We start from the raw sequence: 57366 nt of genomic DNA on the forward strand, positions 1-57366 counted from the left end.
CACCCTGTCCCTGGACCAGGTCGCCGACCGCGCGGAACAGGCCTGGCAGGTCGGCGCGACCGAGGTGTGCATGCAGGGCGGCATCCACCCCGACCTGCCCGGCACCGCGTACTTCGACATCGTCCGGGCGGTCAAGGCCCGCGTCCCGCAGATGCACGTCCACGCGTTCTCGCCGATGGAGGTCGTCAACGGCGCCACGCGCACCGGACTGTCGATCCGCGACTGGCTGACCGCGGCGAAGGAGGCGGGCCTGGACTCCATCCCCGGCACCGCCGCCGAGATCCTCGACGACGAGGTCCGCTGGGTGCTGACCAAGGGCAAACTCCCCACCGCCACCTGGATCGAGGTCGTCACCACCGCCCACGACCTGGGCATCCGCTCGTCGTCGACGATGATGTACGGCCACGTCGATCAGCCCCACCACTGGCTCGGCCACCTGCGGCTGCTCGCGGAGATCCAGCAACGCACCGGCGGCTTCACGGAGTTCGTCACCCTGCCGTTCATCCACACCAACGCGCCGGTCTACCTCGCCGGGATCGCCCGGCCCGGACCCACCGCCCGCGACAACCGGGCGGTGACCGCGATGGCCCGCCTGCTGCTCCACCCGCACATCCCCAACATCCAGACCAGCTGGGTCAAGCTCGGCGCGGACGGCGCCGCGCGGATGCTGCGCGACGGCGCCAACGACCTCGGCGGGACGCTGATGGAGGAGACGATCTCCCGGATGGCGGGCTCGGCGTACGGCTCCTACCGCTCCATCCGCGACCTGACCGCCATCGCCGAGGCCGCCGGGCGGCCCGCCCGCCAGCGCACCACCCTCTACGGGCAGGTCCCGCAGGAGCGGATGGACGCCGGGCTCGCCTCCGACGGCCATCTGCCCGAACTCCTCCCCGTCCTGGACGACTGAGCCGACGGCCCGCGGGCCGCCGGACGACGGCGTCCCCGAGGGCCGGCTCCGCCGACGGGCGGCCGTCCCGTCCACCCGGCCCACAACGCCACCACCGGCCGCCCCGAGCCACGACCCCCGACGTCGGGTGCACCCGCGCCGACCTGCCCTTCCCCGCCGGCGCGAGCCCTGACGGCACCTTCCGCCACGAGCCCGCCACCCGGAGGAATTTCCCGCCACGTCACGCCCGAGTCCTCCCGCGTACTTGCCCGCGCACGCCTGGAGTGGTGAAGTCCCCGGTGAATCCAGTGAGTTGCGGCACCCTTTGGGGGAGATGTGACGCGGAGCGGCATGCGGGAGCGGGCAGGGATCCGGTGGGGAGCGGCCGTGCTGGCGGCTCTGGGCGTGGCGGCGGGCTCCCTCGCCGGCGCGTCCGCGGCCGGCGCCGACGGCGGCCTGCCGCTGGACAACGTCGAGCACCTGGCGCGGGGCGTGGACTACGGGCAGTTCACCGTGACCGGCGGCCACGGCCCGGTCCACGGGCATGTGATCTCCGTGGACCTGGCCGACCCGGGGGTGCGGGCCGACCTGCTGACGCCCGGGGCGGTCGGCGCCCGCGGCACGGTCTCCGCCATGGCCGACGCCCGGCACGCGGTCGGCGGCGTGAACGGCGACTTCTTCGACATCACCGAGACCCAGCACCCCGGCGTCGACCCGACCGGATCCTCCGACGGCCCGGAGATCGGTGCGGGCCGGGACCTGAAGGCCGCCGTGCCGGACGCCCAGCGCTTCGGCCCGGCCATGCCGCCGGGGGAGACCACCCGCGACGTGCTCGGCGTCGGTGTGGACCGCCGGGCCCGGCTGGACCGTCTCGACCTGGCGGGCGACATCCGCACCGCGCAGGGCGACTGGGCCCTCGGCGGCTACAACCAGTACGCCCTCCCGGTCGGCGGCATCGGCGCCTACACCGCCGGCTGGGGCGCCGCCTCGCGTGAGCGCGCGGTGTGCGGCTCGGACACCTCCCGCGCCGCGGGCTGCAGCACCGACACCTACGAGGTCGCGGTCCGCCACGGCCGTGTCGCCGCCGAGGCGGACACCGCCGGCTCGGGTGCCATCGCCGCCGACACGACGGTGCTGCTCGGCCGCGACGCCGGGGCCGATACCCTGCGCGCGCTGCACGTCGGCGACCGGGTGCAGGTGGGGGCGCACCTGGAGCCGTCCGCGACCCACGTCCCGTACGCGTTCGCGGTCGGCGGCTTCCCGATCCTGCGGGACGGGCAGCCGCCGGCCGGGCTGGACGCCGTGACCGCCGCCACCCGCACCGCCGCCGGTTTCGGCGACGGCGGGCGCGTCCTCTACCTGCTGGCCCTGGACGGCAGCGCGGAGTCCAACGCCGGCCTGACCATCGCCGAACTGTCCACCGTCATGCACGAGTTGGGCGCAGACGACGCGGTCAACCTGGACGGTGGCGGCTCCACGACCCTGGTCACCCGGGGCCCGGACGACGCCGCGTCGGTGGTCCGCAACCATCCCACGGGCGGCGCGGAGCGCCCGGTCGCCAACGGGATCGGAATCTTCGCCGGTCCCCGGTGACGCCGGGCGGAATGCCGCCGCAAAGATCGGAAGGCCCGCTGAATCGGGTTCGCGGCGGCGCAATCGAGTTCCGGGAAAGCGCTCGGGCAAAGCCCCGAAAACCGCCCGTACAAAGTGTCCTGAATCCTTCCTCAGCGGGCCGGGCATTCCCCGCCATCTCCGCCATCGGCCCCGTTCAGGGACAACACCCGGCCATTTTCCCCGTCCCGGCCACCGGCCCGGCGGCGCCCCTTCCGCGCCGGGCCGCGTCGGATATCGTGCTGGCGCAGAACGCGTTCAGATCGGGGGATGATCGAAGGGGACCGCTTTGACGGCTGTCTGGGGACGGGCGCAGCAGCAGGACTTCCGCAGCCGCGTCCGAGGGTGCCTGCTCGGCGGCGCGATCGGCGACGCCCTCGGCGCGGGCGTGGAGTTCGAGTCGCTGGAGGCCATCCAGGCCGGCCACGGTCCGGACGGGGTCACCGACTACGTCCCGGCGTACGGCCGGCGTGGTGCGATCACCGACGACACACAGATGACCCTGTTCACCGTGGAGGGGCTGATCCGGGCGCAGGTCCGCCGGGACACCGGCGCCTGGCACCCGCCGACCGACATCCACCGGGCGTACCGCCGCTGGTCGGCCACGCAGACCGAGTGGGGGCCGGACGAGCGCCGCAAGGACAGCGGCTGGCTGGCCCGCGAGGAGTGGCTCTACGCGCGGCGAGCCCCCGGCGGCGCGTGCCTGAGCGGACTGGCCGACGACACCATGGGCACCCTGGAGGCGCCGAAGAACCCCGGTTCCAAGGGCTGCGGCACGGTGATGCGCTCGGCGCCGTTCGGGCTGCTCGTCGGCTGGGAGCCGCAACTGGTCTTCCAGCTCGCCGTGGAGTGCGCCGCGCAGACCCACGGCCACCCGACCGGGCAGCTCGCGGCCGGCGCGTTCGCCGTCATCGTGCACGGGCTGGCCCGCGGCGAGGCCCTCGACGGCTCGGTGCAGCACGCGCTCGCGCTGCTCGGCGCCCGCCCGGGTCACCAGGAGACCACCGACGCGCTGCAGAGCGCCCTGGGCGCGGTGCGGCAGGGCCTGCCGTCGCCGCAGCGGGTGGAGGCGCTCGGCGAGGGCTGGACGGCGGAGGAGGCGCTGGCGATCGGGGTGTACTGCGCGCTGGTGGCCGAGGACGTCCGGCACGGCCTGCTGCTGGCGGTGAACCACTCGGGCGACAGCGACTCCACCGGGTCCATCTGCGGCAACCTGCTCGGTGTGCAGCACGGGGAGACGGCGCTGCCGCCGGCCTGGATAGCCGAGCTGGAGGGCCGGGCGACGATCCTCCAGCTCGCGGACGACTTCGCCATGGAGATGACGCAGGCACCCGCGCTGCACGGGCCCGCGGGCGCGAGCCCGGCCTGGCTCGACCGCTACCCCGCGGCCTGACCGCCCCTCCCCCCGTGGAGGGGCGGTCGCCTTGCGTGGCGCCCCCACATCGGCCGCCGGCCGGGTGCGCGCGGGTGCGTCGCCCGCTCAGTCGCCGACCGCGCTCGACCCGAGCACCGTGTCCCCGGCCGCGGCCGGCTCCGGCAGCGCGACCGAACCCGCGCCCGGGTCGTCGTTGTTGACCTTCGCCAGCAGCGCGTCGCGCTCCGGGGTGTCCTCCGGCTTGATCCAGCCGATCACGATGAAGAGGAACAGCGAGATCGCGACCGGGACGGAGATCTGGTATTCGAGGTTGACGCCCCCCGAGATCGCGTCGTTGACCGGGTAGTTGAGCAGGTAGAACGCCAGCAGACCCATCGCCCAGCTCACCAGTGCGGCGGTCGGGCCGGACTTGCGGAACCGCGGGATCAGGCCGAGCAGGAACGGGATGGCGATCGGGCCGACGAGCCCGGCCACCCACTTGATCACGATGGTGATGATGTCCTTGAACGTCGGCGAGTTGACCTGCGTGGCGACCGTCATCGACAGCCCCAGGAACAGCAGCGTGGTGACGCGCGCCGCGATCAGCCCGACGCTGGTGCTCCAGGCTCGTGCGGTGCGCGACACCGCCGGCGCGATGTCGCGGGTGACGACGGCGGCGATCGCGTTGGCGTCGGAGGAGCACATGGCCATGGTGTGCGAGAAGAAGCCGACGACCACCAGACCCAGCAGGCCGTGCGGCAGCAGCCGTTCGGTGAGCAGCGCGTAGGAGTCGGACGCATCCGGCTTCTTGGCGTGCACCAGCAGCGGCGAGATCCACATCGGGAAGAACAGCACCGCGGGCCAGACGAACCACAGCGCCGCCGAGAGCGTGGCGCTGCGCTGCGCCTGGCGGGCCGAGCCCGTCGCCATGTAGCGCTGGGCCTGGTTCCACATGCCGCCGTTGTACTCGAAGGTCTTGATGAACAGGTACGCCACCAGGAAGATCGCCGTGTAGGGGCCGGCCGTGGGGTGGTTGTGGTGGTGCAGCGCCGGCTCGTCCCAGACGTTCCACAGGCTGCTGACGCCGCCGAGCTTGGCCAGCGCGGCGATCAGCATGGCCAGCCCCGCCACGAGCTGGATGACGAACTGCCCCAGCTCGGTGAGCGCGTCGGCCCACAGCCCGCCGACGGTGCAGTACACCGCGGTGATCGCACCGGTGATGACGATGCCCTGGGTGATGGTCACCCCGGTGAACACCGACAACAGGGTGGCGATGGCCGCCCACTTGGCGCCCACGTCCACGATCTTGAGCAGCACGCCCGACCACGCGAGCGCCTGCTGGGTGGGCAGGTTGTAGCGCTCCTTCAGATACTCCAGCGGCGACGCCACCTGCAGCCGTGAGCGCATCCGGTTCAGCCGGGGCGCGAAGAGCTTGGCGCCCAGGGCCACGCCGATGGCGATCGGGAACGCCCAGGTGAAGTAGGAGGTGACGCCGTAGGTGTAGGAGATGCCCGCGTACCCGGTGAAGAGCACCGCACTGTATCCGGACATGTGGTGGGAGATGCCGGACAGCCACCACGGCATCCGTCCGCCGGCGGTGAAGTAGTCGCCGACGGTGTCCACGCGCTTGTGTGACCAGACGCCGATCGCCACCATCACGCCGAAGTACGCGATGAGCACGGCCCAGTCGAGACCATTCATGTCCCCTCCAGGGGGTCCGCCTTGTGAACGAGAGCGCACTTCGCTGCGACGCTCCGTCGGGCGGTGGCCCCCGTGCGGGAGCGGGGACTTCCGGGGATTGAACCCTTGCTCCAGGGTGCCGGTCAAGGGTTCAGCGTTCAAGAGTCTGAACGCAAATCAGACCGCCGAACGATTTTGCCGTCTCTTTACTCGACTTGGCATTGTGATGACCGTGATCGCGAACCCACGATGAGCGGGCACTTCGCTGGACGTCCGGGCATGCCCACGCGTGCCTCCGTGCATCACGAGCAACAGCCGTACGGGATGCGGGATCCCGTACGGCCGGGGAAGGAGGCGGAGCGGGCGCGAACGGCCCGGCTCACGGCATGCGGATATGTCCTGTCAGGACAACAGTGCTTTCCCAGCAATCCAGTTGACGGGCGATCAGCCGAACGCCTTGGACAGACGGGCCAGTCCCTCGGTGATCTCCTGCGGCGTATGGGTGGTGAAGGACATGCGCAGGGTTGCCACGTCGGGCGTCGAGGCGAAGAACGGCGCGCCCGGCACGAACGCCACGTCGTGCGCGATCGCCCGGTGCAGCACGTCGGTCGCGTCGTGGCCGTCGGGCAGGCGTACCCACAGGAACATGCCGCCCTCCGGCCGGTTCCAGGCGCTGCCGGGCGGCAGTGCGCCGGGCAGGCCCGCGAGCAGCGCGTTCCGGCGGTCCCGGTAGGCGCCGCGGACCCGTTCCAGATGCGCGTCGAGATCGCAGTCGGCCAGGTATCGGGCCGCGGCGGCCTGGTCGACCGTGGAGGTGTGCAGGTCGGCCGCCTGCTTGGCGATGACACAGGCCCGCAGCAGCCCGGCCGGCGCCCGCAGCCATCCCAGCCGCATGCCCGGCGCCATCACCTTGGAGAAACTGCCGAGCAGCACCGTGCGGTCCGCCGCCTCGTCGAGCTCCGCGATCCACGGCTGGTACGCGCCCTCGAACCGCAGGTCCCCGTACGGGTCGTCCTCGGCGATCCACAGTCCGTGCCGTCCGGCCACCTCGGCGACCGCGCGGCGGCGCTCCAGCGGCAGCGTACGGCCGGTCGGATTCTGGAAGTTGGGCACCAGGTAGAGCAGCTTCGGCCGCTCCCGCAGCACCAGCTCCTCCAGGGCATGCGGCAGTACCCCGTCCGCGTCGGTCGGCACCGGGACGACCCGGGCGCCGGCGAAACCGAAGCACTGCAACGCCGCCAGATAGGTGGGGTCCTCCACCAGCACCACGTCGCCGGGCTCCAGCAGCGCGGTGACCAGCAGAGCCAGTCCCTGCTGCGAACCGCCGGTCACCAGCAGGCCGTCGGCGTCCGTGGCCAGACCGCGGGCGGTCAGCCGGGCCGCGACCGCCCCGCGCAGTTCCGGGTCGCCCTCGGTGGTGGAGTACTGCAGAACCCGTCGCGGCTGCTCGGCCAGCACCCGGTCGTAGGCCGCGCGCAGGCCCTCGGCGTCGAAGAGCTCGGGAGCCGGCAGCCCGCCGGCGAACGAGATGACCTCGGGCCGTGCGGTCAGCGCGAGGATCTCCCGTACCGGCGACGCGCCGACGTGGGGTGCGCGGGCGGCCAGACCGGGGACAGCGGCTCGGGTGCTCGTCATGAACGCAGCCTACGAAGAATCGTTGGTGTGTCCAGGTACTTTCCAGGATGCGGTCACCGCGGTCACTCGGGCCAGCGCGGCTGTGCACAGAGCCCCCTCGGCAAGGACGGCGGCCGGTCGAGAGGGCTCTGCTGCTGCGGTGTCGGGCACGGACCCGTCAGGCCCGTGGACGGTGCGTCGGATGCGCCGCTCAGCGCAGGTCGAACGCGCCGCGGTCCACATCAGTGACGAAGGACGCCCAGGCGTCCGGGGAAAAAGTCAGAACCGGGCCCTGCGGGTCCTTGGAGTCGCGGACGACCACGGCCTGCACGGCCGGGGACTTCACTTCCACACAGGCGCCGTTCCCGGTGGAACGCGAGGACTTCTTCCACGCGTGGGTGCTGCCCAGCTTGATTGCCATCTCTGCTCCGGTCTGTGCTGGTGACGGCGGCGCGGGCGGTCGCCTTTGCGCCATTGACTGAACGCCCACGACGCTACTCGCCAACATCACGCAGCGGTGGGCAGCTTCACCCAACCGGATGGCATATTCTATACAACCCTTCACAGTTGGACGCGCCGAGGTGTACCGTGCCGCCCCCTCCGGCCCCGCAGGGCCGGATCCGGCGCCTCCCCGGGCGTCCCCCTAGGCGTAGCGCTGAGCCCGCTCGCCGATGAAGGTCCGGCTCTGCTCGGCGCTCAGCGCCTGGGCCCGCAGGTGCTCGTACATCACGCTGTACGCCTGCACGTCGGTGTCCTTCTCCAGGTAAAGGTCGCTGTTGACGCCCTCCAGGTACACCACCGTGGCATCGGTGGCGTCGGTGAACTCCAGCACCGCGAACTGCCCGCTCAGGCCCGGGTGCGCGCCGGCCTCGAAGGGAAGCACCTGCACCGTCACATGCGGCAGGTGGCTCAACTCCACCAGATGCGCGAGCTGTTCCTTCATGATCTCGTTGGAGCCGACCTTGCGGCACAGCGCCGCCTCGTCGACCACCGCCCACATCCGCAGCGGAGCCTCGTCGTCGGTGATCCGCTCCTGGCGGCGCAGGCGCACGTTGACCCGCTTGTCGACCTGCTCCGGCGTGGCCTCCGGCAGGTTGCCGGCGATCACCGCGCTCGCGTACGCCTGGGTCTGCAGCAGACCGGGCACCACTTGGGGCTCGAACACCCGCAGGCTCGCCGCCTCCGTCTCCAGCCCGATGTACACGCTGTACGGGATGTCGCCGAAGGCGTGCCACCAGCCCTGCTGCCGCGACTCCTTGGCCATCTGCATCAGGGAGTCGACGATCCGGACGTCCTCGACGCCGTACACCCCGCACAGGTCGCGGACGTCCCGCTGGCTGATACTGCGCCGCCCGTTCTCCAGGCGGCTGATCTTCGACTGGGAGACGAGCAGCCGGGCCGCCACCTCCTCGGCCGTCATGCCCTTCTGCTCGCGGAGCTTGCGCAGCTCCGAACCGAGCCGGCGGCGCCTGACGGTGGGGTTGACGTTGGCGACCACGGGGACTGCACCTCCACGCTGAACGTACTGATGGTCAGCAGACTGCCACTACCGGTCATCACCGCGCTGGCGATTGAGCGGAACAAGCTTGTCCGCGCCCGGTCGTTTTCTTCCCGCTTCCCCGCCGGAGTCCGTTTCCGTCCCGGGGAACGGGCAAAGCGAACCCGCAGCGGGCCGGACCCCGGAAAGCGCGACGCGCGGGGCGCCGGCGCCCGGAACACGTCCGGGACGCCGCCGACCCGCGCGTCGCAGCGGCTCCCAGAGGGGGGACTCGCTGCGGACGGCCGCCCCGGCCTCAGGCCGGTGGCCTCGGTGTCCGGTCCCTGCCGGCGGACACCGTGACCGTCCTTATCGGGTGTGCGAGCGTTGCAAGGCGGTGCGAGATGGAGCCAGGGGTGGTGCCGGAGGTGCGGTGTGCCGGTGCGTCAGCGCGCGCCCGCCCGGGCCATCGTGCCGTGGCCCGCGGAGCGCTGCGCCTGGGCGGGCGGCCGTTTCGGCTGCGCCGCCACCCCGTTCTGCACGTCCATCACGGCGTGCGCGACGAGGCCGCCCATCGGGTCGTACCGGATCAGGTCACGCAGGCGCGATCGCGAGGACCGGCCCTCGTTCCCGGGATACAGGTGCTTGCCGAGCCCCACCGAGTGGGCGAGCGCGGCGAGCGCCGCGGTCCGCGGGTCCGGCGGGACGCCGGTGCGGATCGCCGAGTCGAGCCGGGACCTGATCTCCCGGCTGACCGCGCTGTCGGTCGCCTGATAGCGAGTCGTCGGCAGCACCCCGCACATCTGGCCCGGTACGGCGTGCACCATGCCGCACCGTTCCAAGTGCACGAGATACGTCTGGCGCAGCCCCAGCCGGGGCCCGCCGATCCAGTGGACGGCGCGCACCGGGCTGCCGCGTCGCCGCAGCAGTTCGAGCGCGGAGTCCAGAGTCGGATCTCCAGTCGGCCGTGGGTGCACCACGGCGATACGATCCCCGTCAGGGGCTATCCGTCCGGCCAGGGCCAGCTCGACGAGCTGTGCCCCGGCGAGGCCGAGGTCGAGCGACTGAGGCTGCGCTGTTGTCCCGGTGGCCGGGTCCAGTGCGAGCAGCAGCAGCTCTTCCGGAATTGTTCTGCGGCTCTTGCCCATCCATGCCTCCCCGCGTGGATGAATGACAGGGTGACGCCTCTCACACCGGCCTGTCGAGAGTGCCTCTGCCTTATCGGCGGGAACCGGGTGGTATGTCGTTCTCGTCTACGGGGTGGTGGGGTGTCGCAGACGGCCTGCGCGCCGGTCGCGGGACACTTGCCAGTGTGGTTCAGCAGGGCTAGGGGCGCCAGATCCGTGGCGCCCCTCACGATGTGTGCACGAGTAATGACGATCTGTGGAGGAGGTCTGCGTGGCGGGCGAGTCCCCCGGCAAGGAGCAGCAAAAGGAGACGTCGGGGGAGGTGGCCGACCGGATCGGCGCGGATCCGAGGCTGGCGGTGTTCGGGGCGTCCACTGGGACGCGTGAGGTGCGTGAGGCGTTGCGGTCCTCCGACATCCGCGAGGAACGCGGCACCGGCGGTGCCGTCGGAACCCCTTCCGCTTCCGCCCCGTCCGCCCCGGGCGCCGTGGACGGGCCGGCCGCCGGCGTGCGTCCGCATCCGGCCTCCGCGTCCACCTCCGCCTCGACGGCGAATACGGCGAACGACGTAGCCGACGTCGACTCCCCATCCGCCCCGGCTACGCCACGCGACACTTCCGCCCCACGCGCCTCGGCCTCCGGGGGCGTGAAAACGGAATCGAATCGTGATGCGGGCTCCGGGACGAATGAGGCTGACGTGACCTCTGTGGCTGCTGGTGCGGACGAGGACACTCCGCCGCACGCGCCCGCCGCCACCTCGGTGGCCGAGTCCCCCGCACGGACGGGCGGCGACCACGCGGATGACGTTGCCGCGGGCGAGGACGAGGACGGCTCCACGGACGAGGGCTCGGCCGACGAGGACGGGTCCGGCGGTCCGGACGCGGAGGACGCGACCGAGGACGCCGAGGACGCCGGTGACGTCCAGGACGCGGAGGAGGGGCCCACGGATCAGCCCACCACCCGGCTCCGGGCCGACACGCTCACCGCGCCCAAGGATGCGGGGTCGAAGTCCGCGCCTAAGGATGCGCAGTCCAAGGCCGCACCTAAGGGTGCGGGGTCGAACGCCGTGCCTAAGGATGCGGAGCCCAAGGCGAAGGATGAGAAGGCCGCACCTAGGGACGTCGAGCCCGAGGCCGCGTCTAAGGCGGCGGATGCGAAGGCCGCACCTAGGGACGTCGAGCCCGAGCCCGCACCCAAGGTGACGGACGCGAAGGCTGCGCCTGAGGATGCGGAGCCCAAGGCCGCCCCTCAGGACGCCGAGTCCAGGCCCGCGCCCAAGGCGGCAGATGCCAAAGCCACGCCCAAGGACGCCGACCCGAAGCCGGCCCCCAAGGATGCGGAGCCCAAGCCCGCTCCCCAGGGCGAGCCCGTGGTGCGGCCGCTGGTGTCGGACCTGTACGGACGGTCGGCCGACGAGCCGGGCGGTGCCGTCGCGTTCGGCAAGCCCGGAACGCCCACGCGCGCCCGGACCGTCCCCACCGAGGCGCCCGCCTCGCCCGCCAAGGGCAAGGCCCCGCTGCCGCCCGCCGCGGTTCCGGAGACCGGCGAGAGCGAGGCCGTGGGCCCGCAGGGCACCCGGACCATGCCCGTGCCGCCGACGCCGGACAAGGACCCGCTGAAGCTGCTCGCGGAGCTGACGAACACCCCGCCTCCGCCGGAGACACTGCTGCGCACCTCTGTGCGCCGCGTCAAGATCTGGACGCCGCTGGTCGTCCTGCTCGCGCTGGCCTTCGTCCTGGTTCAGGCGCTGCGTCCGCTGCCGGCGCCCTCGCTGGCGTCGACCACGGCGCCCTCGTACACCTTCAGCGGCACTGCCCTCCCGCAGTCGATGCCGTGGCCCTCCCAGGGGCAGTCGGCCGTCGAGGTGGAGGGCCTGGGCTCGCTCGGGGTGCACGGCGCCCAGACGCCCGTGCCGATCGCCAGCGTCACCAAGGTGATGACCGCGTACGTCGTCCTGCACGACCACCCGCTCAGCGGCAAGGAGAACGGCCCGCTGATCACCGTGGACGCGCAGGCCGCCGCCGAGTCGCAGTCCACCGAGGAGTCGACGGCGAAGGTCAAGAAGGGCCAGAAGTTCACCGAACGGCAGATGCTGCAGCTGCTCCTCATCCCGTCGGGCAACAACATCGCCCGGCTGCTGGCTCGTTGGGACGCCGGCACACAGGAGGCCTTCGTCGCCAAGATGATGAAGACGGCGAAGGGCCTGGGCATGACCCACACCACCTACACCGGCGCGAGCGGCTTCGAGTCGACCACGCAGAGCACGGCGGTGGACCTGCTCAAGCTGGCCCGCGAGGTCATGAAGAACGACGTCTTCCGTTCCGTCGTGGCGATGCCGAACGCGGACATCCCGGGTGTCGGCACGATCTACAACAACAACAACGACCTGGTGAACCTGGGCGTGGTCGGCGTCAAGACCGGCTCCAGCACCCCGGCCGGCGGCGCCCTGATGTGGGCGGCGCACCGGACGATCGACGGCAAGCAGCAGCTGATCCTCGGCGTGGTGCTGCAGCAGCGCGGCGGCGTCACCGTCAACGACAGCCTGAACGTCGCGCTCACCCGCAGCCAGGCGCTGATCAACTCGGTCCAGGGCGGCCTGACCTCGGCGACCATACTGAAGAAGGGCGAGGTCGTCGGCGAGGTCGACGACGGGCTCGGCGGCAGCACCCCGGTGGTGGCGAGCGCCGACCTGAAGGCGATCGGCTGGCCCGGCATGACCGCCAAGGTCACGCTCGACCCGCTGACCGGCGGCATCCCGCACGACGCGAAGGCCGGCACCGAGGTGGGCACGATCGGCTTCGGCACGGGCTCGGCCCGCACCACCGTGCCGGTGGTGCTCCAGACCGACCTGCACGCACCGTCGTTCGGGAAGAAGCTGACCCGCCTAGGCTGAGCCGAGTTCGCGCTCCAGGGGCGTACGGAAGCGCGGGGTGACCCGTACGCCCCCGAGCCGGGCGGTCAGCCCGGCCGCGGCATCGTCGACGGCCGCCGCGGCCTTCGCGCCGCGGTCGGTCAACTGCCGCCACACCACGGTCCCGTCGGCTCGCTGCCCCCAGCCGCCGATCACCTCGCCGCCCCACCAGACGGTCGGGCCGACGTTGCCGGTGCGGTCGAAGAGCGCGGCCCGGTGCTCCTGCGGCAGGAACCAGTCCCGGTCCTGCCATCCCATCGCAGCCGGGTCCAGAGCGGGCAGCAGCGCAGCCTCGGGCGCGGGCGCCTCGGTGGCCGCCGCGTCACCCGGCAGGACGTACCCCGTCGCGTCACCGGCGCCCGGCGCCAGCCGCACCTCTTCGGCGCCGACGGTCGCGAGCGCCTTTCTGACGGCCGTGAGCGTCCAGCCCGTCCACCACTTCAGGTCGGCCTCGCTGCCGGGCCCGTACGCGGCCAGCCAGGCCCGGACGACGGCGGCGCGGGCCGCGTCGGCGGGGCGGTCCTCCAGTGGCCGGGCCGGGGCCCACCGGAACTGGCTGCTGGTCCACGTCCCCGCGGGCCGGCGCCGTTCGATCCGGTTCTCCGCGGCCATCGTCCGGATGATGCGGCTGGCGACGTTCTGGGTCGTCTCGTAGGGCTTGCCGCGGGCGACCACCACCTGCTCGCGCAACTGGGGAACCAGGCGGGAGAGTTGCGCGCCGCTCAGCTCGCCTTTCGCGGTCAGGGTGTCGGACACCGCGTCCTCGGCGGCGGCGAGCCACTTCTCGTCCCAGCCGCCGCCCTCGGCGAGGAACGCCAGCAGCTTCTTGCGTTCGCTGACCGCGATGGGCCGGCCGGCGGCCGCGTACACGTCGGGGGCGCTGTCCCGGCTGACGACGAACATGGTCCGCCGCATCGCCAGCATGCGCACCAGCCCCGCGTCCGGCCCGTACAGCGCCGCCTCGACCGCCTCGAAGGTCCGCTCGGGCTTCGCGAGGCGCGCGTCGACGGAGAGGAACACCGTCGCCGGATCGGTGGCGTGCAGCGCCACCAGCGCGCCGGTCACCTCCTCGGCGCCCGCCGCACCCCGCCCCATCAGCCGACGCGCCACCCGCGCGGTCCGCTCCTGCGCCGTGACCTGCCACCGCTCAGCCATCCCCCCATCCTCACATCGCGGTGCGGCCCTTGCGGGGTCATCGAGCGGACGGCGTCACATCGTCCGCCGGGGCCGGGGCGGTCCCTGGCCCCGGCACACGCATGGCGTACCGCCCCGGCGGCCGGCTCACTCCGCGAGCGGGCGGAAGCGGCGCAGGCGCAGGCTGTTGCCGACGACGAAGACCGAGGAGAAGGCCATCGCCGCACCCGCGATCATCGGGTTGAGCAGGCCGAGGGCGGCCAGCGGGAGCGCCGCGGTGTTGTAGGCGAAGGCCCAGAACAGGTTCGCCTTGATCGTGCCGAGCGTCCGGCGTGACAGCCGGATGGCGTCCGCGGCCGTCCGCAGGTCCCCGCGCACCAGCGTCAGGTCGCCCGCCTCGATGGCCGCGTCGGTGCCGGTGCCCATCGCGAGTCCGAGGTCGGCCTGGGCGAGCGCCGCCGCGTCGTTGACGCCGTCACCGACCATCGCGACCGTCCGCCCCTGCTCCTGCAGGCGCCGCACCACGTCCACCTTGTCCTCGGGCAGCACCTCGGAGTGGACGTCGTCCGCGGCGATGCCGACCTGCGCCGCGACGGCCGCGGCGACGGCCGCGTTGTCCCCGGTCAGGAGTACCGGCCGCAGCCCCAGCGCGCGCAGCCGCCGCACCGCCTCGGCGCTCGTGGGCTTCACCCGGTCGGCCACGGTCAGCACCGCGCGGGCGGCGCCGTCCCAGCCGACGGTGACCGCGGTGGCGCCGCGGGCCTCGGCCGCCGCCTGCGCCTCCGCGAGCTCGGGTGGCAGCGCCATACCGGCGTCCCGCAGCAGGCGTCCGCGGCCCGCCAGCACCTGGTGGCCCTCGACCGTGCCGCGCACCCCGAGCCCGGGCACGTTCGCGAAGTCGGCCTCCACGGGCGGCAGGTCGCCGACGACGTCGGCCGCTCCCGTCGCGATGGCGCGGGCGACGGGGTGCTCCGAGGCGTGCTCGAGCGCGCCCGCGAACCGCAGCACGTCCTTCTCCTCGACCCCTTCGGCCGGGTGGACGCCGGTCAGCGCCATGGCGCCGGTGGTGACCGTGCCGGTCTTGTCGAGCACCACGGTGTCGACGGCCCGGGTGGACTCCAGCACCTCGGGGCCCTTGATGAGGATGCCGAGCTGGGCGCCGCGGCCGGTGCCGACCATCAGGGCGGTCGGCGTGGCCAGTCCCAGCGCGCACGGGCAGGCGATGATGAGCACGGCGACGGCGGCGGTGAAGGCCGCGGTCGGCCCCTCGCCGATCGCGAGCCACACGCCGAGCGTGGCCAGCGCGAGGGCGATGACCACCGGCACGAACACCGCCGAGATCCGGTCGGCGAGCCGCTGGGCCGCCGCCTTGCCGTTCTGCGCGTCGGCCACCAGGCGGGCCATCCGGGCGAGTTGGGTGTCGGCGCCGACCTTCACGGCCTCGACGACGATGCGCCCGCCGGCGTTCACCGTCGCGCCGGTGACGGCGGAGCCGGGTCCGACCTCGACCGGGACCGACTCGCCGGTGAGCATCGAAGCATCGACGGCCGAGCCGCCCTCGCGCACCACCCCGTCGGTGGCGATCTTCTCGCCGGGGCGCACCACGAAGCGGTCACCGACCGCCAGCTCGGCGACGGGTACGCGCACTTCCCGAGTCCCCGCGGGGCCCTCACGCAGCACGGCCACGTCCTTGGCGCCCAGTTCCATCAGGGCGCGCAGGGCCGCGCCGGCCCGTCGCTTGGCGCGGGCCTCGAAGTAGCGCCCGGCGAGGATGAACGCGGTCACGCCTGCCGCGGCCTCCAGATAGATCTCCCCGCTGCCGCCCCCGCGGGACACGGCGAAGGAGAACGGGTGCTTCATCCCGGCCATGCCCGCGGTGCCGAAGAACAGCGCCCACAGGGACCAGCCGTAGGCGGCGAGCGTGCCGACCGAGACCAGGGTGTCCATGGTCGCGGCGCCGTGGCGGGCGTTGACCCAGGCCGCGCGGTGGAACGGCCAGGCGGCGTAGACGGCGACGGGGGAGGCCAGCGTCAGCGCCAGCCACTGCCAGTTGGTGAACTGCAGCGCCGGGACCATCGACAGCACGATCACCGGCACGGCCAGCACCACCGCCGTCATCAGCCGCTGCCGCAGGGTGACCAGTTCGAGGTCGGCCGCGGACCGGCCACCGGTGCCGCCGGTGGCTTCCGCGTCCGTTCGGCCGTCCGCATCGGGGTCACCGGACGCGCCGGGCGGGGGAGTCGGGGGCGCGGGCAGGGCGGCGGTGTAGCCGGTGGCCTCGACCGTCGCGATCAGGTCGGCGACGGCGACGCCGGCCGCGTCGTCGTACGCCACCTTCGCCTTCTCGGTGGCGTAGTTGACGGTGGCGGTGACGCCGTCCATCCGGTTGAGCTTCTTCTCGATCCGGGCGGCGCAGGACGCGCAGGTCATGCCGCCGATCTCCAGCTCGACCCGCTGCTGCTGCGCCGTCCCGCCGTCGTTCCCCACTGTCGTCGCCACGTGCGTTCGCCTGCTTCCCCTGATCCCCTGGCGTCCTCTGTGCTGCTGCGTGTGCTGCGTGTGCCGCTGACGTCCGGGCGCGGTGCCTGTCCGCGCTCGGCGTGCCCGGCGGCTGACTGGTGCGTGGGCCGCACGCCGTGCGGCGTGTGCGGGCGTGCCGTCTGTCGCGCGCCCGCGCGTCGCGTGGCCGAGGGCCCTTCGCCGTGCGGTCAGGCGCGGCCGACGAGCGCGTAGCCCGCCTCGTCCACGGCCGCGCGGACGGCGTCGTCGTCCAGCGGCTGCTCGGAGGCGATGGTCAGCAGCCCGGTCTTGGCCACGGCGGTGACCGACGTGACGCCGGGGATCGCGGTGATCTCCTTGCTGACCGCGGACTCGCAGTGACCGCAGCTCATCCCGGTGACGGTGTAGACGGCCTCGCTCATGGTGCGCTCCTCGTTCCTGTGGCCTGCGGGGCATCGCGCGGGCGCCGCGCGGTGCCGTTCCGAAGGGCGGTTTCCCTCCGTTCACCACAACCATATACCCCCTAGGGGTATCGAGGCGCAGGGCGCCCCGGCCGTGTGGTGACCGTCACCTGCCTGCCGTCACCCGTCCGCGGTCACCTGCCGAACATCACCTGTCCGCCCGCGCGGTCACCTGTCCGGGGTCACCCCCGTGACGGCCGTTCGTCCGCAGGCCACTCGTCCGCCGCGAGACGGTCGAGCAGGCCGGCGGCCAGCCGGAGCAGCTCGCGCTCGGTCTCGTTGAGCTCCGCCTCCATGCGGGCGCGCAGCCATGCGTCGCGGTGCTCGACGTCGCGCGCCATCGCCGCGAAGCCGCTCTGCGTCAGCTCGATGCGGTACTGCCTGCCGTCCGCGGCGTCCCGCACCCGGGTCACCAGGCCGTCCTCCTGGAGTGCGGCCAGCGTGCGGGTGAGCGACTGCGGTTGGACGTGCAGGGCGGTGGCCAGCGCACCGGGTGTGGTCGGGCCCTCGCGGTAGAGCTGGGCGAGGAGGCCGAGCCGCCCGCTGGGCAGTGCGTCGGGCAGCCGCTCGGCGCGCATGCGACGGCCGAGGCGGTTGACCGCGCGGCGCAGCGTGGATGCCGGATCGGTGGAGGGCGGGGGAAACATGGCGGCGATTTCCTCAGCTTTGCGTATCATCTAGAGGTCGGGTATTCGAGGCGATGAGGGTGACTTTCCGCGACTTACGGGAATCTTGTGCGATGAGCTGGGCATGTGGTGACGCGATTCGGGCGGATAGTCGTACGTAAGGCGTAGGAATCGTGAGATGAGGACACCTATGATGATCCGACTGTGCCTCCTCGACCCCGGAAGGGTGAGATGGCGCGCCGCTGTACGAACCGTCCTCGCCGCTGTGACGGCCTTGGTGGTCACCGACGTGGTCGTCCGATCGGCTCATCTGCCCGGCGGCATGGTGGTGATCGCGACCGTGGTCGCCGTCCTCGTCTCGCGCTCGCTGCACGGGACCAGCCTCCCGCACCGGCTGTCCGCCCTCGCCTACGTGCCCGCCATCGGCATCCTCGCCGCCTTCACCGGGCGCTTCATGCTGGGGCACGCCGCCCTCGGCGCCGCGGCCTACGTCGGCGCGGTCTCGGCGTCCCGGTACCTCATGCGGTTCGGCGGCAAAGTGCGTCGCTTCGGCCGGCTGGCCCTCACCCCGCTGCTGTCCGTCCTCGTGGTGCCGGTGCCGCCGAGCGCCGCCCGCGCGACCGGTCCGCTGTGGGGCGGCCTCGCCGGACTCGTCGCGGTCGCCGCGGTGATCGCCGTGCTCGCGGTCATGCCGGCCCGGCCCACGCGTGAGGCGGCAGCCGCCGCGGGCGACGTGCTCCAGGCCGCGGTCCGGCTGCGCGCCCTGCCCCCGGAGGCCACCATCCGTACCCGCGGCCGCGCGGAACGCGCCCTGCACCGGGCGGCCCTCACCGTCGAGGACCGGCTCGCCGCAGCGCGGCTGCACAAGGGCGCCGACCACAGCCCGCTGGACGAGCTGTCCGCCGCCGTGCTCCAGGCCGAGGTCCTCGCGGCGCGGCCCGCCGCCGACATCGAACCCGAACGCTGGGCCGCCGCACTCGACGAGCTGCGCGACCGCGCGGCGACCGTGCGCGCGATCCGGGCCGGCGAGTACCCCGTACCGGACGCGCCCGCGCCCCGGCGCCGGACCGGCGGTCGGTTCGACCTGCAGCCGCAGACCCGTCTGTCGGCCCAGCTCGCGGTCGCCATGGCCGCCGCCTTCGCGGCCGGGCACCTGGCGTTCGCGCACCACTGGACGTGGACGGTCATCACGTCCTTCGTGGTGTGCAGCGCGGCCCGCGGCCGCGGCGACGTGGTGCACCGCAGCGGGCTGCGCATCGCCGGCGCGTTCGCCGGCGGCGTCACCGGCACCCTGATCGCCCACCTGGTGGCGGGCGAGCCGCCCCTCGCGGTGGTCGTGATCTTCGCCTACCTGGTGACCGGGCTGTGGCTGCGCGACGTCACCTACGCCGCCTGGGCGTTCTGCGTCACCAGCATGCTGGCCGTCCTCTACTCCATGAACGGCGAGCAGGGCGCGGCGCTGCTCATCCAGCGGCCCGAGGGCATTCTGCTCGGCTCGGTCTGCGGCATCGCGGCCGCCTTCTTCGTGCTGCCGCTGCGGACCGAGACGGTGCTGCGCGGCCGCGCGGCCCGAGCGCTGCAGGTGCTGCAGGAGGTGCTCGCCGCCGCCCGCGCGGAGCAGCCGCAGCCCGCGGAGATACGGCGACTGGCCCGCGCCTTCGACAAGGCCGCGCAGGACCTGGCCGCCGCGGCCGCCCCCGCCCGCGCGCACCGTTCACTCGTCCACCACCCCCGGCAGCACCTCCCGCGGCAGGTCGCCCGCTCCCTGCCCACCCCCCTCCTCCGCGCCCTCCGCGCCGCCCTCGACCGCATCCCACGCCGCCGGACCGCCGCCCTCGGAAGCGCCGCCACCGGAAGCGCCGCCACCCACGCCGCGGACTGGGCCGACGCCCTCGCCGCCTGCGCCCCCGCCGTCCGCGCCCTCGCGGCCGCCGAAGTGGGCGAACTGGCCGCCGCCCGGGCCCAGCTCGGCCTCGCGGCGCTGAACACCGGCCAGGTCCGCCGCAGGCTCGGCCACCGCCCCGACGCCGAGCCTCCGCGCCGGGCCCGCAGCGGCCCCTCGCACCTGATCAGCCTGAACGCCGCACTCGCCGACCTCTACGACCGGCTCCCCTCGGGCCCTCAGCCCGTTCCCGCCCCCGCACCCACCTCGGTTCCGGCGGTGGGCTGAGGCCGCAGACCCGGCCCCACGGCGCCCGGCGACACGGCCGCCCGACCCCGGGCGGCCCCGGCCCGCCCCGCCGCTGAGATCTTCCGCACTCCCGCCCAGGGCCCCGGTTCCGTACCCCGGCCCGGGCCCTACTCTTGGTGCGTCGGCGCGTACCGCGGCTGCGGACGCGACCAGCTCGTTCACCAGGAGGCGGCACCGTGCTGCGCACCATGTTCAAGTCCAAGATCCACCGGGCCACCGTGACCCAGGCGGATCTGCACTATGTGGGCTCCGTGACCGTCGACGCCGACCTCCTGGACGCGGCCGACCTGCTGCCCGGCGAACTCGTGCACATCGTCGACATCACCAACGGCGCCCGCCTGGAGACGTACATCATCGAGGGCGAACGCGGCTCCGGCGTCATCGGCATCAACGGCGCCGCGGCGCACCTGGTCCACCCCGGTGACCTGGTCATCCTGATCAGCTACGCCCAGGTCGACGATGCCGAGGCCCGCACCCTGCGCCCGGCGGTCGTGCACGTCGACGCCGACAACCGCATCGTCGCCCTCGGCGACGACACCGCGGAGCCCGTCCCCGGCTCGGACGACGTCCGCCCGCCCCACGCGGCCGTCCGGGTCTGAGCCCCCGCGGGCCCGCCCCTCAGCGGGGTGGGCCGCCCCGACAGCAGACGACCCGCCTCGCGAGGACTGCGGTCGGCCCTTACAGGGCCGCGGCAGGCCGCCGTGCGAGGCGGGTCGGACGGGCTCACTCTTCTCTTCAAGCAGCGGTCACCACGGCCGACCCCCTGACGGGGCCCGGGACCGGGCGTATCTCCACACGGACGCCGCGCACGGCGGCCGTCCACTCGGCGCGCAGTCGCGCCAGTTCCTTCAGTTCCTCCGGCGTCCACGCTCGGTCGCCGTGCTCCTGCACGTATGCGCGCAGGGCCGCGTTCGCCGAGTGCGCGGCGTTCATGGCCGGCACGGTGCTCCGCGCGGCGGTCGTGCCGGCCGGCGCGGTCGAGCCGTCCGGCTCCCCGGCGTTCGCCTGATCGAGACTTCCCCCAAACATGTGAACCAGCCTAGGCGGCGCCACTGACAATCCCGAATCGGTTTCGCCACGGCGTGTGGCGGCCCCGCCACGCCTCGGCACCGCCCCGGACCTGCGACGACCCGCCGACGAACGGCGGCTGTCCGTACCGGCTGCCATGCTGGACTGTGAGGGAGGACACAGCGTCCGAATACGTCACATCCCCACCCTCCGCACTCCAGCGTCCACAGCGAAGACAGCCCACGTACAGCTCACGTACAGCTCTTGGAGGACGGCACCATGCTCACCACCGACTACGTGCCCGGCGCGCCCAACTGGGTCGACCTGGGCAGTCGTGACACGGAGGCCGCTGCGGCGTTCTACGGGGCCCTGTTCGGCTGGGAGTTCCAGTCCGCGGGCCCGGAGGCCGGCGGGTACGGCATGTTCCGGCTGGGCGGCAAGACCGTCGCCGCCCTCGGCCCGCTGCAGGCCGAGAACGCCAACGCGGCCTGGACGGTGTACTTCGCGACCGTCGACGCCGACGCGACCACCAAGGCCGTCGAGCAGGCCGGCGGCAGGGTCCGCTTCCCGCCGATGGACGTGTTCGACCAGGGCCGTCTCGCCGGGTACGCCGACCCGACCGGCGCCGATTTCGCCGTGTGGCAGCCCGGCACGAACAAGGGACTGGACCGCGTGGGTGACGGCGCCCTGTGCTGGACCGAGCTCTACACGCCGGACGCCGAGGCGGCCAAGGCCTTCTATCAGACGGTGTTCAACTGGGACACCGAAGGCATGCCGCTGCCGGACGGCGGTGGCACCTACCACGTCGTCTCCCGCTCCGGGGGCGGCCAGACCGGCTCGCACGGCGGCATCATGCAGCTCAGCGGGAACCTGCTTCCGCACGGGACGGCCTACTGGCAGCCGTACTTCGCCGTCGCGGACTGCGACGCGGTGGTGGCCCGGGCAACCGAGCGCGCCGCCACCGTCCTGATGCCGCCCACCGACATGCAGGGCGTCGGGCGCATCGCCCTGCTCCAGGACCCCGAGCGTGCCCGCTTCGCGGTGCTCAGCCCGGAGCCCCCGGCGGCGACAGCCTGACACCGGTCCACGCCGACAACTCGCGCGTGCTCTCGAAGCGCACCGCCTCGCCGCTCAGCGGGTCGGTGAACTCCAGGGCGCGCGCGAGCAGTTGCAGGGGCCGGCTGAAGTCCTCGTCCCCGTCGGCGGCCTCCGGCAGCACCTCGGGGTAGACGGGATCGTTCAGCAGCGGCAGCCCCAACGCGTTCATGTGCACGCGCAGTTGATGGGTACGGCCGGTCGCGGGCAGCAGCCGGTAGCGGCCGAGGCCGTCCCGGCGCGCCAGCAGCTCGACGCGGCTCTCGGCGTTCGGCGGCCCAGGTTCTTCGAACGCCGCGATCACCCCGCGCTCCTTGACGATCCGGCTGCGGACCGTCCGGGGCAGCGCCACCCGCGGGTCGAACCGGGCCACGGCTTCGTACTCCTTGCGGACCCGCCGGTCCCGGAACATCGTCTGGTACGCGCCCCGGTCCCGCGGCCGGACCACGAACAGCGCCAGCCCGGCGGTCAGCCGGTCGAGCCGGTGCGCGGGGGAGAGGTCCGGCAGCTCCAGGTCGCGGCGGAGCCGGGCCAGCGCGGTCTCGGTGACATGCCGCCCGCGCGGGGTGGTGGCCAGGAAGTGCGGCTTGTCCGCGACGACGATCCGCTCGTCGCGGTGCACGATCCGCACGGGGAACGGCAACGGACGCTCCGGCTCCAGATCGCGGTGGAACCAGACCCAGCCGCCCGCGCGGTACGGGGTGCGAGCGTCGACCGGACCGTCCTCCGTCACGAACCGCCCGTCCGCGAGCATGGCGTCGAGCCGCTCCCGCCCTACCGCCGGGCCGTAGTAGGCGTACAGGAACGCGCTGATCGTCGGCCAGACGCCGTCACCGGGCAGTCGCAGGCGCACGGGGTCCACGCCCGCACGCTGCTCCAGCGGTGCGGGCGGCGCCTTGCGCCCGGCCCTGCGCGCCACGGTCCGGCCCGCCTTTCCTTCTCCGGCCCGGAGCGCTGCCCCGGCCCGATCACGTCCGTACGACTCCGGCGGCTTCGTACAGGCGCCGAAGAGGAATCGGGGGTCCGCCCGCTGCCCGGGCGTCACGACGTGTAGGCCGCGCCCGCCGCCACGGGTCTTCCGCCGCCTGTTGTGTGCCGCCGTGCGCGCTCCAGGCTACGCGCCCGACCTGCGCCGACGGTGATCGTCCGCGGTGAATGAGAGCGCTCTCTTGACGGCTTGGCGTGTACACGACTTCAATCGTTGTCGGTCAGTCCCACCACCCCCACCTGGCGCAGCCCCTCGCTGTCGTCGCCCCCCACCCCTCGGAGCCGGCCATGTCAGCTCTTCCGCGTCACTCGCGAAAGTCCCCACGTCCTCCCGTGTCACCCCGGACCGCTCTGTTCCGGCGCTGGCGGGCCCTCGGCCTGGCGGCCGCCCTCGGTGCGATCGCCCTGTTCGGGGCCGAGGCCCCGGCCGCTCAGGCCGTCAGCGTGCCCCCGCCGCCATCGGGCTGGTCCACCGTCTTCAGCGACGACTTCTCCGGGGCCTCGGGCAGCGCGCCCAACGGCTCGAAGTGGACGTACGACACCGGTCCGGGCTCGAACTTCGGCACCGGCGAGATCGAGACGATGACCAACTCGACCAGCAACGTCCACCTGGACGGCAACGGTCACCTGAACATCACCGCCCTGGGCAGCGGCAGCAACTGGACCTCCGGCCGGATCCACACGCCGACCGCCAACGTCGGCGCGCCGGCCGGCGGCAAGCTCCAGGTCACCGCGTCCATCCAGCAGCCGTCGCCGGCCAACGGCCTCGGCTACTGGCCCGCGTTCTGGATGCTCGGGTCCGGTCAGTGGCCCGAGAACGGCGAGATCGACATCATGGAGGACGTCAACGCCCTGTCCGAGGTGGCGGGCACGGTCCACTGCGGCACCTACCCGGGCGGCGTCTGCAACGAGGGCAACGGCATCGGCAGTGGTCTGCGCGGCTGTTCGGGCTGTCAGAGCGGCTTCCACACGTACTCGATGATCCTCGACCGCACGAACACGTCGGCCGAGTCGATCACCTTCTACCTGGACGGCTCGGCGTACTTCACCGTCACCGAGGGCCAGGTCGGCACGTCGACGTGGCAGCAGGCGTTCGACCACAACATGATGATCATCTTTGACCTCGCCATGGGCGGCGGCTTCCCGAACGGCGTGTGCGGCTGCACCTCGCCCAGCGGGGCGACGACCTCGGGCGGGACGATGAGCGTCGGCTACGTTGCCGCGTACTCGACGAGCGGCGGCGGTGGCGGCAACCCGCCGCCGTCCAACGGCAGCGCCGTCACCGGCTACGGCGGCCTGTGCCTCGACGACCGTTCGGCGAGCACCGCCAACTACAACCCGGTCCAGGTCTACACCTGCAACGGCACCGCGGCGCAGCAGTGGACCTTCGTCCAGGCCGGCACCACGCTGCACGTCCTCGGCAAGTGCCTGGACGTGTACGCGGCCGGTACGGCCAACGGCACGAAGGTCGATCTCTACGACTGCAACAACACCGGATCACAGGTGTGGATACCGCAGTCCAACGGCTCCCTGTACAACCCGCAGTCCAACAAGTGCCTGGACGACACCGGTTGGTCCACCACCCCGGGCACCCAGGTCGAGATCTGGGACTGCACGGGCGGCGCCAACCAGGTGTGGCACCTGCCCTCCTGACCCCTGTCCGCCCGGCACACGAAAGCCCGCACCCCTGAGGGGTGCGGGCTTTTCGGTTCATGAGGTTCCGCGCTGTGCGACGTGCCCCAGGCAGGATTCGAACCTGCGACACCAGCTTTAGGAGAGCTGTGCTCTATCCCCTGAGCTACTGGGGCGGGGACGGTCCGGCCGGGGCCGGGACGCGCGTGGACAGTGTACCGGCTGCGCCGATCCCTCGTGGGGCGTGATCGCCGCGTCGGCCGGAACCCGCATGGCGGTCGTCTGCGCGGCCGGTGACCCACTCGTGCGGGTGACGAGACGAGACCGTTGATCATATGTGCGTTGAATGATCATGCGAACGCACGGGGTGACGACGTCGGGGTCCGGAATAGTGCGGCAAAGCTCTCCGTTAGGGTGGTTGAATCGTCAACCAAATGGGACGGGTGAGAGCGATGCAGTTCGGGATCTTCACGGTCGGCGACGTCACGACGGACCCGACCACGGGGCGTACACCCAGCGAGCACGAGCGGATCAAGGCGATGGTCACCATCGCGCAGAAGGCGGAAGAGGTCGGCCTCGACGTCTTCGCGACCGGCGAGCACCACAATCCGCCCTTCGTACCGTCGTCTCCTACGACGATGCTCGGATACGTCGCCGCGCGCACCGATCGTCTGATTCTCTCGACGTCCACCACGCTGATCACCACCAACGACCCGGTGAAGATCGCGGAGGACTTCGCGATGCTGCAGCACCTGGCGGACGGCCGCGTCGACCTGATGATGGGCCGCGGCAACACCGGCCCGGTCTACCCGTGGTTCGGCAAGGACGTACGCCAGGGCATCGAGCTCGCGGTCGAGAACTACGCCCTGCTGCACAAGCTGTGGCGTGAGGACGTCGTCGACTGGGCCGGCCGGTTCCGCACCCCGCTGCAGTCGTTCACCGCGACGCCGCGCCCGTTGGACGGCGTGCCGCCGTTCGTCTGGCACGGTTCGATCCGCAGCCCGGAGATCGCCGAGCAGGCCGCGTACTACGGCGACGGCTTCTTCGCGAACAACATCTTCTGGCCCAAGGACCACTTCAAGCGCCTGATCAGCCTGTACCGCGACCGGTACGCGCACTACGGGCACGGCACGCCGGAGCAGGCCTACGTCGGCCTCGGCGGGCAGGTGTTCATGCGGAAGAACTCGCAGGACGCGGTCCGCGAGTTCCGGCCCTACTTCGACAACGCGCCCGTCTACGGGCACGGCCCGTCGCTGGAGGACTTCACCGAGCAGACCCCGCTGACTGTCGGCTCCCCGCAGGAGGTCATCGAGAAGACCCTCGCCTTCCGCGAGCACTTCGGCGACTACCAGCGCCAGCTGTTCCTGATGGATCACGCGGGACTCCCGCAAAAGACGGTCCTGGAGCAGCTCGACATCCTCGGCGAGGAGGTCGTCCCGGTGCTGCGCGAGGAGTTCGCCAAGGGCCGCCCGGCCCAGGTGCCCGACGGTCCCACCCACACGGCGCTGGTCGCCCGGCGCGACGCGGAACTGCAGGAGGTTCAGGCATGACGAAGGCGCTGGTCGTGGTCACCGCAGGGCTCAGCCGCCCGTCCTCGACGCGGCTGCTCGCCGACCGGCTGGCCGCCGCCACCCGGCAGCACGCCGGGGAACTCACCACCGACGTCCGGGTGATCGAGCTGCGCGAACTGGCGAACGAGATCGCCCAGAACATGGTGACCGGATTCCCCGGGCCGCGGCTGCGCGAAGCCGTCGACGCGGTCACCGCCGCCGACGGGCTGATCGCGGTCACGCCGGTGTTCACCGGCTCCTACAGCGGGCTGTTCAAGTCGTTCTTCGACGTCATCGACAAGGACGCGCTGGCGGGAACGCCGGTGCTGGTCGCCGCCACCGGCGGCACCGCCCGGCACTCGCTGGTCCTGGAGCACGCGATGCGCCCGCTCTTCGCGTACCTGCGGACCGTGGTCGTGCCGACCGCCGTCTACGCCGCTTCGGAGGACTGGGGCGCCGGCGGAGACGAGGCGCTGGCCGGCCGCATCGACCGGGCCGCCCGGGAACTGGCCGCCCTGGTCGAGGCGCGGCCGGGTCATTCGGCGGCGGAGGAAACCGTGGTGCCGTTCGAGCAGCAGCTCGCCGCACTGGCCGCCGCGAAGGAGTGATCCGCCGGCCGCGACGGCGGTCTGCGCACTCGCGAGGGTGACCTGCCGGGCTCGGGCTACGGCGATGTCACCCTCGCGGCCGGCGGTTGACGCCGGTCGTCGAGGAACTCGATGACCGCCAGTGCGATGACCGCCACGATCGCGATGCACAGGATCACCACCGGGGTCGGATACGACCATACGAACATCACGATGACCGCCACCGCCACGACGGCCCACTGCAGGACATGCCGGTAGCGCCGCACCCAGCGGCCCACCGCACCGGTCGAGGTGATCCCCAGTCCGAGGCGGAAAGCCGCGATGCCGGACTCCCACACCCCGCGCACCCATTGGGCCCACCGCCCCTGCCCGCTCAGCCAGGCGCCGAGCGCGACGACCACACCCAGGACGAAGACCACACGAATGGTCAGCCGCAGAAATCGGACGAGCTGGTCATAGACCGCGCCGGCCGCCCGCTCGTTCGCCGCCCCGGGCAGGTGGTTCAGATAGACGACGCGGAAGACCGTCAGCCCGATGCCGAGAACGGCCACCGCCACGGCCACCGCCAGAGCCGTCGTCACCACGGCCCGGCGCCTGTGCACCGCCAGCAGAACACCGCCGACCGCCAGCACGACCGTGACCAACGGCAGCCAGTTCCCGGCCAGCTCCAGGATCCGGAACCCGGTCCTGACGTTCTTGATGTCCTCCGACTTCGCCAGGGTGAAGTCGGTGTGCACCGTCGGGATGACGCTCGCTACGCCCAGCCCGCCGCCGGCCAGCTGGTTCTTGACCTGGTCCACCACCGGCGCGAGATCCAGTGTCACCGTGTCGCCGCGCACCTGCACGGCGGTGTTGCTGTCGCCGGTCAGCGCGCCGACGAAGGCGGCGTGCGCCTGCCGGTTCAGCTGCGTCCAGATCCGGGCGAACGCGTCACTGGCCACGAAGGACGCCACCGTCTGGTGCACGAAGCCCTCGAGGCCGCTGTTCAGCGGGTCGCTCAGCGCCCCCAGGGCGCTCTCCAGATCCGGCCGGTCGGAGGGCGCCACGTTGGACAGCAGCGAATTGAGGTCGATCTTCTTCATGACGGCGTCGGTCACCTGGGCGGTGATCGCCGCCTGGACGTCGGGGTCCGAGGCGAGCGGCGCGACCGTCGCCACGTACCGGTCGGTGTCGGCGATCTCGTCGGCCACCCACACGGACACCGCGCTCAGTGGGGCGAGCACCGCGGCGAGCGTGATCAGCAGGGCGGAGAAGAAGGAGCGCACGCGGTGCCGGCGCATCCGCACGCGCAGCTCGGCGAGCTCGGACCGCTCGTCGTCGTCCAGCGAGTGATGGTCGTCCGGGTCGTCGCCGGAGGGCACGGGGTCGGCGCGGGTCGCCATGCGCGTGCTCCCCTCGTGCGACGGTCCGGTCCTGTGGTCATCAGAAAACGACCCCAGGACGCGGCTCGCGCGCCGGAGTACTGCGTATGGGCTCTTCCGCGGTCGGCGGTGAGATCACCCGTCTACACCGCCCGGTGATGATCTGCTCATCGGGTCACGCCAACCGGGTGACGGCGAGTTAGCCGTATGGGGTGCGTGGTTAATGATCGTTTTGTCCGAGCCGCACCTCAGCGGTGCGGCCGAACACTCCGTGACCGTCATCGCCACCTGGGACGGTCGTCCGATGACGGTCGCGGGTGATCTCCCGTTCATCGGACTGCGGCCGGTGCGGGAGGCCGCGGAACGGAGGAGCTGCCGCCGCGTCCGGTTCGGGGACTGGCCGCCGGCAGCTCCCCGGCCCGCCTCCCCGGGCGCCGCGGGCGGTCTTCCCCCACATGGCGGCTGTGGTGACCTGCGCCTAGCGTGGGACTGCGGGGGCGCGCAGTCGCGCAGAGGGAGACGCATGCCATGGTCCGCAGCTCGCAGGACAGCTCCACGCCCGGCCACCTGAGGAGCGGTGGCCGGAAGGGCGCCGACAACGCCGACAACACGGCCGGCGAACCGTCCAACCGCCGATGGTGGGTACTCGTCGTCATCGGCCTCGCGCAGCTCATGGTCGTGCTCGACGCGACCATCGTGAACATCGCCCTGCCGTCCGCGCAGAAGTCTCTGGGGTTCAGCGACGGCAACCGTCAATGGATCATCACGGCGTACGCACTCGCGTTCGGTTCGCTGCTGCTGTTCGGCGGACGGCTCGCCGACCTCATCGGACGCAAGACCACCTTCCTCGTCGGCCTGGTCGGCTTCGCCTTCGCCTCGGCGGTCGGCGGCGCGGCGCCCAGCTTCGAAGTGCTGGTCACCGCCCGTGCCGCGCAGGGCGCCTTCGGCGCGATCCTGGCGCCCGCCGCCCTGTCCCTGCTGACCACGACCTTCACCGACGCCAGAGAACGGGCGAAGGCGTTCGGCATCTACGGCGCGATCGCCGGCGCCGGCGCCGCGGTGGGTCTGCTGCTCGGCGGCATCCTCACCGAGTACCTCGACTGGCGCTGGTGCCTGTACGTCAACCTGATCTTCGCCGCCATCGCGTTCGTCGGCGGCTGGCGCCTGCTCCGCCCGGGAGCCCCACCCGACCGGACGAGTCTGGACGTGCCCGGGACGGTGATCGTCTCCGCGGGCCTGTTCTGCATCGTCTACGGCTTCTCCAACGCCCAGCGGCACTCCTGGACGACCCCCAGCACCTGGGGATTCCTGCTGGCCGGCGTCGTCCTGCTGATCACGTTCGTGCTGTGGCAGCAGCGCGCCAGGCATCCGCTGCTGCCGATGCGGGTGGTGAGCGACCGAGACAGGGGAGCGTCGTTCCTGGCGATGTTCCTGTCGGGCGCCGGCATGTTCGGCGTGTTCCTGTTCCTGACGTACTACATGCAGCGAACCCTGCTGTACTCGCCGATCAAGACCGGACTGGCGTTCCTGCCGCTGGTCGCCGTGCTGGTCGTGGCGTCCGTGGTCGCCCAGAACTCGCTCGTCCCGCGCATCGGCGCCAAACCCATCGTGCCGACGGGCATGCTTTTCGCGGGCGGCGCCATGGCGTGGCTGACCGGCCTCAACGCGCACAGCACCTACGTGGCACACATCATGCCGCCGCTGATGCTGCTGGGCCTGGGCCTCGGCCTGGTCTTCGCCACCTCCATGAACCTCGCCACGGCAGGGGTGCGGCCGAACGACGCGGGTGTGGCGTCGGCGATGGTCAACACCAGCCAGCAGGTCGGCGGCTCCGTCGGCACCTCCCTGCTCAACAGCCTCGCCACCACCGCCGCCACCAGCTACCTGGTCGGCAAGCGCCCGACCCCCGCCGTGGTGTCGCAGGCGCAGCTCCACAGCTACACCGTCGCCTACTGGTGGTCGGCCGCCTTCTTCGCCGTCGGCTGTGTGATCACGTTCCTGCTGTTCCGGGCAGGCCCGCCACGGGCCATCCAGGCCGCGGCGAAGAGCGAGGAACCGGCGCCCGCTCCCGTATGAGGACAGCTCCAGGCGACCGCGGGTACCGCATCGCGGAACGCCCGTCCGGAAGATGGCGCATACAGCTATCGTTCCCGGCATGACAGCCCACGGGAGGGACACCGCGTCCGGCGGCGGCGAGCCGGCCGTTGTCGCCGCGCTCGACGCGGCGAGCGTGCGGAGGTACACCACCGGCCAGGTCATCCTCGACGACGTCAGCTGGACCGTCAGATCCGGCGAGCACTGGGCGCTGCTCGGCGCCAACGGCGCGGGCAAGACCACGCTGCTCCGGCTGATCGGCGCCCTCATGCACCCCACCACCGGCACGGTCGAGGTGCTCGGCCACCGTCTGGGACGGGTCGACATGCGTGAGTTGCGCGCCCACATCGGCCTGGTGTCCTCGGCCCAGAAGGTCCCGCTGGACGCGACCGCTCACACCGTCGTACTGACCGGTCATACCGGCACCGTGCAGCCGCTGTGGCGCAAGTACGACGACGAGGTGCGCGAGCGGGCCCGGGCGCTGCTCGCCGAGCTGGAGATCAAGGAGCTCGCCGACCGCGCCTACGGGGTCTGCTCCGGCGGTCAGCGCACCCGCATCCTCGTGGCCCGGGCGCTGATGGCCGACCCGTCACTGCTGCTGCTCGACGAGCCGTTCAACGCGCTCGACCTGCCGTCACGTGAAGATCTGATCGACGCCATGCACCGCCTTGCGGTCACCCGTACGGGTCTGGCGACGATCACCGTCACCCACCACCTCGAGGAGCTGTCACCCGCCATCGGCCACGTGCTGCTGCTCAAAGACGGCCGCGTGCTGACGTCGGGGCCCGCCGAACAGGTGCTGACCGGTGGCCTGATGACCGCGTGTTTCGGCCGTCCGATCGAGGTCAGCAGACACGAAGGACGCTGGCTGGCCCGCTCGGGACGCCGCTGAGCACCACGTCGGGGCATCGGCGTGTCGCCCGCGGGCGGTCGGCCCGCGGGTCCGGGTTGTCAGCGCCGCCAGGGGACGTCGGCGCCCTCGGGTCCGTGCAGCCCGTCGGCGATGATCCGTGAGATCTCGGCGAGCTGCCGGGTCTGCTCGTCGCTGAGCCGGTCGAAGATCGCCGCCCGCACCGCGGTGACGTGGCCCGGCGCGGTGCGCACCACCTCGTCGTAACCGGCCTCGGTCAGTACGACGATCTGGCCGCGGCGGTCGGAGGGGCAGCTCTCGCGTCGCAGCCAGCCGTTGCCCTCCAGGCGGGTGACCGCGTGCGACAGTCGCGAACGGGTGATCTTCGACCGCTCAGCCAGTTCGGTCATGCGCATCCGGCGGCCCGGCGTCTCGGAGAGGGTGCTGAGCAGGGCGTAGTACATGTGCGGCATGCCGGCGTCACGCTGCAACTGGCGGTCGAGATGGTCCTCCAGCAGCGTGGTGGCCTGCAGATACGCCCGCCATGCCGCCTGCTCGTCTTCGGTCAGCCATCTCATGGTGTTCATGATAGAGCAACTTCTTGAAGCTTCAATGAAATGCCACTCGATGGTGTGACGCAGGTCACCTTATGAGCGGGAAATATCCGGGGACCCTCTCCCCGTTTAGTCCTATGAGCGAAGCGGGGACTTGTTTTCCGTTTCAACTTATGCGGCTCTCACCTGGGAGCAGCAAGGAGCCGACCGGGGGATCGGAGGGGAGCCCGTCGTGATGACCGACCTGGATGCCATGGACGCCACGGTCAAGCCACGCACGGCGCGGCTGCGCGCCGACGCCTCACGCAACCGCGAGCGCATCGTCGCCGCGGCGACGGAGGCGCTGGTCGAGTTCGGCCCCGACGTCCCTCTCGACGAGGTCGCACGCCGGGCCGGCGTCGGCAACGCCACCCTCTACCGCCACTTCAGCGACCGCGGCGAACTCATCCGCCAGGTCACCCTCTCGGTGATGGCGCGCACCGCCCAGCGGGCGGAGGACGCCCTCGCCGAGGAACCGGACGCCTTCTCCGCGCTCTACCGCTTCGTCTTCGAGGCGGCCGAGGAGCGCATCGGCGCCCTGTGCCCCATGCTCTCGGAGGCCTTCGACCGCGAGGACCCCGAGGTGGCCGGACAGGTACAGCGCATGGAGCGCGCGATCATCGCCATCGTCGATCGCGCCCAGCGCACCGGTCAGCTGCGTCCCGACATCGCCGTCGGCGACCTGATGGTCGCTCTCACCCAGCTGACCCGGCCGCTGCCGGGCACCGGCTGCGTGGGCTTCGACCGCTTCGTCCACAGGCACCTGCAACTCTTCCTCGACGGGCTTCGCGCGCCGGCGCGGTCGGTGCTCGTGGGGACAGCCGCGACTCTGGAGGATCTGAAGGCCGGTCGAAAATAGTTCGCATCTCACGCCAGTCGGGTTATAGCGTTGGCGGCTTCGTCAACGCCGTACCGTCGGTGCCACCGGATCAGGTCACCGCACATGGCCGGTCCACGGGCCGATCGCGACCCGAGAAGCCACCGAGGTCAGAGAAGACCGCTCGTCCTCACGGACACCGGCGCAGGATCCACGACTGCGATCCACGGCCGGACGAACTCGCTGACAAACGTCCCCACGTCCTTGTCACTCCGCATCCTTAGTGAGACCAGTTATGCCTGAAATGCTCAAGCCCGAGCTCAAGCCGGAGCTCCAGCCCGATCCAAAGCGGTGGACGGCGCTGATATTCATCGCGCTCGCCCAGCTGATGGTCGTGCTCGACGCGACCGTCGTGAACATCGCGCTGCCGTCCGCCCAGGCCGACCTGGGCATCTCCGACGGCAACCGTCAGTGGGTCGTCACCGCCTACACCCTGGCCTTCGGTGGCCTGCTGCTCTTCGGCGGTCGTGTGGCCGACCTGTGGGGACGCAAGAACGCCTTCATCGTCGGTCTGTTCGGCTTCGCCGCGGCCTCGGCCATCGGTGGCGCCGCCGTGAACACCGGCATGTTGCTCGGCGCCCGCGCCCTGCAGGGTGTCTTCGGCGCGCTGCTTGCGCCCGCCGCGCTGTCGCTGCTCGCGGTGATGTTCACCGACGCCAAGGAGCGTGCCAAGGCGTTCGGCATCTACGGCGCCATCGCCGGTGCCGGTGCGGCCGTCGGCCTCATCCTCGGCGGTGTCCTCACCGAGTACCTGAACTGGCGCTGGGCGCTGTTCGTCAACATCGCCTTCGCCACCGCCGCCATCATCGGCGCCGGCCTGTTCATCCGTGAGCCCGCCCAGGGGCGCAACCGCAACCGCCTCGACATCCCCGGCGTGATCCTGGCCAGTGCCGGCTTGGTCGCCCTGGTCTACGGCTTCAGCAAGGCGGAGTCCGACGGCTGGGGTTCCGGTCTGACCATCGGCATGTTCGTCGCCTCCGCGGTCCTGCTGGTTTCGTTCGTGCTCGTCGAGAGCCGGGTGAAGGCCCCGCTGCTGCCCCTGCGCGTCGTGACCGAGCGCAACCGCGGCGGTGTCTACCTGTCGCTGGGTCTGGCCGTCATCGGCATGTTCGGCCTGTTCCTGTTCCTGACGTACTACCTGCAGATCGTGATGGGCTACTCGGCGCTGAAGTCCGGGTTCGCCTTCCTGCCGATGGTCGCCGGCATGATCGTGGGCTCCACGCAGATCGGCGCCCGTCTGATGCTGCGCGTCCGCCCGCGCTACCTGATGGCCCCTGGCTTCCTGGTCGCCGCGATCGGTATGGCCATCCTGGCCCAGATCAAGGTCGACTCCAGCTACGCCGCCATCCTCCTGCCCGGCTTGATCCTGATGGGCCTCGGCATGGGTACCGCGTTCATGCCGGCCATGAGCCTGGCCACGCACGGGGTGCGTCCGGAGGACGCGGGTGTCGCGTCCGCCATGGTCAACACCTCGCAGCAGGTCGGCGGCTCCATCGGCACCGCGCTGCTGAACACCCTGGCGGCCAGCGCCACCACCGCCTGGATCAAGGGTCACGTCTCCGGCCCGGCCGACCTCAAGAACAAGCTGTTCATCAACGAGGCCGCCGTGCACGGCTACTCCGTTGCCATCTACTGGGCGACGGGCATCCTGCTCCTGTCGAGCGTCCTGGCGTTCGTCTTCGTCAACGCCAAGGTGCAGAACGTGCCAGAGCGTGCCGAGGGCGACGACTCCGTCGAGGACGTCGCTGTGCCGGTGATCGCCCACTGACGCGCACGGGTGACAGGACCGGACCGGTCCTGACGCGGTGGCGTCGCGAGAGCGGCGCCACCACCGTGTGAGAACGAAACGACGGCAGGTCCCCGCCGCTCCGGTTCAGCCGGAGGGGTGGGGACCTGCCGTTGGTCGTACGGGCGTCTCATCCGCCCCGTGAATCACCCTCGCGGGTGACGGTGGGCCGGGGCCGAGAAGGCCCGGCGGCATCGCCGTCGCGGACGACCCTGCCGTTACAGGCCCTGCGGCCAGTTGTACGAGGTCGGCACCTGGACCTTGGTCGAGGACGAGCCGTAGACGATCGCGATCTCGTCGTGCGCCGCCAGCTTCAGCGCCGCAGGGTCGCCGGCCTGCTCCTTGCCGTTGATGTAGACGTGCAGTTCCTTGCCGCCGCCCGTCTTCAGGGTGCCGAGGCTGTCCTTGGTGATCGGCACGTTCCACTCGGTCATGAACTCGCCGAGGGTGAAGTCGGCCTTCACAGGCGACTCGATGTGCACAACACCGGAGGTGTCGTGCGTGTGCAGCGGGCTGATCTGCTGCTTGACCAGGTCGATGCCGATCTCGGCGGGAACGGTCACCTGCTTGCCGTCCACGAACACGTCCAGGTGGCTGTGGATGTGCAGCACCTGGCCCTCCTGCCCGAGCATCGGCAGCCCCGCGGCCTTCACCTGTGCCGACGCGTCGGCGGGGGCGGGCCAGGAGAGCGAGGACGCGGCCGGCTTGCTGTCGCTCCCGCCGGGAGTGGTGGCGGAGGCGTCGGCCTTCTTGCCGTCCGAGCCGCACGCGGCCAGAGTCACGGCTCCGGCCAGGACGGCCACGCCGATCGCGATGCGTCGCTTCTGCATGAGGGGGGTGTCTTCCTGTTCAGCCGAGCTGGACGGAGCGCTTGGCGAGGCCCATCCAGAAACCGTCGATGATGCTGCGCTGGCTGCCGAGATCCGACTCGGCAGCGCCGAGCGTAACGAACAGCGGGGCGAAGTGCTCTGTGCGCGGATGCGCCAGCCGCCCGGCGGGCGCGGTGTGTTCGAAGTCCAGGAGGGCGTCGACGTCCTGGGCCTCCAGGGCGCGGTGACCCCAGTCGTCGAACTCCGCGGACCAGCTCGGGGTGCCCCCGGAGTGCCGGAGCGCGGCCAGATTGTGGGTGAAGAAGCCGCTCCCGACGATGAGCACACCCTCGTCGCGCAGAGGGGCCAGCCTGCGGCCGATCCGGAAGAGCTCCTCGGGTTCCAGTGTCGGCATGGACACCTGCAGCACCGGGATGTCGGCGTCCGGGTACATCTCCACCAGAGGCACGTAGGCGCCGTGGTCGAGACCGCGGTCGGGCACGTCCTGGACCGCGTGTCCCGCACCCTTCAGCAGCCCGCGGACCTTCTGTGCGAGCGCCGGTGCGCCGGGCGCGGCGTATGTCACCCGGTAGTAGTGCTCGGGGAAGCCCCAGAAGTCGTAGACCAGCGGCACGGTGGTCGTCGCGCCCATGGAGAGCGGGGCCTCCTCCCAGTGCGCGGAGACCATCAGGATCGCCTTGGGGCGGGGGAGACCGGCCGACCATGCCGCGAGCTCGCCGGGCCACACGGGGTCGTCGGCGAGCGGCGGGGCGCCGTGCGAGAGATAGAGCGCCGGCATCCGCTCCGGTGTCGCTGTGGTCATCGCGGCAGCCTCCTTGAAGTTTCAAGCGTACTCGACGATAACGCTGTTTGCTTGAAGCTTCAAGGAAGGTGTTCGGCTCGTCACTGCCAGGAGTCCCGTGTGGGGAAACGTGCGACGTTCGCCGCGGCGGGAATCAACGGCTCACGTCAGACGCTTCTCGAACCACATGACGTCGTGGTACTCGCCGAACTTCCGGCCGACCTCGCCGTACACCGCGATCTGCTGGAACCCGAGCCGGCGGTGCAGCCGTATCGACGCCTCGTTCGGAAGGGTGACTCCCGCGTACGCGCGATGCAGGTCCTCACGCTCCAGGGCGGCGAAGAGCTGTTCGTAGAGAACGGTGCCGATACCCCGGCCGCCGGCGCCGGGGGCCAGGTAGACGGTCGTCTCCACGGATGTGGCGTACGCGGCCTTGGGGCGGAAGGGGCTGCTGGTCGCGTAACCCAGGATCTTTTCCGGTGCGGCGGTTTCCCGGGCAACCATGAGGCGGTAGGGGCCGTCTTCCGGGTGGGAGAGCAGCCACGGCCGGCGCTCCTCCGGGGTGAGGGGGACTACGTCGAACGTGATCGCCGTCTCACGGATGTAGTGGTTGTAGAGGTCGGTCAGAGCCTCCAGATCGGCCTCCTTACCGGGGCTGACCTGCACTTCTGTACGATCCGACACCATTCGGCCTCTCTATGTGGCGGCACAGGGTACTGCATGATCATAAAAAACAGGTGACGACTTGGGAATTGTGTCCGGTTTCCAGTCGTTATCTCGATCGGATGGGGCAGCCGGAAGGCGAGAGCCAGTACCTGGCGGAGGCCGACACCAGCCGCCCCGACCACCCAGACCGCACGCACCTTCGTAAGGGAGCTCGCATGGCAACCCGTGCCGTCGCCCGTCGTAACGCAGGCGGGAACAGCAGCGTTCGCGCCGCAGGCGGGGAGGTCGCTGACCGCGACCTCGTCGGCATGTACCTGGACGAGATCGCGCGCACACCGCTGCTCGATGCCGCCAGGGAGGTCGAGCTGTCCCGGGACATCGAAGCGGGCGTCTACGCAGAACGCATTCTCGCCGCCGACATCGACCTGCCCGACAAGGCGGGCGGCGAGGCCAGCCGGGAGGAACTGGAAGCCCTCGTCGCCGCAGGTGAGCGGGCCAAGGACATCTTCATCCGGTCCAACCTCCGCCTCGTCGTCGCCGTGGCCCGCCGTTACCCGCGCAGCGGCCTGCCGCTCCTGGACCTGATCCAGGAAGGCAACGCCGGCCTGGTGCGCGCCGTGGAGAAATTCGACTACGCCAAGGGCTTCAAGTTCTCCACGTACGCGACCTGGTGGATCCGGCAGGCCATCACCCGGTCCATCGCCGACCAGTCCCGCACGATCCGGCTGCCTGTCCACCTCGTGGAGGAACTGGGCCGCATCCGGCGCGTGCAGCGCGAGTTCAACCGGGAGAACGGCCGTGACGCCGAGCCCGCGGAGATCGCCGCCGAGCTCAGCTCCACCCCGGAGCGCGTCGCCGACGTCCTGGACTGGGCCCGCGACCCGGTGTCGCTGAACATGTCGGTGGACGCCGAGGGCGAGACCGAATTCGGTGACCTCGTCGAGGACGGCGCAGCGCCGTCCCCGGAGGACTCCGTGCTGGTCATGCTGCGCCGCGAGGAGCTCGACGGGCTCATCGACCGCCTCGACGACCGCACCGCGTCCATCATCCGCGCCCGCTACGGCATCGTGGACGGCCGCGAGCGGACGCTGACCGAGGTGGGCAAGGAGCACGGCCTCACGCGCGAGCGCATTCGCCAGATCGAGAAGCACGCCCTCGCCGATCTCAAGCGCATGGCGCGCGCAACCGGCCTGGACTACGAAGCCGCCTGATCACCCGACCAGCGGCCTGAACTCCTCCAGGCCCCATAGACCCGAACCCCGGTGCACCCCCCCCGCGCCGGGGTTCGGCCTGTCCGGGGCCCGCGACCTCGCCGCCGGATGAGACGCTGCTTCCCATGAACGACGACTCGGCGTCCGGCGACGCCGCGGGGTCAACCGGCCCCCACCCCCAGGAGCCCCACCACGAGGGACTGGGCACGCGGCTGAACTGGCTGCGGGCCGCGGTCCTCGGCGCCAACGACGGGGTCGTCTCCACCGCGGGCCTGGTCGTCGGCGTGGCCGGGGCGACCGACTCACGCTCGGCGCTGCTGACCGCGGGCCTCGCCGGCCTGCTCGCCGGATCGCTGTCGATGGCGGCCGGCGAGTACGTCTCGGTCAGCACGCAACGAGACTCCGAGCAGGCCGCCCTCGCCTTGGAACGCGAAGAGCTCGCCACCACCCCGCAAGCCGAACTCGACGAACTCACCGGCCTTCTCGAGGAGCGGGGCATCAGCCACGACCTCGCCCGCGAGGTCGCCGAGCAACTCACCGAACGCGACGCGCTGGACGCGCACGCCCGAGTGGAACTGGGCATCGACCCCGACGAACTCGCCAACCCCTGGCACGCGGCGTGGGCGAGCTTCGTCTCGTTCACCGTCGGCGCGCTGCTGCCGCTGCTGGCGATCGTGCTGCCGCCCAAGGACTGGCGTCTGGCAGTCACGGTGGTGTCGGTACTCGTGGCCCTCGTCGGCTGCGGCTGGATCAGCGCCCGACTGGGAGGAGCACCGGCGCGGCCGGCGATCCTCCGCAACGCCATCGGAGGCGCCCTCGCGATGGCCGTGACCTACGCGGTGGGTGCGCTGCTGGGGGCGGCGGGGGTCTGACGGCAGGCGGCGAACACCGGGCGCACCTGTGTTCGCTACTGCGGTTGCAAGGTCACACCGGCTCGCGCGCCTGCAGAGCGACGCCGACAGCCACCGCCCCCGCGCACACGAGTCCTGCCCACAGCACGGCGTGTTCGCCGGTCCACGCACAGGCGAGGACCCCCAAGGCCGCGACAGGCAAGGTGAGTTGCTGCGCCACGCCGTGCTTACTGTGGCGCGAGTGCAGCAGCCACACGGTGAACAGGAAAACCGCGGTGGGAATCGTGACCGACCAAGCCGCCGTCCGCAGCGAGATGTCGCCGCTGCCCACCGCCTGCTCCACGGCGATCTCCAGACCGGCGCCGATCGCGGCGGCCGAGGTGAACACGGCGTAATGCCCGTACCCCCACAGGAATGCCTGGCGATTGGACACGAGGTAGTCGTGGATGGGCACGGCGAAGTAGATCCACCAGGCGGAGAAAACGATCAGCAGCCCGCCGGCCGCGATCGGCAGCAGATCGCCGAGCGCGCTGTGCTCATCCACTGCCGACTGCACCGCGACCGTCGCCGCGGCAACCGACTCACCGAGCACGATGATGGTGAACAGGCCGTAGCGTTCCGCGATGTGGTGCGGGTGCCAGGACGTAGGAGCCGCACGTTCGGCCAGCGGAGGAACGACCAGTTCAGCGGCCGCGAGCACGAGGAACGCCCACCCGGGCGGCGCACCGTGCGGCAACAGCAGCACCATCCAGCCGGCCTGGCAGGCCGTCACTCCGATCGCGTACCGCACCGCCGTCTTCCGCGCCCCGGCCGCGTCCTCTCCCTCCGCCGAGCGGGCAGCTCGGAGCCACTGCGTCACCAGCGCCAACCGCATCACCGCGTAGCCGATGGCGACCAGTTGGAAGTCGCCGTCGTCGAAACCGCGCGGCACGCCCGCCGCCAGCAGCAGCACCCCCACGATCTGCACCAGCGTGGTCACCCGGTACGGCACATCATCGGTGTCATAGGCAGAGGCGAACCAGGAAAAATTCATCCAAGCCCACCAAATGGCGAAGAACAACAAAAAATAACCGGCCACTCCATGACCGGCGTGGCCGTCGGCAATCGCATGCACCAGACGGCCGCCGGCCTGTGCGACAGCGACGACGAAGCACAGGTCGAAGAACAACTCCAGGGGCGTGGAGGCGCGGTGCTCCTCGTCGCGGCTGCGCGCGGTCATCCGCCGCACGGCGTCACCCGTGCGGGCAGCAGGACTCGGCGATCCGGAGGAGACACTGGAATGGTTCATGCAGGACACCATGGGCCAGACGGGACCCCGAGCGCACCTCAACTCGACCGGTCAGGCTCCGGGCCCTCCAGAACGCCGGTCCGCAGAAACGTCTCCAGCAGCCGTACATATGGGCCGATGGCGATGCCCTGCGAGGCCAGCCACGCGTCAGAGTAGTACTTCTCGACATAGCGTTCGCCCGGATCGCAGAGCAGGCCCACGACGCTGCCGCGCTCTCCGCGATCACGCATCTCCGAGATGATCCGGAACGCCGCCCACAGACCGGTTCCGGTGGACGCTCCCGCCCGGCGTCCCAGGAGGCGCTCCAGGACGCGGACGGCGGCGATCGACGCCGCGTCCGGCACGCGCATCATCCGGTCGATCGCCCCGGGCACGAAGCTCGGCTCCACCCGCTGGCGGCCGATCCCCTCGATCCGCGAAGCCGTGTCCGTCGTCGCCGAAGGGTCGCCGTCCCGCCAGCCCGGGAAAAAGGCCGAGTTCTCCGGGTCGGCCACGCAGATCCCCGTGGTCGCCTGGGCGTAGCGGACGTACCGGGCCAAGGTCGCCGAGGTGCCGCCCGTCCCCGCGGTCGCCACGATCCAGGCCGGGACGGGATGACGTTCCTCGGCCATCTGCCGGAAGATCGACTCGGCGATGTTGTTGTTGCCCCGCCAGTCCGTCGCCCGCTCCGCGTACGTGAACTGGTCCATGTAGTGGCCGCCCGTCTCCCGGGCGAGACGGGCCGCCGTCTCGTACACCTCGCACGCGTCGTCCACCAGATGACAACTGCCGCCCTGGAACTCGATCAGCTCCACCTTGGCCCGTACCGTCCCACGTGCCATCACGGCCACAAAGGGGACACCGATCAGCCGGGCGAAGTAGGCCTCCGAAACGGCCGTCGACCCGCTGGACGCCTCGATCACCGGGCGGTCGGGGCGGATCCACCCGTTGCACAGGGCGTAGAGGAACAGTGAGCGGGCGAGCCGGTGCTTCAGCGAGCCGGTCGGATGCGTCGACTCGTCCTTCAGATAGAGGTCGACGCCCCAGTCCGCCGGAAGCGGCACTGACAGCAAATGGGTATCGGCGGACCGGTTGGCGTCGGCATGGACCTTCGCCACAGCCTCGCTCAACCAGCGGCGGTACGGGAGGTCGCTTCGGTCGATGTCCAGGACCTCCGCGACCGCGGCTGGGTGCGCCGGGGCGGGGGGCTGCGTCGGCTTGGGGGTTTCCATGAGCCCAGGTATATCGGTCTGAGAGCCTCAAACGGACACTTGGGGTATCTCCGTACACGGGCTTGGGGAGGTCGGCCGGACGGGTATCCGGCGACTCGCCGTACTCTGGATCCATGAGCAGTGCCGACGAACCCGAGCCCACGCCCGACGCCGGTTCCGACGGCGCCTCCGAGGCCGCGGGAACCGCGTCTCCTGGCTCCGCCTCACCCTCCGGTCCGGTCGCAGGCTCGGCGCAGGGCGGCTCGGCCTTGGTGTTCGACGATCCGCTGGACCGTCCGTCCCCGGACGACTCCGATCGCGGTTGGGGCGGGGCACACTCGGGCTCCGCGGACGACGACTTCACGCGGTTCTTCAACGAGAAGCCGCCCCACCACCTCTGAAGCCGTCGAGCGGCCTCCTGGGTGGCCTCCTTGACGTGCGTCCAGGCGCCCCTGGCCAACTGGGCAAGTTCGTTCAGCACAGTGCCACCGCCAGAGGTGAGGTCGCGGCCGCGCCTGACAGAGCCGCCGCTGTCTTCCGAGGCACGCTGAGCACGAGCAGCGCACCGCCCGCGCCCGTGCCGATCCCTTCCCGGGCCATGACCAGACCCGAGGACTCGTCCTGGTCGGCGAGCACGCTGATCACCCTGGCGCTCACAGCCACCACGCGGCCGCCTGCCAGCACGTCCACCCGGTCGCCGGGGTGAAGAAGGCGAGCCGCGGCCGCGTCCGCGATGCGGACCGGAGCGCGTACGTAGACCTCACGATGAGGCGCGGCAGAGGTGGTGGCAGGAACTGCCGGACCACGTGAGGCGGCGGCGACGGGTCGTGGCGGGGCACCGTTCGCGGCGGAGACCACCAGTACGGCGGCGGCCACGGAGAGCCCGACGGCGATCGGGCGTCGTCGGCGTCGGACCGCTCGGCGTAGCAAGCGTTTTCCGCCACGCCCTCCCAGCCGGATCGGTGGGAAGTCCGGCACGTCCCAGCGAGGCGGCGCGTAGGGCGGGGGCGTGGTGAGCGGGGCCAGGCAGCTCAGGGCGGCGGAGGAGTCCGTTCGCGGTGAGGGCCCGGGGAAGGGGTTGGGGGAGTGGACGGACGAACGCATGAGAAAGCACCGCCTGGCGGGAGAGGACGCCGGCTCGAATCGGTCGGCGTCCCCACGATCGCGCACTTCGGGGACAGCGCTCAGGGCCCTGTGGACAACTCGGCACCTGTGGAAAACCTGGCCACTCGCGAGGGTGAACCGTCCGCAGAGCCGGCCTCGTGGCAAGGTCTCTTCAGGCTCCAGCCCCGAGCCCGTCCGCCTACGGCAGGGCGATCCCCGGATCCTGCCCGCCGAGCGAATTGACACACAAGCAGTCCCGCTGGTCGTTCCCGGGTAGGGCGCCGACCACGTCGAACAGCACGTCCCGCATCCTGCCGACGTTGGCGGCGAAGACTTCGAGGACCTCCTCGTGGGAGACGCCCTCGCCGGCGTCGGCGCCGGCGTCGAGGTCCGTGACGAGGGTCAGCGACGTGTAGCAAAGCCCCAGCTCGCGGGCGAGGACGGCCTCGGGGTGTCCGGTCATCCCGACCACGGACCATCCCTGGGCGGCGTGCCACAGCGACTCCGCGCGGGTGGAGAAGCGCGGCCCCTCCACCACGACGAGCGTGCCGCCGTCCACGGCCTCCCAACCCGCCGTCCGCGCCGTGCCCACGGCTGCCTTCCGGCCGACCGGGCAGTAGGGATCTGCGAAGGTCACGTGGACGACGTTCGGCACCTGGCCGTCCGCCCGGACCTCGCCGTCGAAGTACGACTGGGCTCGCGACTTCGTACGGTCCACGAGCTGGTCCGGGATCAGCAGCGTGCCGGGGCCGTACTGCGCGCGCAGACCACCGACTGCGCACGGGCCGAGGATCTGGCGGGCGCCGACCGAGGCGAGTGCCCAGAGGTTCGCCCGGTAGTTGATCTTGTGTGGCGGGAGGTGGTGCTTGCGGCCGTGGCGCGGCAGGAACGCGACGCGTCGTCCGCTCACCTCGCCGAGGAACAAGGAGTCACTCGGCGCACCATAAGGAGTGTCGACCGTGACCTCGGTCACATTGTCGAGGAACGAGTAGAAGCCTGATCCGCCGATGACACCGATCTCGGCCTCTGCCTGCACGTCACTGCTGCTCTGCGCCATGTCCGTCACCCTAGTCGGGGCCGTGCGGCACGACGAAACCCCCGCCGCGGGAACGACGGGGGTTCGTAAGATCTTCGGTCCTCCGCAGCGGTGACCTCTGCGCTCAGGCGGCCGACGTGCTGCTCGAGGACTTGGAGGACGAGGTCGTGGAGCTCGTGGACGACGAGCTGGTCGAGCTGCTGCCGGAGTCCGAGCTCTTGCTCTCGGACGAGCCGCTGCTCTTGGTGGCGGGGCTGCTGCTCGACGACGAGCCGCGGCTGTCGGTCCGGTAGAAACCGGAGCCCTTGAAGACCACGCCCACCGCCGAGAAGACCTTGCGCAGGCGTCCGCCGCAGTTGGGGCACTCGGTCAGCGCGTCGTCGCTGAACTTCTGCACCGCCTCAAGGGCTTCGCCGCACTCGGTGCACTGGTACTGGTACGTCGGCACTTGATCCTCCTGGCACTCTCATTCGTTGAGTGCTAACGACGCTCAATAGTGCAGTATTTCCCGCCGTCAGTCCACCGCGACCGGCGGACGGTGACCGATCACACCCCCGGCCACCACGCCGCGGGGGCGGGAAACCAGGCGTCCGCGCAGCCCCAGCAGCACCACCAGCGCCGCTGCGGTGCCGATCAGCGGCACAGTGAAGCCGGCGTGCGATCCGGAGTGGTCGGTCAGCAGTCCGGCGATGGTGACGGCCGCGGCCTGCCCCAGAGCCACCGAGCCCGTCAGCCAGGTGAAGGCCTCGGTGCGGGCGGCAGCCGGGACCAGGTCCTCGACCAGGGTGTAGCCGGTGATGATGGCGGGGGCGATGCACAGGCCCACGACCATGCCCATCGCGCCGAGCAGCGGCGTGGAGGAGATCAGCCACAGGGGGAAGGACGCGGTGGCAAGGCCCGCGTACGCGGCCAGCAGTCGCAGTCGCGGTCCGCGGCGCCACGAGATCGCGCCGTAGACGACCCCGGACAGCATGTTGCCCGCGGCGAAGATCCCGTAGAGCACGCCGTTGATACCCGGGTTGCCGATCTCCTGGGTGAAGGCGGCGAGTGACACCTGCATGCCGCCGAAGACGGAACCGATGCCGAGGAATGCGACCGCCAGGGCGCGGACTCCCGGCACCGACAGAGCTGAGGTGTGCCTGGCCGCGTCCCGGGCGGAGGACGACTGTACTCGCGGCGCGGATCTGCGCTGGGCCGCGAACAGGCTGCCGCCGATGACGGTCAGCGCCGCCTCGGTGACAAGCCCGGCCGCGGGGTGGACGCCGGTGCACAGGGCCGTGGCCAGGACCGGGCCGATCACGAAGGTGAACTCGTCGGTCACAGACTCGAAGGCCGCGGCCGTCGCCATCAGCGATGAGCGCGACTGGTCCAGGGCTGCTGCCCAGCGCGACCGCACCATCGGGCCGACCTGTGGGACCGTCGCGCCTGCCGGTGCCGCCGCGGCGAAGAGCGCCCAGATCGGGGCGTGGGCTAGCGCGAGGGTGATCAGGACGGCGACGGCCGCGGCATGCAGGGCGATGCCCGGTACGAGCACCGCTCGCTGTCCGAAGCGGTCGGCGAGCCTCCCCGCGCGAGGTGCGCACAGGGCCATCGACACACCGGTGACCGCCGCGGAGGCGCCGGCGGTCGCGTAGGAGCCGGTGGTGTGCTCGATCAGCAGCACCATGCTGATCGTCAGCATGGCGAAGGGCTGGCGGGCCGCGAACCCGGGCAGGAGGAACGTCCACGCGCCCGGGGTCGCCAGCAGGTGCCGGTAACCGGGCTGACGGGTCTCGCCGCTGGTGGGCGCTACGGACAGGGAGGAAGAGGTGGGCACCTTGGATGCCACAGCCTGATCTTTCTGCTGCCTGGTAGCGCGGGCGCAGCTCACAGCTTCCGCCTCGCGCCGAGGACCGTCCGCTCAGCGCGGCTCACCGCGCCGGCCCTGCGTCAAGCAGAGGTTGTACTCGACAAATACCGGTCCATCATACGTATTCCTGTACGCGGCCGGTGCGGGTGACCTGCGCCACGCGGCGTCGACGGTGATCGCTACTCGCCCAGCCAGCCGGCGAGCTTGCCGCCGCGCCCGACCGCGCGCAGGCGGTTCTCGGCCGCGTCGCGCACCGGGTCCGTCGTGACGACGAGCAGCTCGTCGCCGCGTCTCAGCATCGTCGACGGAATCGGCACGAAGCTCGTCCCGTCGCGCACCACGAGGGTGACCGCGGCGCCGGCCGGCAGGCGCAGCTCGTTCACCTCTACACCGTGCATGCGGGAGCCCTTCGGGATGGCGACCGACAGGAGGTGGCCCTGGAGGCGTTCCAGCGGCGCCGACTCGATGCCGAGATCGGCGGCACCGGGGCCGTCCGCGCTGGTGAGTCGCAGCCGCTTGGCCACCCAGGGAAGGGTTGGGCCCTGCACGAGCGTGTAGGCGATCACAAGAACGAAGACGATATTGAAGATCCTCCGACTGTCGGCCACGCCTGACACGCGCGGAATGGTCGCCAGCACGATCGGCACCGCGCCCCGCAGTCCCGCCCACGACATGATTGCCTGCTCGCGCCATGGGAGGCGGAACGGCGTCAGGCTCGCGATGACGGACGCCGGCCGTGCGACAAAGGTGAGGAAAAGTCCGATGACGATCGCGGGAACGATGTCGTCACCGAGCTCGTGCGGTGTGACAAGCAGACCGAGCAGGACGAACAGCCCGATCTGTGCGATCCACCCGAGTCCTTCGGCGAATCCACGTGTGGCGGGCCGGTGGGGGAGCTTGGCGTTGCCGAGGATGAGCGAAGCGACGTACACGGCGAGGAATCCGGAGCCGTGGCCCAAGGCGCAGGCTGCGTAGGCGACGACAGCGATCGCCATCACCGCGATCGGGTAGAGGCCGGAGGCGGGCAGTGCCAGGTGCCTCAGCCCGAAAGCCCCGATCCAGCCGACGGCCAGGCCGACCGCGGCGCCGATGGTCAGCTCCAGGGTGATCTCGCCGATCAGCCGGTACCAGTGCTCGACCGGCCCCGCGGTGGAGAAGGCCACCACGAGGATGACGACCGGTGCGTCGTTGAATCCGGACTCGGCTTCGAGCACCCCTGTCACGCGCTTCGGCAGGGGCACGTGTCTCAGGACGGAGAAGACCGCGGCGGCGTCGGTCGACGAGACGACCGCACCGATGATCAGTGCGGGTCGCCAGTCGAGGCCCACCACATAGTGCGCCGCGGCCGCGGTGATGAACACGCTCATCAGGAGGCCGGCGCTGGACAGGACGAACGCGGCCGGCACGACGGGCTTGATTTCGTGCCACTTTGTCCCGAGACCACCCTCGGCGAGGATCACCACCAGTGCTGCGTAGCCGAGCACCTGGGTGAGTTGGACGTCGTCGAAGGTGAAGCCGAAGAGACCGTCCTGGCCGATGATCACACCGATGCCGAGATAGATCAGAAGAGTGGGCAGACCGCTGCGGGAAGCGAGCCGCACGGCGACGACGGCGACCAGCAGGACCGCGGCGCCGATCAGCAGAATCTCGTTGAGGTGGTGGACGGTCAGGGGCCTGGTCCTTTCAACTTGATTGCCTTACCTAACATTTTACCTGCCCTTGACGAAGCCCCGTCCACCGGATGGGTCAATCGGACACCGTGTCCTGCGCCCATGGGCCGTGCGCCTATGGTTGCCCTTGCACCACGAGCACGTGATCACCGTTCCGCTCTGCCCCTGCGAAGGACAGCGATGCCCGCACGGAAGAAGTCCCGCCGCGTACGCCTCATCCTGATCGCGTTCGCACTGCTCCTGGTCGCGGGCATCGGATACGGCTCGTACTGGAGTGTCAGCACCGTCCGTGCGTCCTTCCCGCAGACGAGCGGCTCGCTCAAGCTCAAGGGCCTCTCCGCGCCGGTCGACGTGGAACGCGACGGAAGCGGCATCCCGCAGATCTACGCCGACAACCCCGAGGACCTCTTCCGCGCCCAGGGCTACGTCCAGGCGCAGGACCGCTTCTACGAGATGGACGTACGCCGCCACCTCACCTCCGGCCGTCTGTCGGAGATGTTCGGGAAGGGGCAGGTCGAGACAGACGCCTTCCTGCGCACCCTGAACTGGCACGGCATCGCGCAGCAGGAGTACGACCACCAGCTCGACGCGAAGACGAAGTCGTACCTGCAGGCCTACAGCGACGGCGTCAACGCGTACCTCGGCGACCACAGCGGCGCCGCGCTGTCCGTGGAGTACGCCGCTCTGTCCTTCAGCAACAACTACAAGCCGGAGCCCTGGACGCCGGTCGACTCCGTCGCCTGGCTGAAGGCCATGGCCTGGGACCTGCGCGGCAACATGCAGGACGAGATAGACCGGTCGCTGATGACCAGCCGGCTCAGCCAGGCGCAGATCAAGCAGCTGTACCCGGCCTATCCGTACAGCCGGAATCGTCCGATCGTCGACGCCGGCACGGTCAACCCCATCACCGGCGCCTACGTACCCCCGGGATCGAAGGGTCCGGTGGCGCTCAACGCCGCCGTCGACACCCAGCTCGCGGGCCTCTCGAAGATCATCGACCAGATGCCAGCCCTCCTCGGCCCCACCGGCAGCGGCATCGGTTCGAACTCCTGGGTCGTCTCCGGCAAGTACACGACCACAGGCAAGCCGCTGCTCGCCAACGACCCGCATCTGGCTCCCCAGCTGCCGTCGCTCTGGTACCAGATGGGGCTGCACTGCCGCACGGTGAGCAAGGCCTGCCCCTACAACGTCGCGGGATTCACCTTCTCAGGGATGCCCGGTGTGATCATCGGCCACAACCAAGACATCGCCTGGGGCATGACGAACCTCGGCGCGGACGTGACCGACCTCTACCTGGAGAAGGTCACCGCCAACACCTACCTGCGCGACGGCCAGCAGCAGTCGTTCATCACCCGTCAGGAGACCATCAAGGTGGCCGGCGGGAAGGATCGGACGATCACCGTCCGGCAGACCCAGGACGGAATGCCGCTGATCTCCGACCGCAACGACGAACTGCGTACCGTCGGAACGGTCGCCCCCGTCACCGACCCGCCTGGCGGCGTCAACGGCGGCTACGCGGTCGCGCTGAAGTGGACCGCGCTCACCCCTTCGAAGACGATGGACGCGGTCTTCGAGCTGGACCGGGCGACCGACTTCCACGAGTTCCAGGACGCGGCATCCGACTTCGCCGTCCCGTCGCAGAACCTGATCTACGCCGACACCCAGGGCAACATCGGCTACCAGGCCCCCGGCCAGGTGCCGATCCGGCCCGCCGGTGACGACGGCGCCTGGCCGCAGCCGGGCTGGGACTCGCACTACGACTGGACCGGGAAGTACATCCCGTTCAAGTCGATGCCGTACGAGTACAACCCGGATCGCGGCTACATCGTCACCGCGAACCAGGCCGTCATCGACCAGAGCAAGTACCCCTACCTGCTCACCACCGACTGGGGATACGGCGCCCGCAGCCAGCGGATCAGCGCGCTCATCACGTCGAAAATCAAGGACGGCGGCAAGATCTCCATGGACGACATGCAGTCCATGCAGAACGACTCCATCGACGACATCGCCCGCCTGATCGTCCCGCAGCTGACCAAGCTCGCCATCCCCAACGACAAGGGCAACTACGTCCGCGACGCACAGCAACTGCTCGTCGGATGGGACTACAACCAGGATTCCGACTCGGCTGCGGCCGCGTACTTCAACGCGGTCTGGCGCAATGTCCTCAAGCTCGCCTTCGGCAACAAGCTCCCGAAGGAGCTGCGACCCGAGGGTCAGTGCCTGAGAGTGCCACCCGCCGGGCAGACCGGGCCGGTGGACAACCTCGACGGCGCCTCGAAGACCGTCGAGGAGTGCGGCGAGCGTGATCCTTCCGAGGCGCAGCCCGACGGCGGCGACCGGTGGTTCGAGGTCGTGCGCAACATCTGGAACCAGCCGAACAACCCCTGGTGGACGATGTCGACGACCTCGTTCTTCGGCGTCGACACCAACAAGGCGCACCGCAGCAACCGCGACGAACTCCTCGTGCAGGCCATGAAGGACGCGCGGTACGAGCTGACCGCCAAGCTCGGCAAGGACATCAACACCTGGAGCTGGGGCCGGCTCCACAAGCTGGACCTGAAGAACCAGACCCTCGGCACCAAGGGCCCCGGCTTCATCAAGTGGATGCTCAACCGCGGCCCGTGGCAGCTCAGTGGCGGCGAGGCGGCGGTCGACGCCACGGGATGGAACGCGGCCGGCGGCTACGACGTCGTCTGGGTGCCGTCGATGCGGATGATCGTCAACCTGCAGGACTTCGACAAGTCCCGCTGGATCAACCTCACCGGCGCGTCCGGACACGCCTACAACGCCCACTACACCGACCAGACCGACAAGTGGGCGAACGGAGAACTGCTGCCCTGGTACTTCTCCGACGATCGCATCGGTCAGGCGACCAAGGCGAAGATGGCGCTCACCCCGTGATCCGATGAGCTGCCCGGTCCGCTGAGTCGACCAGCCGGTGGGTTGATGATCGACTCAGCGGACCACCTGGTCATCGGGTGAAGTGGTGAACGCCGCCCGGGGTGATGGCCGCGTCGACAAGATGATCATGTGGTTCACGGGGGACGGTGTCGACGACCTCGTTCGTGTACAGCAGCACCACCAGCGCCGGCCGCGTCCCGGCGGCCGCGAGTCGCGCCAGGACGCGGTCGTAGGAGCCGCCGCCGCGCCCCAGTCGTACACCGGCGCTGTCCACGGCCAGGCCCGGCAGCAGCACGGCCTGCGCCCCGGTGACCGCCTGCGGACCCAGCCGCTCGCCGGTCGGTTCCAGGAGGCCGCGTCCGGTGCGCTCCAGGGCCGCGGCGCCTTCGTACTCCGCCCAGTCCAGGTCGTTGTCGGGCAGCAGCACCGGCAGCAGGACGCGGGTGCCCCCGGAGCGCAGCGCCTCGATCAGTTCGTGAGTGCGCGGTTCGGAGCCCATTGAGACATAAGCCGCGACTGTCCTGGCTCTTGCCAGTTGCGGTAGGTCCCGTACCCTCATCTCCAGCGCGACGCCCGCCGCCTGCCGTTCATCGGCGGTCAGCCCGCGCCTGGCTCTCAGGAGGTCCGCCCGCAACGCCGCCTTCCGGCCCCGGGTACCGCTCATACCATCCACAACCGCCACCTATTAGCCAGCATCTATCGAATATTCATCTTCTACGCATTCGCGGTCGCTACAGTGCGAGCCATGACGCATTCACGTTCCCGGATCAGCAAGGCTGTCATCCCCGCAGCGGGTCTGGGGACCCGGTTCCTGCCGGCGACCAAGGCGACGCCCAAGGAGATGCTGCCGGTGGTCGACAAGCCGGCCATCCAGTACGTCGTCGAGGAAGCCGTCGCGGCGGGACTGTCGGATGTTCTGATGGTCACCGGTCGCAACAAGCGTCCGCTCGAGGACCACTTCGACCGCAACTACGAGCTCGAGGAAGCACTCACTCGCAAGGGTGACGCCTCGCGTCTGGCCCGCGTCCGTGAGTCCAGTGACCTCGCGACGATGCACTACGTCCGCCAGGGCGACCCCAGGGGACTCGGGCACGCCGTCCTGTGCGCCGAACCGCATGTCAGCGACCAGCCCTTCGCGGTCCTGCTCGGCGACGACCTCATCGACCCCCGCGATCCCCTGCTGGCCCGCATGATCGAGGTGCAGGAACGCCACGGGGGCAGCGTGGTGGCCCTGATGAAGGTCGACCCCGAGCAGATCCACCTCTACGGTTCGGCGGCGATACTCCCCACGGACGAGGGCGACGTCGTGCGGGTGACCGACCTGGTGGAGAAGCCGGAGGCGAGCCAGGCCCCGTCGGCCTACGCGATCATCGGCCGGTACGTGCTCGACCCCTCGGTGTTCGAGGTGCTGAAGAAGACCCAGCCCGGACGCGGCGGCGAGATCCAGCTGACGGACGCCTTGCGTGAACTCGCCCAGCAGGAGGCCCTCGGCGGACCGGTGCACGGCGTCGTCTTCACCGGCCGCCGCTACGACACCGGCGATCGCGGCGACTACTTGCGTGCGATTGTCCGACTGGCATGCGAACGTGATGACCTGGGACCGGATTTCCGGACCTGGCTGCGTTCGTACGTCATGGAGGAGATGCAAGAGTGAGTCACGGCGACCGCGTGTGGTCCGTCTCCGAACATCTGGAAAGCATCCTGACCCAGCTCAGGCCGCTCGAACCGATCGAGCTGCAACTGCTGGACGCCCAGGGCTGCGTACTGGTCGAGGACGTGACGGTGCCGGTCGCGCTGCCGCCCTTCCCGAACAGCTCCATGGACGGGTACGCCATCCGCGTCGCCGACATCCATGCGGCGACCGCCGAGCATCCGGCCGTCCTCGAGGTCATCGGCGACGTCGCGGCCGGCGCGGGCGAACTGCCCACCGTCCGGCCGGGACAGGCCGCCCGGATCATGACCGGCGCGCCGGTGCCGCCCGGAGCGGAGGCCGTCGTCCCCGTCGAGTGGACCGACGGCGGCACCGGCGGCGGCCCCGCCGTCACCATGACCGCCCACAGCGCCGACCCCACCGGCGCCGCCGGCGAGGTGCGGGTTCACCGGCCCGCGGAGCACGGTCAGTTCGTGCGTGACCGGGGCAGTGACGTCGCGGCGGGCGAACTGGCGCTGACCGCGGGCACGGTCCTCGGGCCGCCGCAGATCGGCCTGCTCGCGGCGATCGGGCGCGGGAGCGTCAAGGTCCGCCCCCGGCCGCGCGTCGTGGTCCTTTCGACCGGCAGCGAACTGGTCCAGCCCGGTGAACCGCTCGAACCCGGCCGCATCCACGACTCCAACAGCTTCGCCCTCACCGCCGCCGCCCGCGCCGCGGGCGCCATCGCCTACCGGGTCGGCGCGGTCAGCGACGAGGTGGAGACGCTGCGCGCCACCATCGAGGACCAGCTCATCAGGGCGGACATCGTCGTCACCAGCGGCGGCGTCAGCGTCGGCGCCTACGACGTGGTGAAGGAGGCGCTGTCGTCCCTCGGCGACTCGTTCGGGGAACTGGGTGACGGGGCTTCGGGGTTCGTGGAGTTCCGCAAGCTCGCCATGCAGCCGGGCAAGCCGCAGGGCTTCGGGCGCATCGGCCCCGAACGCACACCGCTGCTCGCGCTGCCGGGCAACCCGGTGAGCGCGTATGTGTCGTTCGAGCTGTTCGTGCGTCCCGCGATCCGCACGCTGATGGGCGCACCGTCGGTTCATCGGGAAGTCGTACGGGCCGTGTGTGTCGCGTCGATCGACAGCTCGCCGGAAGGACGACGGCAGTTCCTGCGCGGACATTACGACCATAGGACCGGCACGGTCACTCCTGTGGGTGGTGCGGGGTCTCACCTGGTCAGGGCACTCGCACAAGCCGACTGTCTGATCGTCGTACCGGAGGCCGTCACCGCCGTCCCGGCGGGCCAGGACGTCGACGTCGTCCTGCTGGATTAGGTCCACTTCAGGACGCATACGCGGCAGCCTGTGGGGCCCCGGTCCGGGCGTGGCGCCGTGCCGGTACGGTGTCTGCCCAGGAGACCGTCACGGGAGAACGATGAGCAGCGGCCAGCACCACCTCACCCACATCGACGAGGCCGGCGCGGCCCGCATGGTCGACGTCTCCGGCAAGGACGTCACCGCGCGCACGGCCCGCGCCAGCGGCCGTGTCCTCGTCGCTCCCCGCGTCGTCGAACTCCTCCGCGGCGAGGGGCTCCCCAAAGGCGACGCCCTGGCCACCGCGCGCATCGCCGGCATCCTCGGCGCCAAGCGCACGCCCGACCTGATCCCGCTGTGCCACCCGCTCGACGTCTCGGGTGTCACCGTCGACCTCGAGGTCGCCGACGACGCCGTCGAGATCTCCGCGACGGTGAAGACCTCGGGCCGCACCGGGGTCGAGATGGAGGCGCTGACCGCCGTCAGTGTCGCGGCGCTGACCGTCATCGACATGGTGAAGGCCGTGGACAAGGCGGCGGTCATCACCGATGTCCGGGTCGAGGAGAAGTCCGGCGGCAAGTCCGGCGACTGGCGGCGACCGTGACGGGGGCGGCCGCACGTCGTCCGCTGCGGGCGCTGGCGGTCACCGCGTCCAACCGTGCCGCGGCCGGCGTCTATGAGGACCGCGGAGGGCCGCTCATCGTCGCGGCTCTGCGTGACCTCGGCTTCACCGTCGACGGCCCGCGGGTCGTTCCCGACGGGGAGCCGGTGGGGGAGGTGCTGCGGGAAGCGGTCGCCGCCGCCTACGACCTCGTCCTCACCACGGGCGGCACCGGGATCTCGCCGACCGACCGGACACCGGAGGTGACGCGCGCCGTGCTGGACTACGAGGTCCCCGGCATCGCGGAGGCGATCCGTGCCGCCGGCCGGGAAAAAGTGCCCACGGCCGTGCTCTCCCGTGGCGTCGCGGGGGTCAGCGGACGCACCCTGGTGGTGAACCTGCCCGGTTCCACCGGCGGGGTGAAGGACGGCCTCGCTGTCCTTGCTCCGATTGTCGTACATGCCGTCGATCAGATCCATGGCGGCGATCACCCGAATGTCCACGTGGATGATCACAAGAATGATCATCCGGAATCCGCTCCTGGGAGACCGAGCTGAACGGGTCCTGGCCGGCCGAACTGGTGGACGGTGATGTCACCCTCCGCCCGATCCGGATGCGCGACCAGCGCGCGTGGCGCGAGGTCAACCGCCGCAACCGCGAGTGGCTGCGGCCGTGGGAGGCGACCGTGCCGCCCGCGCCGCCCGGTCACATCGCGCAGCGCCCCACCTATCGTCAGATGGTCCGCCATCTGCGCAGCGAGGCGCACGCGGGCCGCATGCTGCCGTTCGTCATCGACTACCAGGGCCGGTTGGCGGGTCAACTCACCGTCGCCGGCATCACCTGGGGATCGATGTGCTCGGCACACATCGGTTACTGGGTTGACGAAGCCGTCGCCGGGCGCGGCGTGATGCCCACATCGGTGGCGCTCGCCGTCGACCACTGCTTCCGCCGTGTCGGCCTTCACCGCATCGAGGTCTGCATTCGCCCCGAGAACGGCCCGAGCCGGCGCGTGGCGGAAAAGCTCGGCTTCCGCGAGGAAGGGCTGCGGCCGCGTTATCTGCATATCGACGGCGGCTGGCGGGACCACCTCGTCTACGCGCTGACCGCGGAGGAAGTGCCGGAGGGCTTGCTCAACCGCTGGCGGCAGGCGCGGCCGGGAACCCACGCCTGAATAAAACGATTGTTCGAATTCGAAGTCAATCGCAAAAAAATCTCGGCCTATCAGCCAGATCGTGCGACACACCGGGCCAAATTGCGTATGGCGTGTCTCGATCACCCCTACCGTGTAGCCCGTGAGCAGTAGCGGCCTCATCTACGCAGTCATTGTCGGGGCCTGGGCTGCCTATCTGGTGCCGATGTGGCTCCGTAGGCAGGACGAGCTCAACGAAGCGCGTCCGACCGAACGCTTCAGCACCGCCATCCGGCTTCTGTCGGGCCGGGCGGCGATGGAGCGGCGCGTCGCGAAAGCGCGAGCTGAGTCCGTCGGACCTGATCCCGACGTGGACGCGGACGACGCGGACGACGCCGACCTGGGCAGTGCGGTCGACGTCCGCGCCCTCGCCGTGCCCGCGACCGACATCGGGCGGCCGGTCGCCCTCGCCCGCCCGGCGCACCCGCAGACGGACTCGCGGGCGCTGCTGCTGGCACGCCGGCGCCGCATGACCACTCTGCTGTTCGCCGCGTTCACCATCGGTGCCATCGCCGCGGCCGTCGGCGGTGTCGCGCTGCTCTGGGCGCCGGCCATCCCTGCCGTCCTGCTCACCCTCTACATCCGCCAGATGCGTCGCCAGGAGCGCCGCCGCTACGAGGTGCGGCTGGACCAGCGCCAGGCCGCCGAGGCCGCGCGCCGCCTGCGGGCCCGCGCGCAGGCACCGGCGCCGCACGCCCGTGACGAGCGGCCGGCCGCCCAGGAGCAGTCGGGCCCGGTGCAGCAGCCGCGCGCCCAGGCGCCGCAGCCCGCCTCTCCCGCGCCTTCGCCGCGCACGGCCGACCGCCGGGCGCTGGTCGAGCAGACCGACCACGCGGAGTGGGTCGACCAGCAGCGTGCCGAGCAGACGACCGACGACGGCTGGGAGCCGGTCCCGGTGCCGCTCCCGACCTATGTGACCGCTCCGGTCGCCCCCCGCACGCCGGGCGGCATCGACCTGAACGCCCCGGACACGTGGAGCTCGGCTCGTTCGGGCACCTCCCCGGCCGACTCCGCGCCGTCCCGTGAGCACCGTCCGGCGCCGCGTGAGGGCCACGACGCGCGCGAGACGCGGGATCAGCAGCCGCCGGTCCGCCGGGCCCGTGGCAGCCGCACTCCGCTCTTCGACCAGTACGCCGACCCCGACCGCCCCCGCGCCGCCAACGAGTGACGGGGGCGGCGCCCCGGCGCACGTGGACCAGCCGATATCGCGTTCACGAGCACCCTCGCCGGGATGCTAGAGTTTTCCTCGTTGCAAGGGCCTGTGGCGCAGTCCGGTAGCGCACCTCGTTCGCATCGAGGGGGTCAGGGGTTCGAATCCCCTCAGGTCCACAACAGCTCAAAGCCCCTCCCGGGATTGTCCGGGAGGGGCTTTCGCATGCCCTACAGCAGCGAAGTGCACCCGCTACCTGGTGAGTGCTGGGCGACGGGATGTCAGTGGTCAGCCCTGGAGGGTCTCCGTCAGCAGCCAGACGCCTCCGCTGAAGAAACCCGCTCCCCAGAGCAACAGGAAATATGGAACGGCCATGGTCGTGATCCTTTGGAGGGATTCCCGGCCGGACAGGTCGGCCGGCTTCGGGGGCGGGCCGTCGCGCCGGAGCTTACGGAGCAGGATCCCGCCCCCTACGAGAGCGGCAGCCCCGAGCAAGAGAAAGGGGAGGTCGAACGAGAAGGGTGGTGCGCCCACGATGTCGCAGCGCCCGTTCTCCAACACCGTGCCACTCGGACAATCAGCCATGGCCCGCCCCCTGTTCGACCGCGTGTGATCGTAGCCCGGGGGGGAGGGAGACCGCAGCTCGTATGCCCGTGTGGTGACGCGGCGGACGGCGCCCTGTCAGCGGCCCGACTGATTGTCGTACAGCAGCGAGGTACAGCAACCTTCGCACCCGCACGGCTGCGTCGTTTGAGGCCGGATCAGATTCCGAGCGCCCGGGCGTCGGGGTGCGCGCTGGGGTGCGGCGCCACGCGGGCCGGCTGCGGGCAGGCGTTCGTCAGGCGAGGAAGTAGGCGATCGCGGACAGGGTGGCCATCGACAGCAGGGTCGAGAGCAGCACCGTGTCGCGGGGGAGCTCGCTGTCCAGGCCGTACTCGGAGGCGAAGATGAACGCGTTCTGGGCCGTCGGCAGGCCGGAGCACAGGACGACGGCGAACAGGGCGTGCCCGCCGAGGCCGAAGACCCAGCGCGCCAGGGCGTAGGCGAGGGCGGGCTGGACGCCGGTCTTCAGGACGACGAGCAGGCGGCGCTGGGTCCTGCCGTCGGGCGAGGTGCGGGTGCGGGCGTTCAGGGACATGCCGAGGGCGAAGAGCGCCGAGGGCACTCCGGCGCCGCCGAGAGTGTGCAGTGGTGACGTCACCACCGACGGCAGAGCGTCGCCCTTGCCCAGGGCGGCGACCATCAGGCCGGCGGCGGAGGCTGCGACGACCGGGTTGCGGAAGGGCAGTTGCACGATGCGCAGCCACAGCTTCCCGAGACCGCGGTGAGTGTCGAGGTCGATCAGGATGATGATCAGCGGTGTGATGAACAGCATCTGGAACAGGGCCGCGGCGATGATGAACGACGTGTCGTGGAGGACGTTCACTGCGACGGGTATGCCGAGGTTCGCGGAGTTGACGTAGGCCGCGCACATGGCGCCTATCGACTGGTCGGCGAGTCGCCGGCGGAACACCCAGCGGCTGAGCGTCAGCCCCAGTGCGAAGACGGCCAGCAGGGCCACCGCGAAGGCCGCCACGCCGGGCGTTGCCACGTCGCCCACGTGCGATCGCGACATGGTGAGGAACAGCAGCGACGGCATGGCGAAGGTGAACGCGAAGCGGCCGAGCACGGTTTGGGCCTCGTCGCCGAGGATCCGGTAACGGCCTGCGACCCAGCCGAGGGCGGTCACAGCCCAGATGGGCAGGAAGCCGGTGAGTACGGAGCGCACGCTGTCGCCCGCCTAGTGCGCTTGTCGCATGATCGCTTCGTTCACGGCCCTTCAGCATGCCGGATGCCGTCGTGGCACCCCCACCTGGGGTGGGAGGGGTGGAATCGCCGGTGACGACCGGGGCGTTGAGACTCCTGGCGGACTGTCGGACCATGTGACCTGAGCCACACTCGCCCGATAGCGAAATAATCGGCTCGCCCTAAGAGCTTGATATTTCAAGATCTTATGAGGGAGTCGCCATGTCGGCAGACGCAAGTCCGGCGAGCGCCGCCGGTATCCGCACGAAGGTGCGTGTTCCGCTTCGGTTCCCTGACGGCTGGGGGACGACCGTGGACGTCTTC

Annotated in this window: 50 protein-coding genes and 2 tRNA genes (2 of these 52 running past the window's edge); 26 read left to right on the plus strand and 26 right to left on the minus strand. The window is 71.0% G+C overall.

Features of this window, described 5'->3' with window-relative positions; genetic code table 11:
- The 3 genes from K7862_RS03580 to K7862_RS03590 all read left to right on the plus strand — a co-directional run.
- Positions 1-907: the end of a bifunctional FO biosynthesis protein CofGH gene (locus tag K7862_RS03580; protein ID WP_222960506.1), read on the plus strand. The gene continues 1682 nt to the left of window position 1, outside the view; 907 of the gene's 2589 nt are visible here — the last part of the coding sequence; the start codon falls outside the window, past its left edge; it ends in the stop codon at positions 905-907.
- A gap of 330 nt (positions 908-1237) precedes the next feature.
- A complete protein-coding gene (locus K7862_RS03585) occupies positions 1238-2479 on the plus strand; it encodes a phosphodiester glycosidase family protein (protein ID WP_222960508.1) in 1242 nt (413 codons plus the stop codon).
- Between the two features lie 307 nt (positions 2480-2786).
- Positions 2787-3890, plus strand: coding sequence for an ADP-ribosylglycohydrolase family protein (locus K7862_RS03590; RefSeq protein ID WP_222960510.1), 1104 nt, complete (start codon positions 2787-2789; stop codon positions 3888-3890).
- 87 nt (positions 3891-3977) lie between these two features.
- On the opposite strand, the gene K7862_RS03595 is transcribed toward K7862_RS03590, so the two are convergent.
- The 5 genes from K7862_RS03595 to K7862_RS03615 form a co-directional block, all read right to left on the minus strand.
- Positions 3978-5552: a sodium:solute symporter family protein gene (locus tag K7862_RS03595; RefSeq protein ID WP_222960512.1), complete on the minus strand. Its 1575-nt coding sequence runs from the start codon at positions 5550-5552 to the stop codon at positions 3978-3980.
- A 423-nt stretch (positions 5553-5975) separates the two neighbouring features.
- Positions 5976-7166: an aminotransferase-like domain-containing protein gene (locus tag K7862_RS03600; protein ID WP_222960515.1), complete on the minus strand. Its 1191-nt coding sequence runs from the start codon at positions 7164-7166 to the stop codon at positions 5976-5978.
- A gap of 190 nt (positions 7167-7356) precedes the next feature.
- The gene (locus tag K7862_RS03605) at positions 7357-7566 is read right to left on the minus strand and encodes a DUF397 domain-containing protein (protein WP_222960517.1); all 210 of its coding nucleotides are present in this window, start codon (positions 7564-7566) and stop codon (positions 7357-7359) included.
- 222 nt (positions 7567-7788) lie between these two features.
- A complete protein-coding gene (locus tag K7862_RS03610) occupies positions 7789-8643 on the minus strand; it encodes a helix-turn-helix domain-containing protein (protein WP_222960519.1) in 855 nt (284 codons plus the stop codon).
- 425 nt (positions 8644-9068) lie between these two features.
- The gene (locus K7862_RS03615) at positions 9069-9770 is read right to left on the minus strand and encodes a GOLPH3/VPS74 family protein (protein WP_222960522.1); all 702 of its coding nucleotides are present in this window, start codon (positions 9768-9770) and stop codon (positions 9069-9071) included.
- 676 nt (positions 9771-10446) lie between these two features.
- Between K7862_RS03615 and K7862_RS03620 the strand changes: the two genes are divergently transcribed.
- Positions 10447-12642: a D-alanyl-D-alanine carboxypeptidase family protein gene (locus tag K7862_RS03620; RefSeq protein ID WP_308011827.1), complete on the plus strand. Its 2196-nt coding sequence runs from the start codon at positions 10447-10449 to the stop codon at positions 12640-12642.
- Here the strand turns inward: K7862_RS03620 and K7862_RS03625 are convergent.
- The 4 genes from K7862_RS03625 to K7862_RS03640 form a co-directional block, all read right to left on the minus strand.
- Positions 12634-13815: a winged helix DNA-binding domain-containing protein gene (locus K7862_RS03625; protein WP_222960526.1), complete on the minus strand. Its 1182-nt coding sequence runs from the start codon at positions 13813-13815 to the stop codon at positions 12634-12636. The two genes, K7862_RS03620 and K7862_RS03625, sit on opposite strands and share 9 nt — an antisense overlap.
- Before the next feature lie 126 nt (positions 13816-13941).
- The gene (locus K7862_RS03630; protein ID WP_222960874.1) at positions 13942-16224 is read right to left on the minus strand and encodes a heavy metal translocating P-type ATPase; all 2283 of its coding nucleotides are present in this window, start codon (positions 16222-16224) and stop codon (positions 13942-13944) included.
- A gap of 278 nt (positions 16225-16502) precedes the next feature.
- On the minus strand, positions 16503-16715 hold the full coding sequence (locus K7862_RS03635) for a heavy-metal-associated domain-containing protein (RefSeq protein WP_222960528.1): 213 nt from the start codon (positions 16713-16715) through the stop codon (positions 16503-16505).
- A gap of 221 nt (positions 16716-16936) precedes the next feature.
- Complete coding sequence (locus K7862_RS03640; RefSeq protein ID WP_222960530.1) at positions 16937-17401, minus strand: MarR family winged helix-turn-helix transcriptional regulator; 465 nt, start codon at positions 17399-17401, stop codon at positions 16937-16939.
- A gap of 244 nt (positions 17402-17645) precedes the next feature.
- Between K7862_RS03640 and K7862_RS03645 the strand changes: the two genes are divergently transcribed.
- Entirely contained in the window at positions 17646-19550 is a 1905-nt protein-coding gene (locus K7862_RS03645) for an FUSC family protein (RefSeq protein ID WP_222960532.1), read from the plus strand.
- 197 nt (positions 19551-19747) lie between these two features.
- Positions 19748-20170 carry an aspartate 1-decarboxylase gene (gene panD / locus K7862_RS03650; RefSeq protein WP_222960535.1) on the plus strand — a complete coding sequence of 141 codons (423 nt, stop codon included), beginning with the start codon at positions 19748-19750 and terminating at the stop codon, positions 20168-20170.
- A 136-nt stretch (positions 20171-20306) separates the two neighbouring features.
- Here panD and K7862_RS03655 read toward each other — a convergent pair whose 3' ends face one another.
- Positions 20307-20600 carry a hypothetical protein gene (locus tag K7862_RS03655; RefSeq protein WP_222960537.1) on the minus strand — a complete coding sequence of 98 codons (294 nt, stop codon included), beginning with the start codon at positions 20598-20600 and terminating at the stop codon, positions 20307-20309.
- 258 nt (positions 20601-20858) lie between these two features.
- Between K7862_RS03655 and K7862_RS03660 the strand changes: the two genes are divergently transcribed.
- Positions 20859-21656 (plus strand): VOC family protein, encoded by a 798-nt coding sequence (locus K7862_RS03660; protein WP_222960539.1) that lies wholly within the window; start codon positions 20859-20861, stop codon positions 21654-21656.
- Here the strand turns inward: K7862_RS03660 and K7862_RS03665 are convergent.
- The gene (locus K7862_RS03665) at positions 21625-22593 is read right to left on the minus strand and encodes a pseudouridine synthase (RefSeq protein WP_222960541.1); all 969 of its coding nucleotides are present in this window, start codon (positions 22591-22593) and stop codon (positions 21625-21627) included. The genes K7862_RS03660 and K7862_RS03665 overlap by 32 nt on opposite strands.
- A 401-nt stretch (positions 22594-22994) precedes the next feature.
- Between K7862_RS03665 and K7862_RS03670 the strand changes: the two genes are divergently transcribed.
- Positions 22995-24314 carry a ricin-type beta-trefoil lectin domain protein gene (locus K7862_RS03670; protein WP_308011828.1) on the plus strand — a complete coding sequence of 440 codons (1320 nt, stop codon included), beginning with the start codon at positions 22995-22997 and terminating at the stop codon, positions 24312-24314.
- Positions 24315-24396: 82 nt separating this feature from the next.
- Here K7862_RS03670 and K7862_RS03675 read toward each other — a convergent pair.
- A tRNA-Arg gene (locus tag K7862_RS03675) sits at positions 24397-24469 on the minus strand.
- Positions 24470-24745: 276 nt separating this feature from the next.
- Here K7862_RS03675 and K7862_RS03680 point away from each other — a divergent pair.
- Together K7862_RS03680 and K7862_RS03685 are read left to right on the plus strand one after the other, a co-directional pair.
- Positions 24746-25843, plus strand: coding sequence for an LLM class flavin-dependent oxidoreductase (locus K7862_RS03680; RefSeq protein ID WP_222960877.1), 1098 nt, complete (start codon positions 24746-24748; stop codon positions 25841-25843).
- On the plus strand, positions 25840-26451 hold the full coding sequence (locus K7862_RS03685) for an FMN reductase (RefSeq protein WP_222960546.1): 612 nt from the start codon (positions 25840-25842) through the stop codon (positions 26449-26451). Before K7862_RS03680 ends, K7862_RS03685 begins: the two co-directional genes overlap by 4 nt.
- Before the next feature lie 56 nt (positions 26452-26507).
- Here K7862_RS03685 and K7862_RS03690 read toward each other — a convergent pair whose 3' ends face one another.
- Positions 26508-27812, minus strand: a complete 1305-nt coding sequence (locus K7862_RS03690) for a hypothetical protein (protein ID WP_222960548.1) — start codon at positions 27810-27812, stop codon at positions 26508-26510.
- Between the two features lie 507 nt (positions 27813-28319).
- On the opposite strand from K7862_RS03690, the gene K7862_RS03695 reads away from it, so the two are divergent.
- Together K7862_RS03695 and K7862_RS03700 are read left to right on the plus strand one after the other, a co-directional pair.
- Entirely contained in the window at positions 28320-29867 is a 1548-nt protein-coding gene (locus K7862_RS03695) for an MFS transporter (protein ID WP_222960550.1), read from the plus strand.
- A gap of 79 nt (positions 29868-29946) precedes the next feature.
- The gene (locus tag K7862_RS03700; protein WP_222960552.1) at positions 29947-30777 is read left to right on the plus strand and encodes an ABC transporter ATP-binding protein; all 831 of its coding nucleotides are present in this window, start codon (positions 29947-29949) and stop codon (positions 30775-30777) included.
- Positions 30778-30836: 59 nt separating this feature from the next.
- On the opposite strand, the gene K7862_RS03705 is transcribed toward K7862_RS03700, so the two are convergent.
- Entirely contained in the window at positions 30837-31322 is a 486-nt protein-coding gene (locus K7862_RS03705; protein ID WP_222960554.1) for a MarR family winged helix-turn-helix transcriptional regulator, read from the minus strand.
- A 202-nt stretch (positions 31323-31524) separates the two neighbouring features.
- On the opposite strand from K7862_RS03705, the gene K7862_RS03710 reads away from it, so the two are divergent.
- Together K7862_RS03710 and K7862_RS03715 are read left to right on the plus strand one after the other, a co-directional pair.
- Positions 31525-32187 (plus strand): TetR/AcrR family transcriptional regulator, encoded by a 663-nt coding sequence (locus K7862_RS03710; RefSeq protein WP_262412613.1) that lies wholly within the window; start codon positions 31525-31527, stop codon positions 32185-32187.
- A 262-nt stretch (positions 32188-32449) separates the two neighbouring features.
- Positions 32450-33973: an MFS transporter gene (locus K7862_RS03715; RefSeq protein ID WP_222960881.1), complete on the plus strand. Its 1524-nt coding sequence runs from the start codon at positions 32450-32452 to the stop codon at positions 33971-33973.
- Between the two features lie 236 nt (positions 33974-34209).
- On the opposite strand, the gene K7862_RS03720 is transcribed toward K7862_RS03715, so the two are convergent.
- The 3 genes from K7862_RS03720 to K7862_RS03730 all read right to left on the minus strand — a co-directional run bounded on the left by K7862_RS03720 (position 34210) and on the right by K7862_RS03730 (position 36289).
- Positions 34210-34821 (minus strand): hypothetical protein, encoded by a 612-nt coding sequence (locus K7862_RS03720; protein ID WP_222960556.1) that lies wholly within the window; start codon positions 34819-34821, stop codon positions 34210-34212.
- A 19-nt stretch (positions 34822-34840) separates the two neighbouring features.
- A complete protein-coding gene (locus K7862_RS03725; protein WP_222960558.1) occupies positions 34841-35623 on the minus strand; it encodes a dioxygenase family protein in 783 nt (260 codons plus the stop codon).
- A 141-nt stretch (positions 35624-35764) separates the two neighbouring features.
- Positions 35765-36289, minus strand: a complete 525-nt coding sequence (locus tag K7862_RS03730; protein WP_222960560.1) for a GNAT family N-acetyltransferase — start codon at positions 36287-36289, stop codon at positions 35765-35767.
- A 194-nt stretch (positions 36290-36483) separates the two neighbouring features.
- Between K7862_RS03730 and K7862_RS03735 the strand changes: the two genes are divergently transcribed.
- Positions 36484-37479: a sigma-70 family RNA polymerase sigma factor gene (locus K7862_RS03735; RefSeq protein WP_222960883.1), complete on the plus strand. Its 996-nt coding sequence runs from the start codon at positions 36484-36486 to the stop codon at positions 37477-37479.
- Positions 37480-37604: 125 nt separating this feature from the next.
- Positions 37605-38351, plus strand: a complete 747-nt coding sequence (locus K7862_RS03740) for a VIT1/CCC1 transporter family protein (RefSeq protein ID WP_222960570.1) — start codon at positions 37605-37607, stop codon at positions 38349-38351.
- A gap of 52 nt (positions 38352-38403) precedes the next feature.
- Here K7862_RS03740 and K7862_RS03745 read toward each other — a convergent pair whose 3' ends face one another.
- Both K7862_RS03745 and K7862_RS03750 read right to left on the minus strand, forming a co-directional pair.
- Entirely contained in the window at positions 38404-39618 is a 1215-nt protein-coding gene (locus tag K7862_RS03745; RefSeq protein WP_222960572.1) for a low temperature requirement protein A, read from the minus strand.
- A 38-nt stretch (positions 39619-39656) separates the two neighbouring features.
- The gene (locus K7862_RS03750) at positions 39657-40829 is read right to left on the minus strand and encodes a PLP-dependent cysteine synthase family protein (RefSeq protein WP_222960575.1); all 1173 of its coding nucleotides are present in this window, start codon (positions 40827-40829) and stop codon (positions 39657-39659) included.
- A gap of 113 nt (positions 40830-40942) precedes the next feature.
- Between K7862_RS03750 and K7862_RS03755 the strand changes: the two genes are divergently transcribed.
- The gene (locus tag K7862_RS03755; RefSeq protein WP_222960925.1) at positions 40943-41209 is read left to right on the plus strand and encodes a hypothetical protein; all 267 of its coding nucleotides are present in this window, start codon (positions 40943-40945) and stop codon (positions 41207-41209) included.
- A 73-nt stretch (positions 41210-41282) separates the two neighbouring features.
- Here K7862_RS03755 and K7862_RS37255 read toward each other — a convergent pair whose 3' ends face one another.
- The 5 genes from K7862_RS37255 to K7862_RS03780 form a co-directional block, all read right to left on the minus strand.
- Positions 41283-41465 carry a hypothetical protein gene (locus K7862_RS37255; RefSeq protein ID WP_262412615.1) on the minus strand — a complete coding sequence of 61 codons (183 nt, stop codon included), beginning with the start codon at positions 41463-41465 and terminating at the stop codon, positions 41283-41285.
- Between the two features lie 646 nt (positions 41466-42111).
- A complete protein-coding gene (locus K7862_RS03765) occupies positions 42112-42969 on the minus strand; it encodes an S-methyl-5'-thioadenosine phosphorylase (RefSeq protein WP_222960577.1) in 858 nt (285 codons plus the stop codon).
- A 103-nt stretch (positions 42970-43072) separates the two neighbouring features.
- Positions 43073-43396, minus strand: coding sequence for an FmdB family zinc ribbon protein (locus tag K7862_RS03770; protein WP_222960580.1), 324 nt, complete (start codon positions 43394-43396; stop codon positions 43073-43075).
- 66 nt (positions 43397-43462) lie between these two features.
- Positions 43463-44746 (minus strand): MFS transporter, encoded by a 1284-nt coding sequence (locus K7862_RS03775; protein ID WP_262412645.1) that lies wholly within the window; start codon positions 44744-44746, stop codon positions 43463-43465.
- Positions 44747-44976: 230 nt separating this feature from the next.
- Positions 44977-46467, minus strand: coding sequence for a potassium/proton antiporter (locus K7862_RS03780; protein ID WP_222960890.1), 1491 nt, complete (start codon positions 46465-46467; stop codon positions 44977-44979).
- A 180-nt stretch (positions 46468-46647) separates the two neighbouring features.
- Between K7862_RS03780 and K7862_RS03785 the strand changes: the two genes are divergently transcribed.
- Entirely contained in the window at positions 46648-49368 is a 2721-nt protein-coding gene (locus K7862_RS03785; RefSeq protein WP_222960582.1) for a penicillin acylase family protein, read from the plus strand.
- 70 nt (positions 49369-49438) lie between these two features.
- Here the strand turns inward: K7862_RS03785 and K7862_RS03790 are convergent, their stop codons facing one another.
- Positions 49439-50032, minus strand: a complete 594-nt coding sequence (locus K7862_RS03790) for a 5-formyltetrahydrofolate cyclo-ligase (RefSeq protein WP_222960584.1) — start codon at positions 50030-50032, stop codon at positions 49439-49441.
- 81 nt (positions 50033-50113) lie between these two features.
- On the opposite strand from K7862_RS03790, the gene galU reads away from it, so the two are divergent.
- From galU to K7862_RS03825, 7 genes are all read left to right on the plus strand, one after another.
- A complete protein-coding gene (galU, locus tag K7862_RS03795) occupies positions 50114-51022 on the plus strand; it encodes a UTP--glucose-1-phosphate uridylyltransferase GalU (protein WP_222960586.1) in 909 nt (302 codons plus the stop codon).
- Positions 51019-52338: a molybdotransferase-like divisome protein Glp gene (gene glp / locus K7862_RS03800; RefSeq protein ID WP_222960588.1), complete on the plus strand. Its 1320-nt coding sequence runs from the start codon at positions 51019-51021 to the stop codon at positions 52336-52338. Before galU ends, glp begins: the two co-directional genes overlap by 4 nt.
- 100 nt (positions 52339-52438) lie before the next feature.
- Positions 52439-52921, plus strand: coding sequence for a cyclic pyranopterin monophosphate synthase MoaC (gene moaC, locus K7862_RS03805; RefSeq protein ID WP_222960590.1), 483 nt, complete (start codon positions 52439-52441; stop codon positions 52919-52921).
- Positions 52918-53475, plus strand: a complete 558-nt coding sequence (locus tag K7862_RS03810) for a MogA/MoaB family molybdenum cofactor biosynthesis protein (protein ID WP_222960593.1) — start codon at positions 52918-52920, stop codon at positions 53473-53475. The genes moaC and K7862_RS03810 overlap by 4 nt, the downstream gene beginning before the upstream one ends.
- Positions 53472-54089, plus strand: coding sequence for a GNAT family N-acetyltransferase (locus K7862_RS03815; RefSeq protein ID WP_222960891.1), 618 nt, complete (start codon positions 53472-53474; stop codon positions 54087-54089). The genes K7862_RS03810 and K7862_RS03815 overlap by 4 nt, the downstream gene beginning before the upstream one ends.
- 121 nt (positions 54090-54210) lie before the next feature.
- Complete coding sequence (sepX, locus tag K7862_RS03820; protein WP_222960595.1) at positions 54211-55275, plus strand: divisome protein SepX/GlpR; 1065 nt, start codon at positions 54211-54213, stop codon at positions 55273-55275.
- Between the two features lie 87 nt (positions 55276-55362).
- Positions 55363-55436 (plus strand) — tRNA-Ala (locus K7862_RS03825).
- A 659-nt stretch (positions 55437-56095) separates the two neighbouring features.
- Here the strand turns inward: K7862_RS03825 and K7862_RS38160 are convergent.
- Positions 56096-57025 carry an AEC family transporter gene (locus tag K7862_RS38160; protein WP_222960597.1) on the minus strand — a complete coding sequence of 310 codons (930 nt, stop codon included), beginning with the start codon at positions 57023-57025 and terminating at the stop codon, positions 56096-56098.
- Positions 57026-57264: 239 nt separating this feature from the next.
- Here K7862_RS38160 and K7862_RS03835 point away from each other — a divergent pair, with 239 nt between their 5' ends.
- A protein-coding gene (locus K7862_RS03835) for a GTP cyclohydrolase II (protein WP_222960599.1) crosses the window boundary here: on the plus strand, positions 57265-57366 show its 5' portion. 531 nt of this gene lie beyond the right edge of the window; only the first 102 of its 633 coding nucleotides appear in the window; its start codon is at positions 57265-57267; its stop codon lies off the right edge, out of view.

Origin of the sequence: Actinacidiphila acidipaludis (genome assembly GCF_019890725.1) — a bacterium.
Lineage (GTDB): Bacteria > Actinomycetota > Actinomycetes > Streptomycetales > Streptomycetaceae > Actinacidiphila > Actinacidiphila acidipaludis.

Bases quoted from the DNA above. Each gene is read 5' to 3' on its own strand.
- K7862_RS03695 (WP_222960550.1), top strand. From the start codon at position 28,320: ATGGTCCGCAGCTCGCAGGACAGCTCCACGCCCGGCCACCTGAGGAGC.
- K7862_RS03765 (WP_222960577.1), bottom strand. From the start codon at position 42,969: ATGGCGCAGAGCAGCAGTGACGTGCAGGCAGAGGCCGAGATCGGTGTC.
- K7862_RS03600 (WP_222960515.1), bottom strand. From the start codon at position 7,166: ATGACGAGCACCCGAGCCGCTGTCCCCGGTCTGGCCGCCCGCGCACCC.
- K7862_RS03635 (WP_222960528.1), bottom strand. From the start codon at position 16,715: ATGAGCGAGGCCGTCTACACCGTCACCGGGATGAGCTGCGGTCACTGC.
- K7862_RS03705 (WP_222960554.1), bottom strand. From the start codon at position 31,322: ATGAACACCATGAGATGGCTGACCGAAGACGAGCAGGCGGCATGGCGG.
- K7862_RS03755 (WP_222960925.1), top strand. From the start codon at position 40,943: ATGAGCAGTGCCGACGAACCCGAGCCCACGCCCGACGCCGGTTCCGAC.
- K7862_RS03700 (WP_222960552.1), top strand. From the start codon at position 29,947: ATGACAGCCCACGGGAGGGACACCGCGTCCGGCGGCGGCGAGCCGGCC.
- K7862_RS03595 (WP_222960512.1), bottom strand. From the start codon at position 5,552: ATGAATGGTCTCGACTGGGCCGTGCTCATCGCGTACTTCGGCGTGATG.
- K7862_RS03625 (WP_222960526.1), bottom strand. From the start codon at position 13,815: ATGGCTGAGCGGTGGCAGGTCACGGCGCAGGAGCGGACCGCGCGGGTG.
- K7862_RS03740 (WP_222960570.1), top strand. From the start codon at position 37,605: ATGAACGACGACTCGGCGTCCGGCGACGCCGCGGGGTCAACCGGCCCC.
- K7862_RS03750 (WP_222960575.1), bottom strand. From the start codon at position 40,829: ATGGAAACCCCCAAGCCGACGCAGCCCCCCGCCCCGGCGCACCCAGCC.
- K7862_RS03715 (WP_222960881.1), top strand. From the start codon at position 32,450: ATGCTCAAGCCCGAGCTCAAGCCGGAGCTCCAGCCCGATCCAAAGCGG.
- moaC (WP_222960590.1), top strand. From the start codon at position 52,439: ATGAGCAGCGGCCAGCACCACCTCACCCACATCGACGAGGCCGGCGCG.
- K7862_RS03720 (WP_222960556.1), bottom strand. From the start codon at position 34,821: ATGCAGAAGCGACGCATCGCGATCGGCGTGGCCGTCCTGGCCGGAGCC.
- K7862_RS03630 (WP_222960874.1), bottom strand. From the start codon at position 16,224: ATGACCTGCGCGTCCTGCGCCGCCCGGATCGAGAAGAAGCTCAACCGG.
- galU (WP_222960586.1), top strand. From the start codon at position 50,114: ATGACGCATTCACGTTCCCGGATCAGCAAGGCTGTCATCCCCGCAGCG.
- K7862_RS03745 (WP_222960572.1), bottom strand. From the start codon at position 39,618: ATGAACCATTCCAGTGTCTCCTCCGGATCGCCGAGTCCTGCTGCCCGC.
- K7862_RS03685 (WP_222960546.1), top strand. From the start codon at position 25,840: ATGACGAAGGCGCTGGTCGTGGTCACCGCAGGGCTCAGCCGCCCGTCC.
- K7862_RS03730 (WP_222960560.1), bottom strand. From the start codon at position 36,289: ATGGTGTCGGATCGTACAGAAGTGCAGGTCAGCCCCGGTAAGGAGGCC.
- K7862_RS03680 (WP_222960877.1), top strand. From the start codon at position 24,746: ATGCAGTTCGGGATCTTCACGGTCGGCGACGTCACGACGGACCCGACC.
- K7862_RS03725 (WP_222960558.1), bottom strand. From the start codon at position 35,623: ATGACCACAGCGACACCGGAGCGGATGCCGGCGCTCTATCTCTCGCAC.
- K7862_RS03735 (WP_222960883.1), top strand. From the start codon at position 36,484: ATGGCAACCCGTGCCGTCGCCCGTCGTAACGCAGGCGGGAACAGCAGC.
- K7862_RS03710 (WP_262412613.1), top strand. From the start codon at position 31,525: ATGACCGACCTGGATGCCATGGACGCCACGGTCAAGCCACGCACGGCG.
- K7862_RS03655 (WP_222960537.1), bottom strand. From the start codon at position 20,600: ATGTTTGGGGGAAGTCTCGATCAGGCGAACGCCGGGGAGCCGGACGGC.
- K7862_RS03785 (WP_222960582.1), top strand. From the start codon at position 46,648: ATGCCCGCACGGAAGAAGTCCCGCCGCGTACGCCTCATCCTGATCGCG.
- K7862_RS03690 (WP_222960548.1), bottom strand. From the start codon at position 27,812: ATGGCGACCCGCGCCGACCCCGTGCCCTCCGGCGACGACCCGGACGAC.
- K7862_RS03660 (WP_222960539.1), top strand. From the start codon at position 20,859: ATGCTCACCACCGACTACGTGCCCGGCGCGCCCAACTGGGTCGACCTG.
- K7862_RS03640 (WP_222960530.1), bottom strand. From the start codon at position 17,401: ATGTTTCCCCCGCCCTCCACCGATCCGGCATCCACGCTGCGCCGCGCG.
- K7862_RS03585 (WP_222960508.1), top strand. From the start codon at position 1,238: ATGCGGGAGCGGGCAGGGATCCGGTGGGGAGCGGCCGTGCTGGCGGCT.
- K7862_RS03605 (WP_222960517.1), bottom strand. From the start codon at position 7,566: ATGGCAATCAAGCTGGGCAGCACCCACGCGTGGAAGAAGTCCTCGCGT.
- K7862_RS03790 (WP_222960584.1), bottom strand. From the start codon at position 50,032: ATGAGCGGTACCCGGGGCCGGAAGGCGGCGTTGCGGGCGGACCTCCTG.
- K7862_RS03615 (WP_222960522.1), bottom strand. From the start codon at position 9,770: ATGGGCAAGAGCCGCAGAACAATTCCGGAAGAGCTGCTGCTGCTCGCA.